A 53588-nucleotide genomic window follows, 5' to 3' on the forward strand; every position below is an offset into this window, starting at 1 on the left:
AAACCTTTCATCGGCGAGATGTTTCAACTTGTTGCAAGACCGCACCAGATTTCGAAATCGATGTCTGATCCTTCGACAGTCACCGAATAATTGACTGTCGCTCGCCAGCGTCGCTGGTGTGGCTCACTCGCGGTCCAGGAGGCCGCCATGCTCCTTCAAAAAATGCTCCGTCGAATTCTTCTGATAGCTGTAGTGGGATTGTCTCTCGGTGCGTGCGTGCCCTATGCCGATGGAGGAGGCAGTTACTACAGTTCCGAGGTGTACACGTCCCCCGCGCCTTATTACTCCGGTGGCGGGCCTTACTACTCGAATGGCGGTTACTACACGTCCCCGCGCCGGTATTACGCACCTCCTGCACGCTACTATCAGCCAACACCGCGGTATTACCACCAGCCGCGGGTTTATCAACCGGCACCGCGTTATTACCAGCCGTCGCCACGAGGCGATTACCGGGCTCATCAGAGTCGGGGGTGGGACGGTAATGGCCGGGGCGGTTGGGATGGTCGTAACCGTGGCAACTGGAACAACGACAATCGCGGCGGCCATGGTGGACGCGATGGCCGAGGTGGACGGGACGGCCATGATGGGCGTGGCGGTCACCGGTAGCCTCCTACGAAACCTCAACAAAAAAGCGGCGCATCATGCGCCGCTTTTTTTATGCGGGTCGAGTGGCTCGCCCGCGATAGAACTCTTGATACGGCTATTGCGGGCAAGACCCGGATTCTAGTACTCGGAAAGATCCGCCAACGGATGCCGCCCCTCCCAAACCTTATGAAAATGCGCCTCCACCACCGCATCCGGCACATTATTGATGTCTGGCCAATGCCAGTGCGGTTTCTGATCCTTGTCGATCAACCGCGCCCGCACGCCTTCACTGAACTCCGGATGACGGCAGCAGTTGAGGCTCAAGGTGTATTCCATCTGGAAAACCTGAGCCAGCGACATATGCCGGGCGCGGATGATCTGCTCCCACACCAGATGAGCGGTCAGCGGCGAACCTTCACTCATCGTCCGCGCAGCACGGCTCAGTAGCAGGTCAGTGCTATCACGCTGTTGGCTGATGGCCTTCCACGCGCATTGCACGTCACTGACGTCCAGCAGTTCATCGATCTGCTGACGACGCGGCAGCCACTGGGCTTCGGGCATCTGCGCGAGTGCTTCCTGCTGCAGGGCCTTGAGCAGACTGTTGAGCTGCATGGCCGTCTGTTCCTGCCAGTTCAATTGCAGCAGGCCTTCGATCAGCGCTTCCTGTTGTTCATCGAGCAGGAAACGGTCGGCGAGGTCCAGATCGATCGCATCACGACCGTTCATGTGCGCACCCGTCAGGCCAAGGAACAAACCGAGTTTCCCGGGCAACCGCGACAGAAACCAACTGGCGCCAACATCCGGATACAAGCCAATGCTGATTTCCGGCATCGCCAACCGACTGCTCGGCGTGACGATGCGGGTGCTCGCGCCCTGTAGCAGGCCCATGCCACCCCCCAGCACATAACCGTGGCCCCAGCAGATCAACGGCTTCGGGTAGGTGTGCAGGTTGAAGTCCAGTCGGTATTCCGCCGCGAAAAAATGCGCGGCCAGCGGCGGTACTTCACCGGGATGCGCGCGACAGGCTTCCACCAGGCTGCGCACTTCGCCGCCGGCGCAAAAGGCCTTGGCACCTTTGCCGCGTAGTAACACGCAGACGATTTGCGGCTCCTTGGCCCAGACGTCCAATTGATCGCGCAGGGCGTTGATCATCGGCAAGGACAGGGCGTTCAGGGACTTTTCGGCATCCAGGCTGGCGACGCCGATGCGGGCGCCGTCGGTGCCGGTGAGTTCTTCGAAGTGCAGATTCATCGTGACCTCGATCGGGAATTTGAGCGTTCAGTATGATCGCAATGCAGGAAAGTGCCGGTTCCGTGTCTGATCAATTGACAAGCGTGCCGGGCTTTCCTAGGGTTCGCCCCATTGTTTTTTACCGGATGTAACCATGACTGCTGACGACCGTATCAAACTCGAACCGGGCTGGAAGGAGGCACTGCGTGCTGAGTTCGACCAGCCCTACATGGCAGAGTTGCGCAATTTCCTGCAACAGGAACGTGCTGCGGGCAAGGAAATCTATCCTCCTGGACCGATGATTTTCAATGCGCTCAATTCGACGCCGCTGGACAAGGTCAAGGTCGTCATCCTCGGCCAGGACCCGTATCACGGCCCGGGCCAGGCCCATGGCTTGTGCTTCTCGGTGCAACCGGGCGTGCCGGCGCCGCCGTCGCTGGTGAACATCTATAAAGAACTGAAACGTGACCTGAACATCGACATTCCCAATCACGGTTACCTGCAGAGCTGGGCTGACCAGGGCGTGTTGATGCTCAATACCACCATGACCGTCGAGCGTGCCAACGCCAATGCGCACAAAGACAAGGGCTGGCAGTTTTTCACGGATCGGATCATTGAAGTGGTCAGCCAGCAGCAACCGCACCTGGTGTTCATGCTGTGGGGCGCGCATGCCCAGAGCAAGCAGAAACTGATCGATGCGACCAAGCATCTGGTGCTGACGTCGGTGCACCCGTCACCGCTGTCCGCTTATCGCGGGTTTCTCGGGTGCGGGCACTTCAGCCGGACCAACAAGTTTCTTGAGCAGAATGGCGAGACGCCGATTGAGTGGCGGTTGCCGCCGGTTTAGGCACGACAGAGGGCTTTTGTGGCGAGGGAGCTTGTTCCCGCTCGGCTGCGCAGCAGTCGTAAAATCCTGCAGATTTGGTTTTACTGGGAGAATGCAGAGGGCCACTTCACGACCCAACGGGAGCAAGCTCCCTCGCCACAGGGATCGAGTCAGGGCTGCTCCGGCACCCGATTCCAATACTTGAACAACGGCTCGGCCAGAAACAATACAAACAACAACCGCATCACCTGCATCGCTGTCACCAGCGGCACCGACAATTGCAGGGTTTCCGCCGTCAGGCTCATCTCTGCAATCCCGCCGGGCATCATGCCCAGGGTCAGTGAACGCAAATCCAGATGTGTCAGCGCACTCAACCCAAGCGCTGCCGCCGTGGCGATCAACATCGTCAGCACTGTTCCGATCAAGGTCCGCCCCATAAACGAAGGCGCCCGCCGGAAAAACTGCCGGTTGAAGTGACAGCCCAGGCCGCTGCCAATCAGCCATTGGCCTATCTGGCTGCCGCCATGGGGCAAGCCGATATGCAAATCCCAACCAATGCTCACCGCCGCGCTCACCAGCAGCGGTCCGAACAGCCACGGATTGGGTTGACGAAGACGTTCCCAAAGCCAGGCCGCCAACGCGCCTGCCGGGAATAGAAGGGCCAGCCACCACCCGTTGACGGCCGCCGGATGAACGATGGGCGCGCCGTCGCCCAGCAAATACTTGAACGCCGCCGGCACACACAACACCACTACCAGCACCCGCAAACTTTGCCCGGCCGCTACGCGACTGAGCACGGCGCCATTGCGCGCGCCGAGGTTGACCATCTCCCCGGAACCGCCGGGCATGCTGGAAAAGAACGCGGTGGCGCGATCCTCACCGGTGCGCCGCATCAACCAGACCCCGACGATGGCCGAGAGGCTGGTGACCAACGCACCGAAGAAGATCAGACCAAAGTGGCTCAGCACCTGCTCCATCACCACCGGGGTGAAGTGCAGGCCGATGCCGATACCGACAACCCATTGGCCGCACTTGCGGCCACCGGGGATTTCCGCCAATTGCCACGGTGTCAGACAGCGCACCAGGATGATCGCCAGCAACGAGCCGACCATCCATGGCAGCGGCCAGCCGACAAGGCTGGCCAGGTAACCGCCCAGCGCGCCGACCAGCGGCGTACCCCACCAGGCTTTGAAAGGTGTTCGATCAGACATCGGCAATGGCGCGTTGAGCAGCCGAACGTTTACGCCAGATCCGCAGCAGTGGCATCAACAGCATGATCGCCGTCAGGACCCAGCAACCGAACGTGATCGGGCTCGACCAGAGGATTTCCAGCGCACCGTTGGAAATCGACAGGGCGCGACGCAGGTTCTGCTCCATCAAGCCTCCGAGGATGAAGCCCAGCAGGACAGGCGACAACGGGAAGTCCAGCTTGCGCAGGATGTAACCGAAGATGCCGATGCCGATCATCAGGAACAGGTCGAACGTGGTGGCGTGCACCGCGTAGACGCCGATCCCGGTGATGATGGCGATCACCGGCACCAGTGCCCAGTTCGGCACGGCGAGGATGCGGGTGAAGATGCGGATCATCGGGATGTTGAGGATCACCAGCATGATGTTGGCGACGAACAGGGAGGCGATCAGGCCCCAGACGATGTCGGGTTGCTGCTGGAACAGCAGCGGACCCGGGGTGATGTTGTACAGCGACAGCGCGCCGATCATCACCGCGGTGGTGCCCGAGCCTGGAACGCCGAGTGTCAGCATGGGCACCAGTGCACCGCACGCGGCACCGCCGATAGCGGTTTCCGGTGCCGCGAGACCGCGCATGTCGCCTTGGCCGAACGTGCCTTTGGTACCTGCAATGCGCTTCTCGGTCATGTAGGCCACGGCGCTGGCAAGGGTCGCGCCGGCACCCGGCAACACGCCCATGATGAAGCCCAGCAGACCGCAACGAATGTTCACCACGAACACCGCCGAGGCTTCCTTGAAGTTGAACATCATGCGGCCGGTGGCTTTTACTGCCTCCTGACCGTGGTGGGTTTTTTCCAGCAGCAGGAGAATTTCACTGATGGAGAACAGGCCCAGCACCAGCACGACGAACTGAATGCCGTCGGTCAGGTGAATGTTGTCCCCGGTAAAGCGGTACACACCGCTGTTGGCATCGATGCCGACGGTCGACAGAAAGAGACCGATCAGCGCTGCGATGAAGGTCTTCAATGGGCGATCACCGGCCATGCCTCCCAGGCAGACAATCGCGAACACCATCAGCACGAAATATTCCGCCGGCCCGAAGGCAATCGCCCATTTCGCCAGCAGCGGGGCGAACAGCACCATGCCGCAGGTTGCAATGAACGCACCGATGAACGAACTCCACGCCGATAGCGATAGCGCCACACCGGCCAGGCCTTTACGGGCCATCGGGTAACCGTCGAGGGTGGTCATGACGGTGGAGGCTTCGCCCGGAATGTTCAGCAGGATCGAGCTGATCCGGCCGCCGTACTCGCAACCCAGATACACCGCGGCCAGCAGAATCAACGCCGACTCCGGTGGCAGCCCGAGGGCGAATGCGATCGGGATCAGCAACGCCACGCCGTTGATCGGGCCCAGGCCCGGCAACAAACCGACAACGGTGCCGATCAAGGTGCCGCACAGGGCAGTCACCAGGTTGTACGGGCTCAGCGCGACGCCGAAACCCTGACCCAAATAGCCAAGAGTATCCATATCAGTTCTCCAGAACGTCGAGCACGCCCAGCGGCAGCGGTACGTCCATCAACTTGTCGAACAGCAGGTAAAGACCGATCGCCATCAGGCTGATGATGATCGCGCTGGGCAGCCAGCGGCCGCCGTACAGGCGCGCCATGGGGACGCCGATCAAGATGCTCGCGACAATGAAACCGAGCGGTTCGAACGTGCCTGCGAATACCAGCAACAGCACCACGCAGATGCCGATTTTGGTCAGGGTTTCGCGGTCCATCGGCGGTTCGTCGGGGTTGTGCTTGATCGGTGCGGGACGGAACACCATGTACAACAGAGCCGCGCCCATCAGCCCGAGCATCAGCAGCGGAAACGCACGAGGACCCACCGGTTCATAAGAAAAGGCCGCTTGGTACGGCCACGCCATTAGCGCCAGGCCGACACAAGCCAGCAACAGCACCGACGCAAAAATGCGTTGTAAGAGCATAGGAAACTCCTGTGCCGCGGCCCCACGGAACGGGGGCCGCAGCCGCTAGACAGAGGCGATCACTGAATCAGGCCGAACTCTTTGGCCAGCACTTTGTAGTCCGCGACCTGCTTCTTCACGTAGGTGTCCAGTTCCGGGCCGGTCATGGCGAACGGGAACAGTTCACGCTGATCGCGCAGCTTGGCGAACTCGGGGGACGCCAGCAGTTTGTCGAAGGAGTCTTTCCACCAGGCGTAGTCTTCATCGCTGACTTTTGGCCCGAGGTAGAAGCCGCGAACCACTGGCCAGACGATGTCGTAGCCTTGCTCCTTGGCGGTCGGGATGTCTTTCATTTCCGGCTCGTCCAGGCGTTTCTCGGAGAACACCGCCAGCAGGCGCATGTCACCGCTCTGGATGTGCGGCATGGAGTCGGAGATGTCGGTGCTGCCGACCTGGATATGGCCGCCGAGCAGGGCGGTGGCGATTTCACCGCCGCCTTCGAGGGCGACGTAACGCAGATCGCGCGGGTTGATTCCGGCGGCCTTGGCGATCAGCGCGGTTTGCATCCAGTCCTGGCTGCCGACGGTGCCGCCGGAACCGATCACCACTTTGCTCGGATCCTTCTTCAGGGCCTGAACGAGATCATCCAGAGTCTTGTAGGGCGAATCGCTTTTCACCGCGATGGCGCCATAGCTGGTGCCGACGGCGGCCAGCCAGCGCACGTTGGTTTCATCGAAACGACCGAACTTGCCCTGGGCCAGGTTCAGCAACGAACCGCTGGACCACGCCACGAGCGTGCCGGCATCGGCCGGACGCTGAGCGACCACCGCGTTGTACGCCACCGCGCCGACACCGCCGGGCATGTAGGTCACGCGCATCGGTTTGGTCAGCAGCTTTTCGTTGACCAGCGCGCTCTGCGCCAGTTTGCAGGTCAGGTCGAAACCGCCGCCAGGCGAGGCCGGGGCGATGCATTCCGGGCGTTTCGGCTCGGCCATCAGTTGGCCGGCAACCAGCATGCAGCTGGCGGCGAGGACGAAACGGCGCAGTGATCGGTTCATTGTTTTCTCCACGGGAGTTGTTGTTTTTGGGGATGTTTCAGATGCAGCGGTTTCGCGTCGCGCAGCCGGAAACGGCGCTGACGAGCGTAAACGATGGGAAGCGAGAAAAGGGGCGCGGCGGGAAAACCTGGAGCTGTGTGGACAGCATGGCGACGTACCTCGTTATTGTTCTTATTGGCGAAAACGCATCAAGGCGTTTTTCGGGAGCTACATTTCAAAGCAAGGTTGGTGGCTTACAGTCGAAACCATCCGTGGGCCGACTGTAACGGTCGAACCTTTCACTAACCTTTCAGTGGGCTTTCACGGTTTTCGGGCTTCACAGCGGCGGATGCGGCTGTAAACTCCGCGCCAAAGAATGGCGTCGAACATCCCTGAATGAGGTAAAGATCCATGCGTGTTCTGCTCGTCGAAGACCATCTGCAACTCGCCGACAGTGTCGCCCAGGCGCTCAAGAGCACCGGGCTGACCGTGGATGTGCTGCATGACGGAGTGGCTGCCGACCTGGCCTTGAGTAGCGAGGAATACGCGATGGCGATCCTCGACGTCGGCCTGCCGCGCATGGATGGTTTCGAAGTGCTGGCTCGCCTGCGGGCCCGGGGCAAGAACCTGCCGGTGCTGATGTTGACCGCGCGCAGCGACGTCAAGGACCGGGTCCATGGCTTGAACCTTGGCGCTGACGACTACCTGGCCAAGCCTTTCGAACTCACCGAACTGGAAGCCCGGGTCAAAGCCTTGCTGCGCCGCAGCGTGCTCGGCGGCGAGCGCCAGCAGACCTGCGGCGTACTGGCTTACGATCTGGACACCCGGCGCTTCACCCTTGGCGAAGAATTGCTGACCCTGACCTCTCGCGAACAGGCGGTGCTCGAAGCGCTGATAGCGCGTCCCGGTCGGGTGATGAGCAAGGAGCAACTGGCTGCCCAGGTATTCGGTCTCGATGAAGAGGCGAGTCCCGACGCCATCGAAATCTACGTCCACCGCTTGCGCAAGAAACTCGACGGCCAACCGGTCGCTATCGTGACCTTCCGCGGGCTCGGCTATTTGCTGGAAAGCCGCGATGCATAAGCCCAGCAGCCTGCGCTGGCGGTTGTTGTGGAATCTGGCGCTGTTGCTGGTGGTGTTGATGCTGGCCAGTGGTTTGAGCGCGTATTGGAACGGGCGCGAGGCTGCCGACACCGCGTACGACCGGACCTTGCTGGCTTCGGCACGCACCATCGCCGCCGGGGTGTCCCAGCGCGATGGCAGCCTGAGCGCCGATGTGCCTTACGTCGCCCTCGATACCTTCGCCTACGACAGCGCCGGGAGGATTTTCTATCTGGTCAATGACATCAATCAGAAGTTGATCTCCGGTTACGAAAACCTGCCGCCACCGCCGCCGGGAACGCCGCGCACCGATGACTATCCGGCGCTCGCACGTTTCTACAACGCAACGTATCAGGGGCAGAACGTGCGGGTGGTGAGCCTGCTCAAACCCGTGAGCGAGCCGAACATGAACGGCATGGCGGAAATCCGCGTGGCGGAAACCGATGAAGCGCGCGTCAGCATGGCCCGCAGCCTGGCAGCAGACACGTTGCTGCGATTGGGCATGCTGGCGGTCGGCGCATTGCTGATGGTGTGGTTTGCGGTCAGTGCGGCGTTGCGTCCATTGGAGCGTTTGCGCACGGCGGTGGAAGAGCGGCAGTCCGACGATCTGCGGCCGCTGCCGTTGGTGGAAGTGCAGCACGAATTGTGGCCGCTGGTGCGTGCGCTCAATCACTTTACCGAACGTCTGCGTGGGCAGTTCGAGCGACAGGCGCAATTCATCGCCGATGCCGCCCACGAACTGCGCACGCCACTGGCGGCGCTCAAGGCCCGGCTTGAGCTGGGCCTGCGCTCGACCGAACCCGAGACCTGGCGCAACACATTGGAAACGGCGGCCCAAAGCACGGACCGCTTGACCCATCTGGCCAATCAGTTGCTCTCGTTGGCGCGAGTCGAGAACGGTGCGCGGGCGATCGCCGAGGGCGGCGCGCAGTTGCTGGACTTGAGTCAGCTGGCCCGCGAGCTCGGCATGGCCATGGCGCCGCTGGCCCATGCCCGCGGTGTGGCGCTGGCGTTGGAGGCGGACGAGCCGGTATGGCTGCGTGGTGAGCCGACGCTGCTGAACGAGCTATTGAGCAATCTGGTGGATAACGCCTTGGCCCATACGCCTTCCGGCGGCAATGTGATCTTGCGGGTCTCGGCGCCGGCGGTGCTGGAGGTCGAGGATGATGGACCGGGGATTCCACTGGAAGAACGCGACCGGGTGTTCGAACGCTTCTATCGACGTAACCAGCAAGTCGCCGGCTCGGGGTTGGGGTTGGCGATTGTCGGCGAGATTTGCCGCGCACACCTGGCGCAGATCAGCCTGCACGACGGTGAACAGGCGGGGTTGAAGGTGCGGGTGAGTTTTATCGCGGGGTAAGCTCCTCTCGCCACAACAATCAATAAAACATCGACCGCGATTCTTCCAGATCCCTGCACATCGCCTCGTTCTCCGGATCGATCCCCAGCCTCTTGAAGGCCGGCACGCTGAGCGGGTCGATACGGGCAATGGGATGGTCGGTGTCCTTGTGGCAATACAAACTGGCCACCTGCACCAGATCCACATAGTCGACGCGCTCGGACTCACGCTTGAAGTCCAGATACAACCCCGGCACCTGTACCAGCATTTCCGGAAACTCCCAGACCCGCAGCAGCTTGTCGCCCAGCAACGGGTGAATCTGGTCGATGACATGGTTGAGGCTGACCGGGTCCGACAGCAGTTCGTAGTGGTCTTCGGCGTAGGTCAGAATCGGCAGTACGCCAATCTGATGCACCAGCCCGCCGAGAGCCGCCTGATCAGGTTTGAGTTGCGTGTAGCTGCGGCACAGCGCGTAACTGATGCCGGCGATTTCCAGGCTTTTGCGCCAGACATCGCGCATCTTCTTTTCCACCACGTCGGAACGCGCGTGGAAAATCTGCTCCATGACCAGGCCAATGGCCAGGTTGCTGCTGTAGTTGACGCCCAGGCGCGTAATGGCCGTGTGCAAGTCAGTGACTTCCTGGGTTGCGCGCAGGAGTGGACTGTTGACCACTTTGATCAGGCGCGCCGACAACGCGGTGTCACGACCGATCACTTTGCTCAGGGTGCTGACACTGATTTCCGGGTCTTCAGCGGCCTTGCGAATCTGCAGGGCCACTTCCGGCAATGTTGGCAGAACCAGGTCATCGTTATCGATGGCCTCAACCAAATCCTGTTGGACCTTATCCGCCAGCTCACTCATTTCTTTTCTCTAGGTGTTGCGACAAGTGCTGCCGTTAACGCTGGATTTCACGATCGCGATCCAGTTCGTAAGGCAGGTCGAGCAAATGCAGGGCAGGCCCTTCGAGTGTGCCCAGGTGAACATCACCGCTTTCTGCTGCTTCGGCTTGCAGCACGGCCAGGAGTTCAATGTCTTGTCCGGTGTGTGCGGCGAGCACCACTTCGCCGATGGAACTGCCGTGGGTCGGGGAGAACAGTTGCGTGCCGGGCTCAGGCAAATCACTGGCGTCCAGCTTCAGGCGATACAAGCGACGCTTGAGTTTGCCCAGGTACTGCATCCGCGCGACGATTTCCTGGCCGGTATAGCAACCCTTTTTGAAGCTCACGCCACCGATGGCTTGCAGATTGAGCATTTGCGGAATGAACAGCTCGCGGGTGCTCGGCATGACCTGGCCGATCCCTGCGCGGATCTGGCCCAGCAGCCATTCGTTGAGAGCGCCTTCGGTCAACAGGGCGGATAACCGGCTTTTGATGGCATCGGCCTGATCGGCGGTAACCCAGAGTTCTGCACGGTCTGGCGAAACGCGGACGGCGATCAGCCCGTCATTACGCGCGACGCTGTCGGTGTCTGCCGGCAGTTCCAGACCCAGATTGGTCAATGCAGCATCGCCATGGTCGATGCCGAAGCGGACCCACGCGGCGCTTTCATCCGTCAATTTGGATTTGGAGAACACCGCGTACTTTTTCAGGTCCGCCAATTGCGGCTCCAGCAGCTCGCTGGCCATGGCCATGAGCACGCCGTCGCCCTGCAGCAGGATGCGGAAACTCGACTGCATCCGGCCTTTCTGGGTGCAGCGGGCGCCGAGGCTGGCCTGGGTGTCGCTCAGGTAGTTGAGATTGCAGGTCAGTTGGCCTTGCAGAAATTTACCGGCATCCGCGCCGCGGACCGCGAGAACGCCTTCGTGAGACAGGGTGCAGAAAAAAGCAGAATCGGCCATGGGACATCGCAGGGTAAAAGAGTCTGGGGGACATCATAAGGGGGCGCCCATGAAATGGGTAGTTCACAAAAGCTCGGCAGTGCCCGACCAAAGCCGACTGTTCGATGGTGTCCGGGGCTGTATACTTGCCGCCTATTTGAGGAGCGCTCCATGGTCGAAGATGTTGAACTGAATCGCCTCTACTGGCACAGCCGCCGCGGCATGCTTGAACTTGACGTGTTGCTGGTGCCGTTCGTGAAAGAGGTCTACCCGCACCTCAATGATGTCGACCGCGATTGCTACCGCAAGCTGCTCGAATGCGAAGATCAGGACATGTTCGGCTGGTTCATGGAACGCGCCGAATCGGAAGACCCGGAGCTTCAGCGCATGGTTCGCATGATCCTGGATCGTGTCCAGCCCAAGTAATGGGTTCGAATGCCGCTGGCATGCCTCACGGCAGTTGCTGGCGGCGTATCTGTTGGCCCAGTTCTTCGCACTGGGTTCGCTGTTTTTGCTTTCCATACCGGTCTGGGCCAGTTTGCTCGGCGCTTTTTGCTGCCTGGCGCATGGCATTTGGGCATTGCCAAGGCAGATTTTGCTGACACATCCGCAGGCGTTCAGTGGCTTGCGTCGCGATGCCGATGGCTGGCAGATGTGGAATGAGGCGGCCGGTTGGCAGGCGATTCAACTGCGGCGGGACAGCCTGGCGTTGCCGTTGGTCGTGGTGTTGCGTTTTCGTTTGCGGGGCGAGCGGCGGATCCGGTCGATTTGCGTGCCACGGGATTCGCAGGCGGCGGATCTGCACCGACGCCTGCGGGTCCGGCTTACGTTCAGTCGGCGTAGGTGGGTGGCACCAGAATAGTGTCCAGCGCAACCGGCAGCATGTTCGGGTAGTCGAGGGTGTAATGCAGGCCGCGACTTTCCTTGCGCTCCATGGCTGACAGAATCATCAACTCGGCGACCTGGGCCAGGTTACGCAGTTCGATCAAATCCCGGCTGACCTTGTAGTTGCTGTAGAACTCGTCGATTTCATCCAGCAACAACTGCACGCGGTGCTGCGCCCTTTGCAGGCGCTTGTTGGTGCGCACGATGCCAACGTAGTCCCACATGAATCGCCGCAGTTCATCCCAGTTGTGCGCAATGATCACGTCTTCATCCGAGTCGGTGACCTGGCTCGCGTCCCAGACGGGCAGGGCGGCGGGAATCGAAACCTGAGGCAACTGTTCAAGAATGTCTGCAGCCGCCGAGCGCGCGTAAACGAAGCATTCCAGCAGCGAGTTACTGGCCATGCGGTTGGCGCCGTGCAGGCCGGTGAAACTGGTTTCGCCAATCGCATACAGCCCCGGCACGTCGGTGCGACCTTGCTGATCGACCATCACGCCGCCGCAGGTGTAGTGCGCCGCGGGAACCACCGGGATCGGTTGCTTGGTGATATCGATGGAAAACTCGAGGCAACGCTCGTACACCGTCGGGAAGTGTGTCTTGATGAAGGCTTCGGGTTTATGACTGATGTCCAGATAAACGCAGTCGATACCGAGCCGTTTCATCTCATGGTCGATCGCCCGGGCGACGATGTCCCGTGGCGCAAGCTCGGCGCGGGGGTCGAAACGCTGCATGAAACGTTCGCCGTTGGGCAGTTTCAGGTGGGCGCCTTCACCACGCAACGCCTCGGTGATGAGGAAGCTTTTGGCCTGTGGGTGATACAGGCAGGTTGGGTGGAACTGGTTGAACTCCAGGTTCGCCACCCGGCAGCCCGAACGCCAGGCCATGGCGATGCCATCGCCGCAGGCACCGTCGGGGTTGCTGGTATAGAGGTAGACCTTGGCGGCACCGCCGGACGCGAGGATCACGAAGCGTGCGCCGTAGGTGTCGACTTCGCCTGTGCCGCGATTGAGCACGTAGGCGCCGAGGCAGCGGTCGCCGTCCAGGCCCAGGCGTTTCTCGGTGATCAGGTCGATCGCGACGCGCTGTTCCAGCAGTTCGATGTTGGGACGTTGTCTGGCTTTGTCGAGCAGGGTTCTGAAAATCGCTGCGCCCGTGGCGTCGGCGGCGTGAATGATGCGCCGATGGCTGTGACCGCCTTCGCGGGTCAGATGGAACTCGAACCCCCCGTCCTCGGTGCCGGACTGCTCATCGCGGGTAAAGGGTACGCCCTGATCGATCAGCCATTGAATGGCTTCTTTGCTGTGCTCGACGGTAAAGCGCACAGCATCTTCGTGGCACAGGCCGCCGCCGGCGTTGAGGGTGTCATCGACGTGGGACTCAACGGTATCGGTGTCGTCCAGAACGGCAGCGACACCGCCCTGGGCCCAGAATGTCGAGCCATTGGCGAGGTCGCCCTTGCTCAGTACGGCGATACGCAAATGATCGGGCAAGGTCAGCGCAAGACTCAAACCGGCTGCACCGCTGCCAATGACCAGAACATCGTGTTGAAACTGTTGGCTCATTTCAGGATTCCGCTCAAAGCGACCCGGGTCGGGGTTGGCGCCAGACTACTGGAACGAGGAGTCAAGGCGGCCACACAGCCCACTAGTATATAGAGGGGGGGAGCGGCACAATAGCCGGGCTGACATGGCATTGTGAAACTACAGTGACAGAAAAGACCTGACGTTTCGTCGGATGGTTTTTCGACCCGTTCGGCGACAAGAAGACTGTATCGTGGATTTAACAGTCTTTTTCCGTTCAGGGTTGCACAATGTCGGTATGGCACAGCTATAAATATTTGGAACTTTTGCCAAAGGCCCAAGATCAATAGACCGTTGCCTGAATCAAGGGACAGTGTCGGCTTCAGCGTGGGATTGCGGATTGATCCTTGCTGTCGAATCCGATGACAAGATTATTCGCGCAGCCGGGTTAGCTCGAGCTGCGCTTTTCGTGCGTGCCAATCAGAGCCCGCAGGAAACTTGCTTGGAGGGGGAGAACTTTTGCGAAAAGCCCGAGTCTATGTTTGCAAGTCTGGTCGTTTAGTTATGCAAGCTTCCTCCGAGCTTATCGAGGAGAGTTCATGCTAACCCAGGAAGAGGATCAGCAGCTCGTCGAGCGCGTTCAGCGCGGCGACAAGCGAGCTTTCGATCTGCTAGTGCTGAAATACCAGCACAAAATTCTCGGGTTGATCGTGCGTTTCGTGCACGACACCCATGAAGCCCAGGATGTGGCACAGGAAGCCTTTATCAAGGCATACCGTGCACTTGGAAATTTTCGCGGAGACAGCGCGTTTTATACGTGGCTTTACCGCATCGCCATCAACACGGCGAAAAACTATCTGGTTTCACGCGGCCGTCGGCCGCCGGATAGTGATGTCAGTTCCGAGGATGCAGAGTTCTACGATGGCGATCATGGCCTCAAGGATCTCGAGTCGCCAGAACGTGCATTGCTGCGGGATGAGATCGAAGGCACCGTCCATCGAACCATTCAGCAACTGCCAGAAGATTTGCGTACGGCTTTAACTTTACGTGAATTCGATGGTCTGAGTTACGAGGACATTGCGAGCGTCATGCAATGTCCGGTGGGTACCGTGCGCTCCCGGATTTTCCGCGCTCGGGAGGCCATCGATAAAGCCCTGCAGCCGTTGTTGCAGGAAAACTGAGACAGCGGCGACAGCCAAGAGAGGAACGCCATGAGTCGTGAAGCCCTGCAGGAATCGCTGTCCGCAGTGATGGATAACGAAGCGGACGAATTGGAATTGCGTCGGGTGTTGAATGCCTTTGACGATGTTGAAACCCGTGAAACATGGGCTCGTTATCAGATCGCTCGGGCAGTGATGCATAAGGATCTGCTGCTTCCACGCCTGGATATCGCCGCGGCCGTTTCCGCTGCGCTGGCTGACGAAGCCGTACCGGCAAAAGCTTCCCGTGGTCCATGGCGCAGCCTGGGTCGTCTGGCAGTTGCAGCATCCGTCACCGTTGCCGTATTGGCAGGTGTTCGTCTGTACAACCAGGACGAGATCGCGGGTGTCGAGCTGGCTCAGCATTCCAGCCAACCGAGTCTGGCCGTTCCTCAGGTCAAGGGTCCAGCTGTATTGGCCGGCTATAATGAGAGTTCGGAAGCCACTGGTCCTATGGCCAACGGCGTTTTGCAAGGTCAGCCGGGCTGGCACGATCAACGTTTGCCAGGCTACTTGCGCCAACATGCTCAACAGGCTGCACTGAAAGGTACTGAGAGCGCTCTGCCTTACGCTCGTGCAGCAAGCCTGGAAAACCGTTAAGGAGGATCATGCGCGCCATACCTCTACTTTCGCTTCTGCTCGGTGGCTGGTTCATTGTTCCAGCCCACGCCGATGAAGCCCAGGACTGGTTGACCCGTCTTGGTCAGGCCGAGCAACAGCAAAGCTTTCACGGTACTTTTGTCTACGAGCGAAACGGTAGTTTTTCTACCCACAACATCTGGCACCGCGTCCAGGATGGCAAGGTCCGCGAGCGTTTACTCCAGCTTGATGGCTCTGCTCAGGAAGTCGTGCGCATTGATGGGCATACTCAATGCGTCAGCGGCACCCTGATCGCAGGACTTGGGGACTCCCGCAATTCCGCTGCTCGTGCTCTAGATCCACAGAAGCTCAAGAATTGGTACGACCTTGCCGTCATCGGCAAGTCGCGTGTTGCCGGGCGTGCTGCGGTAATCGTTTCCCTGAAACCGCGCGATCAGCACCGGTATGGGTTTGAACTGCACCTGGACAAAGAAACCGGATTGCCGCTCAAATCGTTGCTCCTGAACGATAAGGGGCAGTTGCTGGAGCGCTTCCAGTTCACGCAGATGGATACCTCTGGTATTCCGTCCGACAGTGATCTGCAGCCTGGCAGTGATTGCAAAACCGTCGCTCTCGACAGCGACAAGGCTTCAGCGGTCAAGGTTGCCCAGAGCTGGCATTCGGATTGGCTGCCTGCAGGCTTCGAGCTGACCAGCAGTACCTCGCGCAAGGATCCAGAGACAAAAACCCAGGTCAACAGTCTGATGTATGACGATGGTCTGGCCCGTTTCTCGGTGTTCCTTGAGCCACTGAATGGTGCAAAGGTCACAGATACTCGCACTCAGTTGGGCCCGACCGTCGCCGTATCCCGGCGCTTGACAACGCCCCAAGGCGATATGATGGTTACCGTGGTCGGTGAAATTCCTGTTGGCACCGCTGAACGGATTGCGCTGTCCATGCGCAATGATGCCACTGCAACCCAGTAGTGAGCTGATATCGAAATGTTTGGTGAGCATTTCAATTTGCAAATATCCCCATAATTTTTTATAGGTCAGAGCCCCTCGGCTCTGGCCTTGTTTGTTGTTCCCGGAACAAAAATACCGGCGTATCGTTCCCGGTGTTCCTTGCTCCATATCGCTTAACCATGCTCGTCGTAACGGGAGCCGTATGTCGATACCACGCTTGAAGTCTTACCTCTCCATTTTTGCCACTGTACTGGTGCTCGGTCAGGCGGTCGCTGCTCAAGCAGTCGAGTTGCCTGATTTTACGCAACTGGTCGAACAGGCCTCGCCTGCTGTGGTGAACATCAGTACCACGCAGAAGCTGCCGGATCGCAAAGTGAGCGAGCAGATGCCTGACCTCGAAGGCTTGCCGCCGATGTTGCGCGAATTCTTCGAGCGTGGCATGCCACCACAGTCGCGTTCACCTCGCGGTGATCGCCAGCGCGAAGCCCAGTCGTTGGGTTCGGGGTTCATCATCTCGTCTGACGGCTACATCCTTACCAACAATCATGTGATCGCCGATGCCGACGAAATTCTCGTTCGTCTGGCTGACCGCAGTGAGCTGAAAGCCAAGCTGGTCGGCACCGATCCACGTTCCGACGTGGCCTTGCTGAAAATCGAAGGCAAGGATCTGCCGGTTCTCAAACTTGGCAAATCCCAAGACCTGAAGGCCGGCCAGTGGGTGGTCGCAATCGGCTCGCCATTCGGTTTCGACCATACCGTGACTCAGGGCATCGTCAGCGCTGTCGGTCGCAGTCTGCCGAACGAAAACTATGTACCGTTCATCCAGACCGACGTGCCGATCAACCCGGGCAACTCCGGTGGACCGCTGTTCAACCTGGCGGGCGAAGTCGTCGGGATCAACTCACAGATCTACACCCGTTCCGGCGGCTTCATGGGCGTGTCGTTCGCGATTCCTATCGACGTAGCCATGGACGTATCCAATCAGCTGAAAAGCGGCGGCAAAGTCAGCCGTGGCTGGTTGGGCGTTGTCATTCAGGAAGTGAACAAGGATCTGGCCGAGTCGTTCGGTCTTGAAAAACCGGCCGGTGCGCTGGTGGCTCAGATCCAGGACGATGGCCCGGCAGCCAAGGGTGGTCTGCAAGTGGGCGACGTGATCCTGAGCATGAACGATCAACCGATCGTCATGTCAGCAGATCTGCCGCACCTGGTGGGCGCACTGAAAGCTGGCTCGAAAGCCAACCTGGAAGTGATCCGTGAAGGCAAGCGCAAGAATGTCGAGCTGACGGTCGGCGCTATCCCGGAAGAAGGCAAAGAGCTGGACGCATTGCCGAAATCCAGTATTGAGCGCAGCAGCAATCGCCTGGGTGTTTCCGTGGCAGAGCTGACCGACGAGCAGAAGAAAACCTACGACCTCAAAGGTGGTGTGGTGATCAAGGAAGTCCAGGACGGTCCTGCTTCCATGATTGGTTTGCAGCCGGGCGACGTTATCACTCACCTGAACAATCAGGCGATTGGTTCCACCAAGGAGTTCACTGATATCGCCAAGGCGCTGCCGAAGAACCGCTCGGTGTCGATGCGGGTTCTGCGTCAAAATCGCGCCAGCTTCATCACCTTCAAACTGGCTGAATAAACCGGTTGTCGGCTGAATAAAAAACCGCCTCGAAAGAGGCGGTTTTTTTGTGCCTGTTGAAAAGCGTCAGCCCATCATGTCCTTGATCATCCGCTCCTGCTCCATCAGCTCCCGTTGGCGAGCGTCGATCCGCGAAGACAGTGGGAAGTTGGTTCCGGCCTTGCGCTTGGCGAAGTCCAGTTGCTGGATGGCCTGGCGGTAGTCGCCGACCAGTGCAAAGTACTCGGCGCGAGCCTGATGCAGGCCAATGATGTTGCCTGACAGGCCGCGGGTTTCAGCCACCATGTACCAGACGTCCGGATCATCCGGGCGGCTCTTGAGCAGGGTTTCCAGTGCCTTTTCCGCTTCGGGCGCACGGTTCTGCTTGAGCAATAAATCGACGCGCACCTGATTCAGCGGATAGTTGCCCGGATACTGAGTCAGCATCCGGTCGACCCGGGTCTGAGCATCCGGCAGGCGATTGTTGGTGATGTCCAGATCGATCTGCGCCAGGTTGTAGATGATCTCGTTCGGCGACTTGGCCAGCAGCAACTTGAGGTTTTCACGTGCCTCATTCAGTTGGCCACCCTTGATCTGGGCGATGGCCAGGCCATAGCGTGCGACATCGTTTTTTGGGTTCTCATCCAGCTGGGCGCGAAAGCGTTTGGCGCCCAGGCCTGGGGTTTCCTCGTAGATCAGTTGGACCCGCGCGCGAATCAGTTGATAACGCATGGAGTCTTCAATACCGCCCGGTTTGGCCTGTTCGGCGCGGTTACGGGTGTCGGCGATCCGCGATTCAGTCACCGGGTGAGTCAGCAGGAATTCCGGCGGCTTGGCGTCGAAACGGTATTGGCGCGCCAGCCGCTCGAACATGGTTGGCATCGAGCGTGGATCGTAACCGGCTTTCTCAAGGTTAAGGATGCCGATGCGGTCGGCCTCTTGTTCGTTCTGGCGCGAAAAGCGTCGCTGTTCCTGAATCGCCGCCGCCTGTGTGCCCGCAATGGCCGCGATCCCGGCATCGCCCGCACCGGCAGCGGCAATCACGATGCCGGCCAGTAGCGCAGCCATCATCGGCACCTGCATGCGCTGTTGCGCTTCGACGCCACGTGCAAAGTGGCGCTGCGACAAGTGAGCCAGTTCGTGGGCAAGTACCGAGGCGTATTCACCCTCGGTCTGGGCATTAAGGAACAAACCGCCGTTGACCCCGACAATCCCGCCCGGCGCCGCAAAGGCGTTGAGTTGTGGGCTGTTGATCAGGATGAATTCCAGGCGGCGGTCGTTGACCTGGCTTGTCTCCACCAGACGGTAGACGCTGGATTCGACGTAATCCTTGAGCTGCGGATCGTTGAGCTGGGAAACCTGACTGCGCAGCAGCGCCAGCCAGGCACGGCCCAACTGGTATTCCTGTTGTGGCGAGACAATGGCAGAACTGGCGTCCCCGAGTGACGGCAGGTCGTCGGCGAAGCCTGGTGAGGCAAGCAGGCAAGCGAGCGTCAGCAGGGTAGGGCGCAAAAAAGTCATGCACAAAGCCTTAGTCGACAAAGACCTTACTGTAGCCGGACAGTACGCTTCGGACCAGATATTCTAAGCCCCTCGACCACATGACCCGGAGTGATGCAATGACCGACGCTGTAGACCATGACGCCGAACTGGACGCCAGCGGCCTGAATTGTCCGTTGCCGTTGCTCAAGGCCAAGCTGGAACTCAATCGCATGACCAGCGGCGCGGTGCTCAAGGTGATCGCCACCGATGCGGGCTCGCAGCGTGACTTTCGCACCTTTGCCCGTTTGGCCGGTCATACGCTGCTTCGTGAAGAAGATGAAGCGGGCGTTTACCGCTACTGGTTGAAGAAAGCCTGAAACCTGGCGCATTCGTTTCTAAGGGATTTTTGATGTTCAAGGTGTTACGCGACTGGATTCAGCGCTATTTTTCCGACGAAGAAGCCGTGGTGCTCGCGGTTTTGCTGTTTCTGGCGTTTACCGCCGTCCTGACGCTGGGCGGCATGCTCGCGCCAGTGCTCGCCGGTATGGTGTTGGCGTATCTGATGCAGGGACTGGTGGTGACCCTTGAGCGCTTGCGCATGCCGGGCGGGGTGGCCGTGGGGCTGGTGTTTGCGTTGTTCATGGGTGTTTTGCTGGTGTTCATCGTGATCGTTGTGCCGTTGCTCTGGCATCAGCTGATCACGCTGTTCAATGAACTGCCGGGCATGCTCGCCAAGTGGCAATCGTTGTTATTGCTGCTGCCCGAACGCTACCCGCACCTGGTGTCTGATGAACAGGTGCTGCAAGCCATCGAAGTTGCACGGGGTGAGATCGGCAAGTTCGGCCAGTGGGCGCTGACGTTTTCGCTGTCGAGTCTACCGCTGCTGGTGAACATCATGATCTACCTGGTATTGGTGCCGATCCTGGTGTTCTTCTTCCTCAAGGACCGGGAAATGATTGGCCAGTGGGTACGCGGTTACCTGCCTCGCGAGCGCGCGTTGATTACTCGCGTCGCTCATGAAATGAACCGGCAGATCGCCAACTACATTCGCGGCAAGGTCATCGAAATCTTTATCTGCGGTGGTGCGACCTACATCGGGTTTGTCGTGCTGGGGCTCAACTACGCGGCGCTGCTGGCGCTGTTGGTGGGTGTGTCGGTCGTGGTGCCCTACGTCGGCGCGGTAGTCGTGACGGTGCCGGTACTGTTGATTGCGTTGTTCCAGTGGGGCTGGAGCGACCAGTTCATCTATCTGATGGCGGTTTACGGAATCATCCAGGTGCTGGACGGCAACGTGCTGGTACCGCTGCTGTTTTCGGAAGCGGTCAACCTGCATCCGGTGGCGATCATTTGCGCGGTACTGTTGTTTGGCGGGTTGTGGGGCTTTTGGGGAGTGTTCTTCGCGATTCCGCTGGCGACGTTGTTCAAGGCGGTGCTGGATGCCTGGCCGCGCAAGGAGCCGGTAGTGGCGCCGCTGCTTTAACGGATCACCCTGATTTTTTCAGTGAGGGTAAGGGGCTCTTCGTCGGAACGCGGCCCGGAGCAAGCCCGCAAACACATTCAACCGAGTTCTTCCTGTAAGAATGCGATCGAATGTGGGAGCAGGTTTGCTCGCGAAAGCGCCAGAACAGGCGCCAGATAATTAGGCCTTGTTCAGCGCCTGAGCCGCCGCCAGAACAGCGTCCACATGCCCCGGCACCTTCACGCCCCGCCATTCCTGACGCAGCACACCATTCTTGTCGATCAGGAACGTGCTGCGATCAACACCCATGTATTCCTTGCCATAAAGCTTCTTCAGCTTGATCACATCAAACAGCTGGCACAGCGCTTCTTCCTTGTCGCTGATCAGCTCGAAGGTGAACGCTTGCTTGGCCTTGAAGTTCTCGTGAGATTTCAGGCTGTCACGCGACACGCCGAAGACTTCGGTGTTGGCCGCTTTAAAGGCGTCGAGCTGATCACGAAAGCCCTGGCCTTGGGTCGTGCAACCCGGCGTGCTGTCCTTCGGATAGAAGTAGATGACCACTTGCTTGCCTTTGAGGCTCGCGAGACTGACGGTCTGCCCGCTGGTGGCGGGGGCTTCGAAGTCGGCAACCGGTTGGTCGATGGCAACGGCCATGAAAGCTTCCTTACATTGGGTTTTGTGGGCGCCACGGTTCGATCAGGGCATCCAGGTTCAGCGCGTCGGCGAAATCCAGGAACTGATCGCGCAGCCAGCTGATCTGCACACCGGCCGGCAAGGTCACGGTAAACGTGGCATTGAGCATGGTGCCGCCGGTTTGCGGCGCCTGATACGTGTCACAGGTCAGGTTTTCCAGCTCGACGTTGTGGTCCATGAAGAACTGGCACAGCTCGTTGATGATGTCCGAGCGGTACGCCGAGCTGACGTAGGCGACGTACGGCAGGGCCTGTGGACGATTCTCCAGCGCCGCGCTGCGCACCACGTTGACCGTGAAGGCGTGTTTCTTGGCGAGGGTCGGCAAGCTGCCTTCGAGACGCGCCAGGGCGTCCCAGCTGCCGGAGATCTCGAGGATCAACGCACTGCACTCGCCATGGCGGGTCAGGCGAGAGGTGACCACGGCGCAGCGGTTTTCATGGCTGGCGCGGCACAGGACGTTAGTCAGCTCCATGGGGTTGGCGCCGAGGGCACTGATGACAAGGAATTGTTCGCGAACTGTGGGGGTGGACATGCAGCATTCCTAAAGCGATGAGCGGTCGATACTTCTACGGGCTTTTTTTACCGGGGGCGAGCCTGCGGATGCGAATTCAGAAAACCCGGGCCGAAGGTTGCAACGTGCTCTATCAAGGCAAGAGCGAAGGGTGGCAACGCTGGATCGGGGCTTGTGATGCCGAAAATGGAGGCTGAAACCCGGCGTACGAGCATGTCAGTACCGATCAAAGTCTGAAGGGTAGCGAAAAGCAGCGCCAAGGGGAATGGCAGCAGCGCAGTACTTCGCTTGTACAAGCATCTTGGCGCCAGTACCATTACGGCTCTCTTTTTCCGGCAGGAGCGGTTTCATGATTGCGGGCAGTATGGTGGCACTGGTCACACCCATGGATGCACAAGGGCGTCTTGACTGGGACAGCCTCAGCAAACTCGTGGACTTCCACCTTGAAAACGGCACCCATGCCATTGTCGCGGTCGGTACTACCGGCGAGTCGGCGACCCTCGACGTCAACGAGCACATCGCTGTCATCCGTGCCGTGGTCAAACAGGTCAACGGCCGTATTCCGGTCATCGCCGGTACGGGTGCCAATTCGACCCGCGAAGCCGTCGAACTGACCCGTAATGCCAAAGAGGCCGGTGCCGACGCCTGCCTGCTGGTCGTTCCGTACTACAACAAACCGACTCAGGAAGGTTTGTACCAGCACTTCAAGCACATTGCCGAAGCGGTCGACATCCCACAGATTCTCTATAACGTTCCTGGCCGCACCTCCTGCGACATGCAGGCCGAGACCGTGATTCGCCTGTCTACCGTGCCGAACATCATCGGTATCAAGGAAGCTACCGGCGACATGAAGCGCGCCAAGGCAATCCTCGATGGCGTGAGCAAGGACTTCATCGTGCTGTCCGGCGATGATCCGACCGCCGTCGAACTGATCCTGCTGGGCGGCAAGGGCAACATTTCCGTCACCGCCAACGTTGCTCCACGCGAAATGGCCGATCTGTGCGAGGCCGCGCTCAAGGGCGATGCCGAGACCGCTCGGGCAATCAACGAAAAACTGATGCCGCTGCACAAGGACCTGTTCATCGAAGCCAACCCGATTCCGGTGAAGTGGGCTTTGGTTGAAATGGGCCTGATGCACGAAGGCATTCGCCTGCCGCTGACCTGGCTGAGCGCACCTTGTCATGAAACGCTCCGCACGGCTCTGCGCCAGTGCAGCGTCCTGGTTTAATTGAGGAAGTACAACGCATGAAGCGAATGGCCGGACTTTCCGCACTTGCCTTGATTATCTCCAGCACCAGTGGCTGTGGATGGGTCTGGGGCCCGGAAGGTTATTTCCGTGACCGTGGTAGCGATTACCTGGAAGCGCAACAGACTGCACCGATGCAATTGCCACCGGACGTCAGCACCTCCAAACACCTGGATCCGCTGCTGCCGATCCCGCGCAACGTGGCCGATGACACCGTCAAGGGTGAATACATCGTGCCGCGTCCGCAGCCGCTGTCCGCCGCTGCCGACGCCAGTGCCTACTCGCTGCAGAAAACCGGTGACTCGCGCTGGATCGTCGCTCAGAACCCGCCGGCCGAAGTCTGGCCAGTGGCTGTGCAGTTCTTCCAGGACAACGGTTTCCGTCTGGATGAACAGCGTCCGCAAACCGGCGAATTCACCACCACCTGGCAGCATTCCGACGAACTGTCCGCAGCGATGGCCAAGCGCCTGAGCGCAGCCGGTGTCGGCGCTGACAGCGAAACCCGCGTGCGGGTGCGTATCGAGCCGGGCGTGCAGCGCAACACCAGTGAAGTCTACGTGGTAAGCGCCGAGCGTCCTGCCGGCAGCACCGCCGATGTCGCCTTCACCAACCGTTCGGTCAACACCGGCCTGGACGCGGCACTGGTCGACGACATGCTCGCGAGCATGAGCCGCATCTCGGAGAAGGGCGGTTCGGTCTCCATGCTGGCTTCGCGTGATTTCGATACGCCAAGTCGCGTCAGCCTGAGCGAAGACGGCAGCGGCAACCCGGTTCTGAACGTCGGTAACGACCTGGACCGTGCCTGGTCGAGCGTCGGTCGTGCGCTGGAACAGGGCGAATGGCGCGTTGAAGACATCAACCGCAGCCTGGGCCTGTACTACATCAACCTGTCTGAAAAAGCCGAGAAGAAAGACGAGAAGCCTGGTTTCTTCAGCGGCCTGTTCGGCAGTGCGCCGAGCAAGGAAGAAGTAGAAGCCCGTGCCGAGCGTTATCAGGTTCGCCTGAGCAAGGTAGGCGATACCGTTCAGGTCACCGTCGAGAAAAACATCAACACCGTGGCGCCGGCTGACGTGGCGCGCAAAGTGTTGAGCGTGATTCAGGACAACCTGGGCTGATCACATGCGTTTTGCCGTTCTCGGCAGCGGTAGCCAAGGGAACGGCACGCTGATAGCCAGCGCTGATACGTACGTGCTGGTGGATTGTGGTTTCTCCCTGCGGGAAACCGAAAAACGCCTGTTGCGCCTGGGGGTGAACCCGGCGCAACTGAGCGCGATACTCGTGACCCACGAACATGCCGACCACGTGCATGGCGTGGGTTTGCTATCTCGGCGCTACAATCTGCCTGTCTACCTCAGTCGCGGCACCCTGCGCGGGATGCGCAAACCGATTGAACCGGCCGGCCTTCTGGCGGGCGGCGAGCAATTGCAGATCGGCGCACTGAGCATCGGCGTCATTGCCGTGGCCCACGATGCACAGGAACCGACGCAATATGTGTTCAGTGACGGTGAGCGGCGCTTCGGCCTGTTGACCGACCTGGGTTCATACTGCAACAAAGTGCTGGACGGCTATCGGGATCTCGATGCGTTGATGATCGAGGCCAACCATTGCCGAGACATGCTGGCTCGCGGTCACTATCCGAACTTTCTCAAGCAGCGGGTGGGCGGTGAACTGGGACATTTGAACAACCACCAGGCGGCATTCCTGGTGTCCGAGTTGGGCTGGCAAGGCCTGCAACACCTGGTCCTGGCCCATCTGAGCAGCAAGAACAACCTGCCGCAGCTGGCCCGGCAATGTTTTGTCGACACCCTCGGGTGCGACCCGGACTGGCTGCAATTGGCCGATCAAGATTCAGGGCTCGACTGGCGACACATCGCCTAGCCCACCTACTTAGCAAGCGGAGCCCATCATGGAAAAACGTGAAGAACTCTACCGCGGCAAAGCCAAATCGGTTTTCAAGACCGACGACGCTGACCGCTTGATCCTGCTGTTTCGCAACGACACCTCGGCGTTCGACGGCAAGCGCATCGAGCAGCTCGACCGCAAAGGCATGGTGAACAACAAGTTCAATGCCTTCATCATGCAGAAACTCGAAGCCGCCGGCGTGCCGACCCAATTCGACAAACTGCTGGGCGACAACGAATGCCTGGTGAAAAAACTCGACATGATCCCGGTCGAGTGCGTCGTGCGTAACTACGCGGCCGGCAGCCTGGTCAAGCGCCTGGGCGTCGAAGAAGGCATGAAGCTCAACCCTTACACCTTCGAACTGTTCCTGAAGGACGACGCCAAGGGCGACCCGTTCATCAACGAATCCCACGTCGTGGCCTTCGGCTGGGGCACCGCCGAGCAACTGGTTCGCATGAAAGAACTGTCGCTCAAGGTCAACGAAGTCCTGAGCAAACTGTTCGACGACGCCGGCCTGCTGCTGGTCGACTTCAAACTCGAATTCGGCGTGTTCTCCGACGGCTCCATCGTCCTGGGTGACGAATTCAGCCCGGACGGCTGCCGTCTGTGGGACAAGGCCACCGGCAAGAAAATGGACAAGGACCGCTTCCGTCAGGGCCTCGGTGACGTCATCGAAGCCTACGAAGAAGTCGCCAATCGTCTGGGCGTACCGCTTTAATCGACGCAAGCATCTGATAGCACAGAAATATTTCGCTCAGGGGGTTCGCTTCCGGCAAAAGTGTTGTTATGATGCGCGCCGTTGGAGAGATGCCAGAGTGGCCGAATGGGACGGATTCGAAATCCGTTGTACCTTCACCGGTACCTAGGGTTCGAATCCCTATCTCTCCGCCATTACATAGAAAAAGCCCCGTAGCTGAACAAGCTACGGGGCTTTTTCGTTTCTGTAGATTTTTCAGGGCGTTTTTAGGGACGTCTACATGTACGTATCAGGCGTCGGTGTTCACCGGTGGCCACCTCGTCAGCACCTTGTGTACGTCATCCACGACGGCCTTGCTCATGGCGGTCAGGTAATGCGCTGCCCAAGCATGTCTGTCTGTGTCCTTGGCGTAAGCCGCATCGACAGTCAACAGCTTGGCCAGGTACAGAAGGTCAGATGCTTGCGCCAAGGCTTTCCCGACAGGTACGCCGGAATTTACGCGGAATAACGGCTGGTTGGAGCAATAGTGGAACGGTGTGAGGCCAATGGTCGTCAGCTCGGGTTTGTCGCTCATTTGTCACCTCCTTCAATGAGGCGGCGGGTTAGGTCGAGCGGTGAGGTTTTATACGACTTGGAATTGTGTTGAGGGGAATGACTGCTTTTGTGCGGATTTGAAGTATCCATGTCTAGCTCCGTGACGTGAGGAGCTGCCATTTCGTTACCAAGCGAATGGGTGGCAGCTGTGCGCAGGTTGGTAAACCGGGAGTCACGGAGACCGGCACGCTCGAAAGCGTCCCGCGCACAACCGCCATAACACAAGTTTTCAGGCGTACAAACACCAAGAAAATGTGAAGGGGGCGCTGTTGCGCAACTCGTCGGGTTACCAAGCCCGATCGCTGGAATTCCAGCGACGTCTTGAGAGTATCCCGCTGAAACTGACGTCATCAAGGCGCTAACTTACTGAAACACGCAGCAGAAGCACGTTCGTACGCAACTCCCGGATTTTGCCTACAACTGCGCCGAGAGTCACCCCGATATTCTTATGGCCTTACAAAAACGGACAAATCCCGAATGCGAAAACGCCGCTTCTCTAAGTCTAAAAAGGCGGCGTTTTTTACTTTTTTTGAGGGTGGAGCTCGAGCATCGGCACAGCTCTGCAGGGGCGCGGCGTTCGGGCTTTCCTTGAACAAGCAGGAATTATCCCGTGAACGTGAATCTTACGGCTGCGAGTGACCCAGTTTCCTCTTGATCAGCTCATAGACGTCTTTGTGGGTGGAGTTATGCAGGGTTTTGTCCTTGCAGGCCGATGCCAGGAACGTTTTGACCTCTTCCTTTGCATGAGGGTAAAGACCTGCGACGTAGTCGGCTTCATGGGGCTGGGTGCAGTTGAAGTGTGTGTCGTCTTTTGCTTTATCTCTAGCCATTGCAGAGGCTCCTTTTGAGTTCGCATGATTGTCGATGGTCAGGGCCTTTTTGCCCCGCACGGCGCAGAGCTTAGGGGCTAAACGTGATGCCGCCAGGGGCTTGGACAAATCAGGAAGGGGCTGTCAGACGATGCCGGAGTCTGCCGCAGGATTAAACAAAAAATCCCTGCAAGCTTAAATCTGCAGGGATTCTGGCTGACCATCTCATCAAGCCCCATAGCTGATTAAGCTACGGGGCTTTTTCGTTTCTGGCGTTTTGTTTTGGGGGATTTTTGGGGGAAGAACGCGGCCATCGCGTCGAGGAACACAGCAATGCAACACCACATCCCGTGAACCAAGCTCATTGTCTATCCTGCAATACAGAGCAACTGATCGAATGACAGGTGATGTCATGAACAGATGGCGGCGTCTTTGGTTGTCTGTGAAGCTGATAGCAGCCGCTGCGGCCTGTGTGGCTGTGGCTGTTCAGGCTTTTCAATACATGCTGGAAAGCCAGGACGCCGTGCAAATTCATCCTTTGAGCATTTTGGTTGTCGGGCTGATCTTTGGCTTTATCAGCTATGGATTGCTTTCGCTGATTGAAAGAGGTGTACAGCGGCTTTTAGCCCGTTCTGACACTGTCGCCCCAGAGCCTCGGGCAGAGCTTGAGAGTGATGTGGAGCTGGTCGCAGATCAACCGCTAACCCTGCAAGCTGATGCCTCGACTCATCAGAAAAATCTGTGAACGGGCTTCAAAAGGAAGGCGGCGTAATCACCCAAGTCACCACCGCATCCACATCCTCGGGATTCCCGCACCGATGCGGCTCCTGACTGGAAAAACTGAAACTGTCCCCCTCACTCTGCTGCAATCGGCTGGACGTTACATAGAAAAGCCCCGTAGATGAAAATCTACGGGGCTTTTTGGTTCTCGGCGGAGTGAGGGGGTTAACGCTTAGTTGCGAATACGATGTTCCGTAAACGCGTAGTCCTCTTGGCAGTCGGCGGTAGGATCTGTGACGGTGTTTACGTAGTGAATGGTGTTCCCATCCAGTATTTTGTACTCATAGATTTCCGGAGTCCGGACACCGTCCGTTTTCATTTCATTCTTGCCATTCGCCGCAGACCAGGAACCTCGCTCGGTTTGAATGGGTTGGGTCCGTTGCGCGTCTCGGAAGAAGGTGATCGAGAAGCGACCATTGGGCTCGAAATTCGTATTCCAGGACAGGAACTGGCATTTGCCGTGTTCTTCGCGCATTCCTTGCCATGAGCCTACGAGGGACGGGTCCGTGGAGGGACTGTTCGACGTACATGCACTTAGTGCTGTGGTCAGAATGATGAGAGTAAACGTGATGCCCCAGTGCATGTACAACTCCATTTAATGAAACAGAAAACCTGCATTCTACTGACCGGATTTCCAGGAAATCCGGACGCGAAGACAGGTGTTTGGTCGCGCTTGGATTCTACGGAAGGAACACCGTCAGCGGCGTTGCTGCGTCGGATTCGGTCGCCTCCCGGCGTAAGAAAGATATACCGTTTCACGAGAAAAGTTACTTGCCTGAGTCAGTCTGTTTACCCACCCCCGAATCCATTTGCCGCTCTGAACATTCAAGGTTTTCCTTCGCAATATTCCCTGACACTGAAACTCCCCACCGCCAAAAATCCTCATCTACTCTGGTTTCGCAGGTCACTGATCTGCCGTCATCAGCCAATCGCAAGGAGCGATCAATGTATTTTGAGATTTACAGGCAAACCCGTGGCACCCCCCAGACTGGCAAAGGTCAATGGCGGTGGCGCTTGAGGGCGGGGAACCATGAAACGATTGCCAGCGGCGAGGCGTACGTCAACAAGGCGGATTGCGCGCATGCCATCAGCCTGATCAAGGGGACTCACGATCACACGCCGATAAAGGAAATCTGATCTTCAGGTGGTGAAGCTGCTCAATGAGGGCAGCTTCTTTGCAAGCAACCTTGCGCTCGGATCAAACGCAGACTGCTTGAGTCGCATAGACGCCGCTTGCGGCAGCTACCTAAACTGTCAGCAGATTTGGGGACTGGGGGGCAGTGGATGAATCGCAACGAACTACGCAAGGCGGATATCAACCTGATGGTGGTGTTCGAAACCTTGATGCTCGAACGTAACGTCACCCGGGTGGCGGAGAAGTTGTTTCTCGGGCAGCCAACCATCAGTTCGGCGCTCAACCGCTTGCGCACGATGTTCAATGATCCGCTGTTCATTCGCGTCGGTCATCGCATGGAGCCGACCGCCAGGGCCGAGGAGTTGATTCAATACCTGTCGCCAGCGCTGGATTCGCTGTCGGTGGCCTTGAGTCTGACCCATGACTTCGACCCCGCCAGCAGCACCATGACTTTTCGCATCGGGCTGTCGGACGATGTCGAGTTTGGTCTTCTGCCACCGTTGTTGCGTGCCCTGCGCCAGGAAGCGCCGAAGGTGGTGTTTGTGGTGCAGCATGTCGATTACTGGCGGATTCCCGATTTGCTGGCGTCCGGCGATATCACCGTTGGTATCAGCCAGACCCGCGGTCTCCCGGCCAATGCCAAGCGCAAATTGCTGCGGCACATCCAGCCCAGTATCTTGCGTGCCGATGCGTCCGACACGCCGCTGACCCTCGATGAATATTGCTCGCGCCCTCACGTGCTGGTGTCGCACACCGCCAATGTCAGTGGTTACGCCGATGAGTGGCTGGCGGAGATTGGTCGTACGCGCCAGGTGGTTTTATCCGTGCCGCAATACAGCTCGTTACCCGCCTTGCTCGCCGGAACCGATCTGATCGCCAGCCTGCCGGATTACGCCGCCGAGGCGATGGCGGCGTCCGGCCAGCTGTTCACGGAGCCTTTTCCGTTCAAGACCCCGACCCTGGACCTGTCCATGGTCTGGCTCAGCCACGTCGACACCGACCCTGCCGAACGCTGGTTGCGCTCGCGACTGGAGGCGTTCATGAGTGAGCGCTTCGAGTCGCCGCCGCTTCAGTGAGCAGGGCAACTCTGTGATATATGTACGACCTTTGCGCCAACCTCAAGGAGCCACATCATGCCCCACCTGCACATGGAATACACCGCCAACCTGCCCGAGCTGAATGCCGATGTGGCCCTGATCAGGCTGAACAATACGCTGGTGGCTTCCGGTCAGTTTGCTGCCGAATACGACATCAAGAGTCGCGCGGTAAAGGTCGAGTCGTTCAAGGTCGGCACCGCATTGGCTGAGCGGGCGTTCGTGCATGTAAAGCTGGCCTTGTTGAGTGGTCGCTCGCCGGCGATCAAAAAACAGTTGTCCGAAAGTCTGCTGGCCGTGGTGCAGGAACTGTGTGAGTGGCCAACGGGCGTGGAAGTCCAGTTGGCCGTGGAAATCCTCGACATTGATCGAGAGTCCTACAGCAAAGTCGCCATCAACAACTGAGTCTCAAGTCATTTACTGCTCGGTGCAGGCCTGCACCACCTGCTCGCGCAACCAGGCATTGGCGCAGTCTTCATCGGCACTTTGACTCCACTGCATGTCGAGGGTGAACCCCGGCAGACCGTTGGGCGCTTCGCAGTGATTGAAGATGACCTCGCTGGCCAGCAACTGCTGGATGCGTCGGGGCAGGGTGACGATGAAGTCGGTGCCGGTGATCATTTTCAGCGCCGCGCTGTAGCTGTTGGATCGCGCGACTATCTGCCGTTTTTGCGCCTGCTGCGCCAACCAGCCGTCGACCATGTTGGTGCTGGACGTCCAGGGGGTCGGAAATACATGCCGGCGTTCGGTAAAGGCTTGCAGGCTCAGGCGCGGTTCCAGCGGTGTGGCGCGTTTATCGAAGACACAGACCAGATCATCTTCCAGCAGCATCCGGGATTTGAAGTCGGTGTGATTGCGATGAAAATTCGGGCCGAAGCAAATCACCAGGTCGAGACTGCCGTCGCGCAGTTCCTCGGCCGGGATGTCGGTTTCGAACTTGTGCATGTTGACCATCACCGGCCAATCGGCGAAATCGAAACGTTTCAACAGGCGCGGCAGGATCAACTGCTCGAAGTATTCCGGTGCGCAAATGTTGAAGGTGACCGGTTGCAAACTAGGGTCGAACGTCGGTGCACCGGCGTGACACAGGTTGATGCTTTCCAGAATTCTCAGCACATGGGCATACATGGTGCTGGCTTTGCAGGTGGGTCGCATACCGGCGCGGGTGTTGATGAACAACTCGTCCTCGAAACCGGTGCGCAGCTTTTTCAGGCAGTAACTCACGGTGGACTGGCTGACACAGAGTGTTTCGGACACGCTTGTGACACTGCTTTGTTCATACACGGCTACAAACACCATGAGGTCCTGCATGTCGAGTTTTCTAAGCAAGTTACTGTTCAGCATCCATTCGTCTCGCTGTGATCCTTGCGCTGATTGAGCGCAAACTCGTGCGAAAGATCCTAACGGAACGATGGTGCCAGGAGAATGCCCTGTAGGAAGTTTCACTGATAGTTGGGAGGCAGTGCCGGCGACTTTCAGGTCCGAACAGTTGCAGGCATGGCGCGGCGGCTGGACATCAACAGCGCCAGCATGCCGAGGCCGACCAGCACGGCACCGATGATCTCCAGCGGCAGCGGCGACTGGCGCAACCAGAGCCAATGAAACAGCGTGATGAACAGTGTGCTCAGGTAAATGTAGGAAATGACCGACGACGGGGCGATGACGCCGATGGCCCGATGCAACAGCCAGAAGGTCGCCAGTGTGGCGAACAGCGCCAGGTAGATCAGCCAACCGAAGTCGTTCAGGGTCAGCAAGGACGCCGATCGCCAGCCACCGCTAAACCCACAGAACGCCAGCAAGAACAGCGCGCCGAACAGCATGTTCCAGAAGGTCATGCCCACCGGGCCGCGACCTTTGAGGCTGCCAGCCTTGAGCCGCTGGCTCAAGGGAGAGTAGAGCGCCATCGCCAGGCAACCGATCCCATACACCAACACCGCATAGAGCGAAGGCAATTCGTCCGGCCCCGTACCTTTGAGCACGAGCAATACGGCGCCGGCAGCCGCCAGCAGCATTGGAGCGACGCGTTTCCGGAGGCTGCTGTCGGGCATCAACACCGCTTCGAAAAACAGGGTCAGCAGTGGCACCAGGGTGAACAGGGTCCCGGTGTTGACGGCAGAGGTGTAGCGCAGTGCCTCGAACAATGAGCCGAAATACACCGCCAGCAACAAGCCGAGTACGGCATGGCCGAGCAGTCCGTTGCGGGTCATGGCGGCGTCGCCCTTGAACAGCCGCAGCGGCAAAAACACCAAGGCGCAAAACAGCAGGCGCAAACCGGTCAGCAGGACCGGGTCGATGGCCTGGCTGACCTGCGCCGCCGCGGAAAACGAAGCGGCGATCAACAGGGCCCAAAGCAGCATGCCAAGGTGGGCGGTGGCGAAACCGGTGTGTTGCATGATGGTTGCTCCGGATCAGTGAATGTGACGGGCGTAGTACCGTGGGTCAAAACGCAGGACCATCAGCAGCATCAGCGCCATGACGCCCGTAAGCGACCACCAGGCCCATTCGAAACTGCCGAGTTGATCGCGGATCCTCCCGGCAATCAGTGGCGAGAGACCGGCGATCAGGTAGCCGATGCCTTGAACGAAGGCGGTCAGGGCGCCCGCACGTTGTGGCTGGTCCAGGTGATCCAGCGACACGATCAGGCTCATCGGGAACAATCCACCGATGCCAAGCCCCAGCAGGCACGGCCACAACAGACTCAGGTGTTGCGGGCTGAGAGTCAGCCCGCAGAAACCGGCCATGATCAGTGCCAGCAACACCACCAGCACCAGGCGTCGGTCGCGGCTGCGATTGGCGATCGCAGGCGTCAGCAGCCCCGACAACACCTCCATGGCCGTCAGAAAACCCAGCAACAAACCGGCGTTTTGTTCGCTCCAGCCTTTTTCCACGTAGTACGGCGCCAGCCAGGCCAGTACACAGGTGTAGGACGCAGTACCCAAGCCAAAGAAGATCGCGAGTAACCAGGCGCGGGAATTGGCGAAGAACGACCCATTTCGCTGCGCTTGAGCAGACCGTATCGGCATCCCCGAGCGTTGGACGAGCCACACCAGCAGTGCGACCAGCGCCAGTACTGCCCAGATCGCCAGGCCCATCCGCCAGCTACCCGTGCGCATCATCACCAGCGGCGCGAAGGACGCGGCAATCGCTGCGCCGCCCATGATCGACGTGACGTACAGGCCCATACACACAGAGACGTAGTCGCCAAAACGGGACTTGATCAGCGCGGGCATCAGCGCCTGTATCAGGGCAATACCGATGCCTGCCAGCACGGCACTGAGGATCAGTTCGGCCGCGGAGTCGAGGAACAGGCGCGACACCGTCGCCACGCCGATGATCAGCAGCGACACCACCACCGTGCGCTGTGCGCCGAGCCATCGGCTGACGCTGAGGCCGAAGAACATCGCCAGTCCCATGGCCATCACCGGCAACATGGTCAGCAGCGAGGCCAGGCTGAAACTCAGCGGGATATCGCCGCGAATCGCCGACAGCAAAGGACCGACCGCCGCCATGGAGGGGCGCAGGTTGAGTGCGACGAGAATGATGCTGACCATCAGCCAGAGGGCAGGGCGGGAAGTGGCGCGGACGTTTTCCATCGATTGGACCTTGAATGACAAGGGCCAGATTAGGCGCGCGAGGCCTGGAGGCCGCAAATCAGAAAGTCCGGGGTGGTATTTAGAAATTAAATAGTTCTGCTGCAACACAGGGTTAAGTCAGTATTCAGAGAATGTTTAGCCATTTCGCAACCAAAGTTCTTCAAATCCCGATTTAACGACTTATCCTGCCATGTGACGCTGCGGTTCATCTGTTTACTGCGGTCTTCTCTATGGACGGTTGTCCGGTCGCACTTCCTTCCGAACTCGCCTTCTGGGCGTTGTGGCATTGCCGTCACGCGCGCCCGCCGGATTCCCACCTTTCCCGTTGATTGTTCTTACAGGTCCCGCACCGTACGCAGGGATCAAATCGGCAGCGCCTGCGCGTTTGCCTGACGCGGAAACAAGAGAGTTCCTATGAGTTGTGCCACGACATCCTTCGCCACGAAGCAAGAAGCCCTGACCTTTCTTGAACAGAATCCGGATATCGAGATGTTCGAGTTGTTCATCCTCGACAACAACGGCGTGCCACGGGGCAAGTTGTTGCATCGCGATGAATTGCTGGCGGTGTATGAAAGTGGCCGGCCTTTGCCAAGTACCATCCTGGGCCTGACCATCAACGGCGACGACGTTGAAAACTCCGGGCTGGTGTGGGACGTGGGCGATATTGATTGCCGGGCCTACCCGATCAGCGGCAGTTTGACGCGCATGCCGTGGCGATTGATTCCGACGGCGGCGGTGCAGGTCAGCATGCACCCGAAGGAGGGCATGCCGGCGACCATCGCCGACCCACGCCACCTGTTGGCGAAGGTGATCGAAGGCTTGCAGGCGGACGGTTACTACCCGGTGATGGCGGCGGAGCTGGAGTTTTACCTGCTGGATCAGCAGCGCGACAGCAACGGTCGGCCGCAACCGGCGCGAGACGTTGACGGCGGACGTCCGCGCAGCACTCAAGTCTACGGTTTGCGCGAACTGGAGCAGATCGAGCCATTCCTGGCCGACCTCTACAGCGCCTGCAAACTCCAGGGCATTCCGGCGCGCACGGCGATTTCCGAATACGCGCCGGGGCAAGTGGAAATCACCCTCGAACATCGTACCGACGCCTTGCAGGCGATGGATGAAGCCGTGCGCTACAAACGGCTGGTCAAGGGCGTGGCGCACAAACACGGGATGACGGCGTGCTTCATGGCCAAGCCTTTCGACGACCTGGCCGGCACTGGCATGCATATGCACGTCAGCCTCGCAGACAAGGACGGCAACAACCTGTTCGCCAGCGACGCCACGGACGGTACGCCGCTGCTGAAACAGGCAGTTGGCGGCATGCTCAGTACCTTGCTCGATTCGTTGCTGCTGTTCTGTCCGAACGCCAACTCCTACCGTCGCTTCCAGACCAATAGCTACGCGCCGCTGGCTGCCACTTGGGGCGTGGACAATCGCACTGTGAGTTTGCGCGTGCCCGGCGGGCCAGCGTTCTCGCGGCACATCGAACATCGCATTTGCGGCGCCGACGCCAACCCGTATCTGGCGGCAGCGGCGATCCTGGCCGGCATCCATCGCGGCATTCGCGAACAACTGGACCCGGGGGCGCCGGTCGAAGGCAATGGTTACGCCCAGGCCACGGAGCTGCTGCCGACCGACTGGCTGACCACCTTGCGCGCTCTGGAAGGTTCGACGTGGGCGCGGGAGGCCTTCGGTGGAGAGTTTCTCGGCGTTTATCTCGCCGTTAAACGTGCCGAGTATCGGCAGTTCATGGGCGAAGTCGGTGAACAGGATTGGCGTTGGTACCTGAACCAGGCCTGAACCATTCTCAAATACAACTTAAGTTTTGACCTCATACTGGAAGCCAACTAATCGTTGGCTTCTTTTTCACAAAAAATTGATGGTTGGCCGCCTAAGGTTAGTGCTGTCGCGGTAAATGAACTTTTCACATTTGCTGACGGCACTTCTTTACAGGAACAGCCGATTATCATGTTGAAGATTAAAGCCGTGCGCCCGGAATGGGTGACGTTGTTTGCCAGTACCTTTCTGTTGGCGGGCTTCAATTTAGTGCTCTGGCAACACCTGTTTGAAATCACCGCCTTCGATGGCGACGGCATCGCCCTGCGTGTTTCTTTCGGCTTGATGATTCTGGCTGCCTTCAACATAGTGCTGACACTGCTGGCTTTTCGGCCGTTGATGAAGCCGCTGTTGACGTTGATCTTTATGATCAGCGCCGGGGTGGCTTATTTCATGAGTCAATACGGTGTGCTGATAGACACCGGCATGTTGCGCAATTTTGCGCAAACCAATGCAACGGAAGTGCGTGACTTACTCTCGATAAAGTTGCTGGTTTATATTCTTTTGCTCGGTGTGTTGCCATCGTGGTTGTTGTGGATAACATCGGTAAATTACCGCCGCTGGCATCGCGAACTATTAAGTAAGGCTTTGGTAAGTGTTGCGTCGGTAGTGGTATTAGGTGGTGTGGCGCTAGTTAATTATCAGGGCCTCTCGTCGTTGTTTCGAAATCACCACGAATTGCGTTTGATGGTAGTGCCCAGCAACTATATCGGTGCCTCCTTCGGCTTCCTGCGCGAACAAGTCGTTTCGGCCCGGCAACCCTTCGTAAAAATTGGTGAGGACGCCAGGAAAAACCCGGCCTGGCAAGCTCACGGCCGCAAATCCCTGACCGTGCTGGTGGTGGGTGAGAGTGCCCGGGCCGAGAACTTTGGTGTGCTGGGCTACGACCGCGACACCACGCCAGCACTGGACAAGGAGGCGGGCCTGATTGCCTTCACCGACGTGTACTCCTGCGGTACGGAAACAGCCGTCTCGGTGCCGTGCATGTTTTCCAACATGGGCCGCAAAGACTACAGCGCGAGCAAGGCAAAGAATGAGGAGGGTCTGCTGGATGTGCTCAAGCGAGCGGGGCTGGATGTCATCTGGCGCGATAACCAGTCGGGCTGCAAAGGCACTTGCGACCGCGTCACCCTCGATGATGTCAGCAACCTGAAAGACCCGACGCTCTGCGCCAACAGTGAATGCCGCGATGAAATCCTTCTGCAGGGGTTGCAGCACTTCATCGACACCCTGGATAAAGACACCGTGCTGGTCTTGCATCAGATGGGCAGTCACGGTCCTGAGTACTTCAAGCGCTACCCGAAAGAGTACGAACGCTTTACCCCGGTGTGTGAAAGCAATGCGCTGAACAATTGCAGTCGCGAAAGTATCGTCAACGGTTACGACAACACCCTGGTGTACACCGACCATGTGCTGTCGACCCTGATCGACCTGCTGCGCAGCAACCAGGACAAAGTCGATACAGCGATGCTGTATCTGTCGGACCACGGTGAGTCCCTCGGCGAATACAACCTGTTCCTTCACGGTACGCCTTACATGATGGCGCCCGATCAACAGAAGCATGTCGCCATGCTGGCCTGGTTCTCTGACAGTTATCAGAAGTCTTTCTCGGTAGACACTCATTGCTTGCAGCTGAGCCGTGATAAACCGTTGAGCCAGGACAACCTGTTCCATTCGATGATCGGTTTGCTGGAGGTCAACAGCAAGGTCTACAACCAGGATCTGGACATGTTTGCCGGCTGTCGCGGTGCGGTGATTGACGGTGTCCTGGCCAAAGAGTGAGGGCCACGACCTTTTTTTCACGAACCGGCCGTTAATCTGCGTCCCGGCAGATTCTTCCTACAAGAGCCCCTTACATGTCCGCTCAACCCCCTTCCGCCATCGAGCTCGAGTTCGCCCGGCGCCACGATCAGGAACACGCCCGCGTCTGCCTGCAGCCGCACTCACGTGGACTCGCCGGGCGCCTGGCGTTCTGGCGTGACGAGCAACTGGTGCGTAACGCGCTCAAGGCGGCTGGCGAGCCAGGCCTGGTCCTCGACGTGACTTGCGGGGCCGGGCGCTTTTGGCCGGTGCTGGCCGAACACACGAACCGGGTGATTCTGGCGTCCGACCCGTCTCAGGACATGCTCGATCACGCACCGACCCACCACCCGCAACACCTGCTGAAACGGGTCAAGACTTTTCAAAGCTCGGCATTCGCCATCGGCTTGTCGGCGAATGCGGTGGACTGCATTTTTTGCATGCAACTGTTTCAGCAGCTCGCCAGCCCCGAGCATCGGTTGGCCATGCTGGGGGAGTTCCACCGGGTCAGCCGCGATACGGTGATTGTGGCGGTGCGGGTCGACACCCGTTTCAAGCGCTGGCGGCCGGATACACAAGGGGTTCGGGCTCGGCCGCTGGCCAGTAAGGCCGAAGTGGAAGACGAGTTCAAACAGGCGGGTTTTCACTTGCTCAGTCACCAGGACTTCCTGCCCGGTTGCGAGCGAATGCGCGTCTACGTGTTGCGTAAGGCCAGATAACCTCCCTCTGTCAGACATTTCTTGCCATCAGGCAGGTGTTTTCGCTAAAGCTCTTGTTCAGTGGAGGCGCAGAAATCGCCGGGGGCGATATATACTGCGCGCCATTCTTCAAGGGAGAGCCGTGTGGCCATCGATATTCACTGGATTCGCGACAACGATAGCCTCGGCCGGTTTTGCGCCGAGTGGCAGCAGCTGCCCTACGTTGCCCTCGACACCGAATTCATGCGGGTCGACACCTTCTATCCGATCGCAGGCCTGCTGCAGATCGGCGATGGCGTACGCGCTTACCTGATTGATCCGTTGACCATCGATAACTGGCAACCCCTGGCGGCGTTGCTGGAAAACCCGGCCGTGGTCAAAGTCGTGCACGCGTGCAGCGAAGATCTCGAAGTGTTGCTGCGCCTGACCGGCAGCCTGCCGGCGCCGCTGTTCGACACTCAACTCGCCGCTGCGTACCTGAACCTCGGTTTCTCCATGGGGTATTCGCGGCTGGTGCAGGAAGTGCTCGGCATCGACCTGCCCAAGGGCGAGACCCGTTCCGACTGGCTGCAACGTCCGCTGTCCGATACTCAGATCAGCTATGCCGCCGAAGATGCCTTGCACCTCGCGGAAGTTTTCGTACAGCTTCGTCCGAAACTGTCTGACGATAAATATGCCTGGGTCCTGGAAGACGGCGCCGAGCTGGTGGCCAACCTGCGTCGTGAAGTTGATCCGTACCAGGTCTATCGCGAAGCCAAACTGGCCTGGAAACTCTCCCGTGCCCAACTCGCCGTGCTGCGTGAACTCTGCGCCTGGCGCGAACACGAAGCCCGCGCCCGTGACTTGCCGCGCAATCGCATCCTCCGTGAACACTCCCTGTGGCCGCTGGCGCGGACGCAACCGGACAACCTCGGCGCGCTGGCGAAAATCGAAGACATGCACCCGCGTACCGTGCGTCAGGACGGCGAATTTCTGCTTGATCTGATCAAGCGCTCTGGCAGTGTGTCGCCAGATCAATGGCCGCCTGCCGTGCCGGAGCCGTTGCCGGTAGATGCGGCAGCCCTGATCAAACAGTTGCGTGCACTTGGCCAGGCCGAAGCCGAGCGCCTGAACATCGCGCCGGAGCTGATGCTGCGCAAGAAAACCCTGGAAGCGCTGCTCAAGAGCGGCTTCCCCAATGGTCCTTACCAATTGCCTGATTCGCTGCGTGGCTGGCGCCGCGAATTGATGGGCCAGGCGCTGCTCGACAGCCTGGCCACCGCCGGAGAACAGCCTTGAAACGTATTTGCTCCATCTATCGAAGCCTGAAGAAAAACGAGATGTACCTCTATGTGCTCAAAAGCGATGCACTGGAGCGCGTCCCGGAAAGTCTGATGGCCGCTTTCGGCAAACCGCACCACGCGTTCGACCTGGTGCTGACCCCCGAGCGCAAGCTGTCGCGCGAGGACATCACCGTGGTCCTGGAAAACCTCGAGAAGCAGGGTTACCACCTGCAAATGCCGCCGGCCGAAGACGAATACATCGAACATTTGCCGGAAGAACTGTTGCGACGCAACGATCCGATGTGATCGGCAGACAGGCTCTGTTCAGAGTCTGCGTGAAACACTGGAATGATTTTGGCGATGGCCACGATGAGGGAGCGATACCCCCTCGGTGGCCGTCTGCACTGCTTTTGAAAGGTTTGAACCATGCGCGTTCTGATTGCTGAACACGACCACCCTGTATATGCCCAACTGTTGCGCCAGGCAGCGCCTGATCTGGAAGTACTGACCAGCGGCGACTCCGCTGAACTGGCCCGCCAGGCCGCCGATTGCCCGATCTGGCTGGGGCAGCCGGACCTTCTGGCGACCCTGTTGCGCCAGGGTCACCAGCCGCAATGGTTGCAATCGACCTGGGCCGGCATCACGCCGCTGCTGGCCGACGGCCTGCCACGCCACTATCGCCTGACCCGCGCGGTGGGGATTTTCGGTCAGGTCATGGCCGAATACGTGCTGACCTACATGCTCGGCCACGAGCGCGAAGTGTTGCCGCGCCTGGTCAGTCAGGTCGAGCGCAAATGGGACAGCCGCCAGGGCCAAAGCCTGGCGGGGCGTAAGGTGTTGATTGTCGGCACCGGTGACATCGGTCAGACCGTGGCGCAGTTTCTGCTGCCGTTTGGCGTCGAGTTGTATGGCATCGCCAGCGAAGCTCGCGAGCAGGCCCCGTTTGTCGAAGTGGGGGCGCTGGCGGATTTGCCGCGTCTGGTTGGTGAGGTGGATTACGTGATCAATCTGCTGCCGAATACGCCGACGACTCACGACCTGTACGACGCGGCGCTGTTCAAGCAGTTCAAGCCGACCGGGTTGTTCATCAACGTCGGGCGTGGCGTGGCGGTGGTCGATGCGGATTTGGTGGAGGCCTTGAAGGAAGGGCATCTGGCAGGCGCGGTGATCGACGTCTGCCGTCAGGAACCGCTGCCGCAACGTCACCCGTTCTGGACGGCCTGGGGCTTGCTGCTCACCGGACACAGTTCGGCGCCGACTTCGCCAGCGATGATGGTGAAGCTGTTCGTCGAGAATGTGCGGGCGTATCAGGCGGGCGAGGCGTTGCGCGGGGAAGTGGATTTCAATCGCGGGTATTGAATCCACTTTGCTTGAATAGTGTGCAAAACCCACCGTGGGAGCAAGCCTGCTCGCGATGGCGGTGTGTCAGTCGACATCATTGTTGGCTGACGTTCCCTCATCGCTAGCAGGCTTGCTCCCACAGTTGTTTTGCGGTGTGGCTTAGAGGGTGAAGTCGCCTTCAGCTGCGAGTTCGCTCAACGGACGACGCGGGCTCGGCTCTTCGCGCGCTTGCAGGTAATCCGCCAGCGTCGCCTTGTCCCCCAACTTGCCCACCGCCACTGCTGCGTGCAGTGCGTAACCTTCAGGAATGTTCAGCTCCTTGCGGGTCAGCTCCTGATCGAAACCGGCCATGCCGTGGGTGTGCCAGCCGCTGAGGCTCGCTTGCAACGCCAGATGGCCCCAGGCCGACCCGGTGTCGAAGGTGTGCCACAGGGCCGGAGTTTCTTCGGTGGCGCCAGGCACCGCGAAGGTGGTTTTCGAGATCACGATCACCAGCGCCGAGGCGTGTTGCGCCCAGCTGCGGTTGAATTCGTTCAGCAAACCCAGGTAACGCTCCCAGTTCGGCGTATCGCGGCGCGCGTAGAGGAACCGCCAAGGCTGCGAGTTGTAGGCCGAGGGTGCCCAGCGTGCGGCTTCGAAAAAGCTCAGCAGGGTTTCTTCTGGAATGGCTTCGCCGGTGAAGGCACGGGGCGACCAGCGATCGGTAAATTGAGGGTGGATGGCGTAATCGGCAACGCGTGGATTGGCACTCATGCAGAGATTCCTTGCGACATGTGAGTCAGAGGGTCGAGTAAAAAACCGGCGGGCACAGTCAGGCTGGGCGATGAGGTTTTTCGTGAGCCTGGTACTTCATCTGGATGCAACGCAGTTGGGCGTTAATGGCACGCAGGTCTGGCTCCTTGCGACTGGCAAAGCTACTTGGCGGCGCAATAACTGACAAGTCCCGTTCTACCGGCAGTCGCCAATGCTTGGCCCGCGGGCCGCTGCACACTAGACTGGCGGCCTTTTCACTACCTGATGTTGATGCTTGAGCCATGGCCGCCAAAGTCGAACCGTTCTGGATACGCAAAACCCTCGATCAGCTCGATCAGCAGGAATGGGAATCGCTGTGCGACGGTTGTGGTCTGTGCTGCCTGCAAAAGCTCGAGGATGAAGAGGACAACAGCGTTTACTACACGCGCATCGCGTGCAAGTTGCTGGACTTGAAAACCTGTCAGTGCAGCGATTACCCGAACCGCCGTGAATTCGTGCCGGACTGCATCCAGCTCACGCCGGGCAAGGCCGATGAGTTCAAATGGCTGCCGCCGACCTGCGGTTATCGCCTGGTCAGCGAAGGCAAGGATTTGCCACTCTGGCACCACTTGGTGTGCGGTGATCGCGACGCCGTGCACCACGAACGCATTTCCCAGTCCGGGCGCATGCTCGCCGAAGGCAGCGTGGCCGAAGAGGATTGGGAAGACCATCTGATTTTCCGGGCAGGTTAGTTTTACAAAGGAGTGTGTATGGCTGTGGGATTGCGGCTGGCGCTGGCCGTCGGGCTGCTGGCCTTTGGTTCGCCCGTGTGGGCGGCGAAGAAGGTCGACCTGGATTACCACGTGCGCCTGTTGCCGCAAAGCGATCAGGCTGAAGTGCGGCTGACCCTGGCCCAGGGTTCGGCGGTGCGCAGCCTGGATTTCGACCTCGGCGACGGCAGCCATTACAGCGATTTCAAGGCCGATGGCCAATGGCAACTCACGCCCGGCAAGCCGGCCCGTGGTGTCTGGCGCCCGGCCGCCGACAAGGCCAGCCTGACCTACCGTGTGCGCATCAGCCATGGCCGCAAGAGCGGCAGCTTCGACACGCGCATGACCCCGACCTGGGCGCTGATGCGCGGCGACGACCTGGTGCCCGCTGCCAGACTCGATCAGCAGGATGGCATCGAGCTGGTGTCACGCCTGGAATTCGAATTGCCCACCGGCTGGAAAAGCGTCGAAACCGCCTGGCCACGGATCGGCAAGAACAAATTCCGCATCGATAACGTCTCCCGCCTGTTCGATCGGCCTACCGGCTGGATGCTTGCCGGTCACCTCGGCACCCGTCGCACCCGATTGGGGGAAACCGAAGTCACCGTCGCCTCGCCCCAAGGCCAGGGCATGCGCCGCATGGATGTGCTGACGCTGCTGACGTTTGTCTGGCCGCAAGTGCAGGCCGTGTTCCCGCGTCATCCTGCCAAGTTGCTGATTGTCGGCGCCAACGACCCGATGTGGCGGGGCAGCCTGGCCGCGCGCGAGTCGATCTATCTGAATACGCGCCTGCCACTGGTCAGCGAAAGCGGCAGCAGTGTGCTGGTACGTGAACTGGCCCAAGTGTTCGGGCGGATCAATGACAAGCAGCGCAGTGACTGGATCAGCGAAGGTTTTGCCGAGTATTACGCCATCGAACTGGTGCGACGTGCCGGCGGGATGAGTGATGAGCGGTATGAACATTTGCAGAAGAAGTTGGCCAAAGAGGGCCAGAAGGTCACGACCTTGCGGGGTGAGCAGATCAGCCCGGCACAGATAGGCAAAGCAGTTTTATTGCTAGGTGAGCTGGATCAGGAGATTCGTATCAAGACCCGTAACAAGCGTTCGCTGGACGATGTGATGCGCGGGGCGATGCATTTGGAGAGTGTCAATACCAAGGCGTTCGTTCAGCTGGCCGAGAGTGTGATTGGCGAGTCTTCCAAAGTCTTGGATACCGGGTTGCTCCAGTAAAATTGCCATCGCGGGCAAGCCCCACAAGGATCAGGGGTGTCCACAAATTCGTGGCCCAACACTAAAACCTGTGGGAACGGGCTTGCCCGCGAAGAGGCCATAAGCCTCAACGAAAACTCAGATCAAACCCCGGTTTTCGGCGACTTCAACGAATCATTCCCGGTGACGGTCGCGGTTTTGGTCGCCGCCTCGGCATTCGCCTTCAGCCGACCCAACTCTTCCCCGGCACGCTCGATTTTCGCCCGCACGTTGTTCATGTCCTGACGGCTTTTCTCCAGCAGGCTCTTGGCCGAACTGTGGCCGGTAATGCCACGGGCCAGCGCTACGCCGCCGATGGCCACCTGGAGCAAACCGAATATTCCGCCGCGACGCAGGCCCTTGCCGACCATCACCACGCCACCGGCCAGGGAGCCGATGCGCTCCCAACCCTGAACGTTCTGATCGGAATGGGTCTGGAACGGGGTGGATTCGATGCGCTCTACGCGTTTGAGTTCGCTCATGATCTGTCTCCTGGCGGGAAGGACTGCTTCAAGAATAGATAATTAAGCTGACTGCCGAGGCGGGCGGCTTGTTCCATCGGATGTGCGTCGATTCAGCGGAATTTTGGACCGGAGCGGGTGTTGAGGCCCTTGGCCATGCGGTCGTACAGCACGACGTTGACCGTGGCAGCGAGGTTCATGCAACCGGTGGTCGGGATGTAGACCACGTCTTCGCACCAGTCGCGAATCTCTTTATCCAGCGAGCCGTCTTCCGGGCCGAAGATGTACAGCGCGCGATCCGGGTGGGTGTATTCGGGCAGCGAGCGTGCGCCTTCGACCAGCTCCACGGCGACCGGTACGCAGCCCAGTGGCAGGATTTTTTTCAGGTCGTCGATGCCGATCAGCGGGATGTCGTAGTGGACGCGTTTGGTGTCGGTGACGAAGTCGGCGGCGCGGTCATAACGCTTGCCGGTGTAGAACACGGACGCCACGTTGTAGCAGCCGGCGGCGCGCATGACCGAGCCGACGTTTTCCGGTGATTTTGGATTGAACAAACCAATGCAGCTGTACCGTTTGTCTGCCACGAGCGGGGTGCCTTCGGGGAAAAAACCGCGATTATACGGGGATTGGGTGAGGGGGTGTCTGATTTGAGATTGGTGGTGACTGGACAATTGCTATCGCTAGCAGGCTAGCTCCCGCATTGGATCTGGGGCGTTCACACATACTTATGCGCACACAAGATCCCTGTGGGAGCTAGCCCGCTAGCGATGGGGGCGGGTCAGACAATGAAGATATTCAGTCGTCCTTCTTCATCAACCCTGCCAACGCCGCAAACGGGTTATGCGTCGCCTTGGCGATCTTCGGCGTGCTCAACGAGCCTTCATCGAAATACTGCTGATCGGTGTACCGCGAGTGTTCGTTGTCATGGCAATACAGGCACAACAGTTCCCAGTTCGAACCATCCTGCGGGTTGTTGTCGTGGTTGTGGTCGCGGTGGTGCACGGTCAGTTCGCTCAGGCGCTTGCCGGAAAACTCGCGGGCGCAGCGGCCGCACACGTGCGGGTACATTTTCAGGGCTTTGTCGCGGTAACCCATTTCCTTGTCGCGCTGGTTGTCGGCGAGGATGCGGTCCAGCTTCGAAGTGTTGGTCGGCGTTGACGAACTCATGGGTTCACCTTTGTAAAAGACTAATGACGGTTATGAACGAAGTTTAGCTCAGCCCTTGAGCTTCTCGGCAATCCAGATGGTGTGGCGGGTGCCCTTGTTGCCGTGGGCAAAGACCTGGACTTCCTCGGCCTTGAAGCCGGCTTTTTTCAGTTTGTCGGAAAACTGCTTGTCGGCGCTGGCCGACCAGACGGCCAGCACCCCTTTTGGCCGCAGGGCTTTGGCGCACGCGCTCAGGCCGCCTGCGGAGTAGAGCCAGCTATTGGCCCTCTGGGTCAGGCCTTCGGGGCCGTTGTCGACGTCGAGCATGATCGCATCGAACCCTTGCGGCTCGGCCTGCAGTACTTTGGCCACGTCTTCCATGCGGATCACCGTGCGCTGATCGAGCAACGGATTGCCGGCTTTCTCGCCCAATGGCCCGCGATTCCACTCGACCACGCCGGGCACCAGTTCAGCGACCACGACTTCTGCGGTCTTGCCCAAATGCTTGAGGGCCGAGGCGAGGGTGAAACCCATGCCCAGGCCACCGATCAGCACCCGCGAATTCGGCCGGCCAGCGACCTTGCGGCAGGGGATTTCGGCCAATGCGTCTTCGGAGCCGTGCATGCGGGTGTTCATCAGCTGTCCGCCGTCGCCGCCCTGGATCTTGATGACGAAATCCTCACCGTATTCGAACAGGCACAGGGCGCCGCCGTTTTCAGGAATGGGGGCGGTGTCGAGGAGAACGAAACGTTTCATGGGGCTCTCTTGAGAAGGAGGGGCAGGGGGGAGGCAAACGAACGCCGTTGGGAGTAGCCTGCAACCAGACAACAAGGCCAACGGAGCCATTGATGAAGCGCACCATTCTAACGGTCATTGCCTTGGCCGCGCTCTCGATAACTGCAGTGCAGGCCCAAGAGCTGCAAACCATTCCGACCAGCCCGGCGCCGCTGCCCGGTTCGCCCGGCACCGCGACGCCGACGCCGTATCCGCAGATCACCCCGACCATCCCGCACAAAGCCGGGCCCGGCGGTGGCGGGCCACCGCTGTTGCCACCGATCGAAGTGCCCAGCCCGCCCAAGGACCAGACGTTGCCGGGCCTGGAGCAGAACAATACGAAGATCAAGTCGCCGGGCGGTTAGACCTGCTGTGACAACAGTTGCCCGTCGGCCATGCGCAGGCGTTTGGACAGGGAGACGGCAAGGGCGCGGATGATCTTGGCGGCGATTTTCGGCGCGTCGTTGAGCATCTTTTCCAGCGAGTCCCTGCCCAGGTTCAGCAACTGGCAATTACTCGCTGCCACGCAACTGGCGGAACGTCGCTCACCATCGAGCACGGCCATTTCGCCGAACGCCCGACCGCTGCGCAAGGTGGCCATGGTCACCAATTGTCCGTCGCTGCCGGATTTTTGCACCGCCACCTGGCCGGTATGGATGATGCACATGAAGCTGCCGGCGTCGCCTTCGTGAAAAATCTCTTCGCCTTCGGCCACGGTGCTGATACTGAAGTAGCCGGAAGCGGCAGCGAAGTCTGCAGGCAGCAGTTGGTCGAACAGGCCGCAGTCCATCAGCCAGTCACGGATTTCGTTGTTCAACAGGGTTGGTTCTGACATGTCGTCACGGTCTTTTTTTTGTGTCTGGTTCCGGTTTTCGGGATGTCCTCAATCCCTTGTGGGAGCGGGCTTGCTCGCGAAGGCGGTGTAACACCCAACATTGATGTTGAATGTGCTGGCTTTCTTCGCGAGCGAGCCCGCTCTCACATTGGAATTGTGTGGGAGCAGACCCGGTGTCTGGTCTTAAGACCGACGTGTCAGGCCAAGTTCCTCAGGCAATCCCCAAAACCTTGAAAACAAATGCGTATTCGAGTGCTACGTCACGTAATCCCTGGTAACGACCGCTCATCCCGCCATGCCCGGCGCCCAGCTCGGTCTTGAGCAGCAGCGGGTTGCTGTCGGTTTTGGTCGCGCGCAACCTGGCCACCCATTTGGCCGCTTCCCAATATTGCACGCGACTGTCGTTGTAGCCGGCGACCACCAGCGTCGCCGGATAAGCCTGTGCAGTGACGTTTTCGTACGGGGCGTAAGCCTTGATCCGATCATAAACGTCCGGCTCTTCAGGATTGCCCCACTCGTCGTATTCCGTGACGGTCAGCGGCAGCTCCGGGTCGAGCATGGTGTTCAGCACGTCGACGAACGGCACTTCGGCAATTGCCGCGCCGAACAGCTCCGGACGCATGTTGAGCACCGCGCCAATCAACAAGCCGCCAGCACTGCCGCCGCTTATCGCCAGTTGCTTTGATGTGGTGAAGCCATTGGCGATCAGGTGCTCGGCGCAGGCGATGAAGTCGCTGAAGGTGTTGTGCTTGTGTTCCTGCTTGCCGGCGCGATACCAGGCTTCTCCCAGTTCGCCGCCACCCCGCACGTGGGCGATGGCAAACGCCACGCCGCGATCCAGCAGGCTCAGGCGCGCATGGGAGAACCACGGGTCGAGGCTTTCGCCGTAGGCGCCGTAGCCGTACAGATAAAGTGGCGTCGGCTTACCGAGGGCCTCGCGTTTGACGACCAGGCTGATCGGCACTTGCGTACCGTCCGGCGCTGTCGCCCACAGGCGCTGGCTGACGTAGGCGTCGGCGTCGAACGGACCGAGCACCGGGGTTTCCTTCAACACTTTCTGTTCGCCGCTGACCAGTTCCAGTTGGCGGATCTGCGCCGGACGGTTCAGCGCTTCGTAACGCAAACGGATGCGGTCGCTGATGAATTCCAGGCTGTTTTGCACGTGCAGGCTGTAGGCCGCATCCGGCAACTGCACGCGGTAGCTCGGCAGGTCTTGCGGGTGGACTTGGATGATCGGCAAGCCACCTTCACGCAGGCTGAGGGTCAAGGCCCGGGCGTTGAGGCTCATGCCGTCGATCATCGTGGTGTCGCTGTGGGGAATCAGGTTCTGCCAGTCGGCTTCGGTCGGCGCAACGCCGGTATCGACAGCCGTGTACAAGGCAAAGTTGATGCCGTCGCGGTTGGTGCGAATGAACCAGGTCCATTGGCCATCGAGTGCGCCGTGATCAACGTCGTACTCATGGTCTTCAACCCTCGGCGCGATGCAGGTGAACGCCTGTTGCGGCTGGGACGCGTCGAGCACCCAGACTTCGCTGGTGGTCTTGCTGCCCAGCGCCAGCAGTAATTGCTGCTCCGAACTCGAGCGATAGCAATGCATGAAGAAGCGGCCGTCCGACTCATGGAACACTTCTTCGGCTGCCGTGCCGTCCAGTCGATAGCGGAACAGTTTGTGCGGGCGGTGGGTGTCGTCCAGTTCGCCGAAGAACAGCGTCAGGCTGTCGTTGGCCCAGATCATGCTGCCATCGCAGTCCGAGAATTCCAGTTCGCTGACGCGGCCGCTGGATAATTCCTTCACGAACAGGGTGTAAATCTCATCGCCGGTGGAGTCGATACTGTAGGCGAGGCGCTGGTGGTCCGGGCTGATACTGAACGCACCGAGGGAAAAGAAGCCGCCGTTAGCCAGTTCGTTCGGGTCCAGCAGCAGTTGTTCGTGGGCTTCATCGAGCTGCAGGCTGTCATCCGCCGGGCGGGGGCAGCGGTAGTTACGAGCGTATTCGTCACCGGCCGTGGTGCGCGTGTAATACAGATACGGGCCCCACGGGGAGGGCAGCGACAGGTCGGTTTCGAGAATCCGGCCCTTGATCTCTTCGAACAGGGTTTCGCGCAACCCGGCCTGATCGGCGGTTTGCGCCTCTTGATAGCGGTTTTCAGCCTTGAGGTAATCGAGCACCGCGTCGGTGTCGCGTTCCTGTAGCCAGGCATACGGGTCAGAACCTTCGGCCTTGTGGGCAATCGGGGCGCTGGTCATGTTGGCGGATACGGGCATGAAGGGGTCTCGGACGATGTACGGAATTAGGGCTTCGCAGGGGGCAGGAAACATCCTGATGCCTCACACAGATCCCTGTGGGAGTCTTGACCGGCTGGCATTGGGACAAGCCTGACGTGCGAAAAGTCGTTACTATAAGCGCCTCTTTGCCTGCCTTGCCATGGACACCATGACCGAGAACGACTATCTGATCGCCTGGGGCCTCTACGCCTTCGCCGCTTTAGGCTGCCTGTTGGTGTGGATGCGCATGACCCGCTGGATGTGGCGCTGGCTGCGGGAGCCGTTGCGACTGCTGGTCGCCGTGTTGCTGTTCAGTCCGACGATCATCGATCCGGTGAAGGAAAAGGTCGCCCCGGCCATCGCCATCACCGCCCTGGACCTCGCGTTCAAGGTTGGCAACAACGCCTGGCGGGCGGTCTCCGACCTGCTCATGTACGGCATGATCGCCTTCGGCCTTTATCTGGTGCTCGTCGCGATCCGCTTCCCGATCGAACGCGCCGCCAAGGCGCGTAAGGAACGGACGGCGGCTGCCAAGGCTGCGGCCAAGGCCGACGATCCTGAAGACGATCATCCTTTCGGCGGTGCCGGTGATGACCGTTATGGTCGCCCGCCGGTCCCGAGCAACCCTCAGCGTATGCGCGTAGAACCGCGTTTGTAACCTTGCCCCTGCCTTACAGAGAGTCCGAACATGTGTGAGTTATTGGGCATGAGCGCCAATGTGCCGACCGATATCGTGTTCAGCTTCACCGGTCTGATGCAGCGCGGCGGTCGTACCGGTCCGCACCGTGACGGTTGGGGCATCGCGTTCTATGAGGGCCGTGGCCTGCGGCTGTTCCAGGATCCGGCGGCTAGCAGTGAGTCGGAAGTTGCTAATCTGGTGCAGCGCTATCCGATCAAGAGCGAAGTGGTGATCGGGCACATCCGCCAGGCCAATGTCGGCAAGGTCTGCCTGTCCAACACTCATCCGTTCGTGCGCGAACTGTGGGGGCGCAACTGGTGTTTCGCCCACAACGGCCAGCTCGCGGATTTTCAACCCATCACAAGCTTTTACCGCCCGGTCGGCGATACCGACAGTGAAGCGGCTTTTTGTGATTTGCTCAATCGTGTGCGCGCAGCGTTTCCGGAACCGGTTGAGATCGAAGCGCTTTTGCCCGATCTGGTGGCCGCCTGCGCCGAATACCGCGGCAAGGGTGTGTTCAATTGCCTGCTCAGCGATGGCGATTGGCTCTTCTGTTACTGCTCGACCAAACTGGCGCAGATTACCCGTCGTGCACCGTTCGGCCCTGCGCGCTTGAAAGATGTCGACGTGATCGTCGACTTCCAGGCCGAAACCACGCCCAACGATGTGGTCACCGTGATCGCCACCGAACCCCTGACCGAAAACGAAACCTGGACCCGCTACGAACCGGGCCAATGGAGCCTGTGGCGACGCGGTGAATGCGTCAGCCAGGGCAAGACCGAATAAAGGACGCTCACATGTTGCTCAGTTATCTACGGCTGGTGTTGTTCGCGGCGGGCCTGTTGATCGGTGTCCAGGTGCCGGGGTTCATCAACGATTACGCCAAGCGGGTCGAGGCCCACCTGATCGAGGCGCAGACCGGTCTTAGCGGCTTTCAGGGCACCGCCAATCAATTCTTCAAGGGCGACATGCAGGCCCTGGTCGCCCATTACCGCGCCAGCGAAGACCCGATCTTTCGCAGCGATGCCGACAGCCTGAGCAACCTGCTCACCCGTCAGCTGGCCCTCGATAAACAATTCCAGGCCATGCAGGGCCCGTGGTACATCCGCTTCCTGCAGGTTGTACTGGCCGCCGACCCGGACATCCGCAAGGAAACCTGGAACGGCTACAGCTACCAGATCCTGCTGACGCCCGAAGCGATGATCTGGGGCATGAGTGGCGCGTTGCTGTTGTCGTTCGGGATTGAATGCCTGTTCAGGCTGATCGATTGGGTGGTGCTGGGCGGCAAGCGCCTGCGCCAGAGCCGGCCGATTGAAGAGCGGGATTTGCGCGGGTTGTAAGAGGGGCCATGCGAACCCTGTGGTGAGGGAGCTTGCTCCCGCTCGGCTGCGAAGCAGCCGCCAAGCTTTTGGGGCGCTGCGCGACCCAGCGGGAGCAAGCTCCCTCGCCACAAGTTCGGTGTGCTATTTGGAAAGAAACCGCATCCCTTCTTCAAGCCCCCGCAACGTCAGCGGGTACATCTGGTCATCAATCAAATCCCGCACGATATTGGTCGACGACGTATAGCCCCACGTATCTTTCGGATACGGGTTAATCCAGATGAGCTTCTTGTACTTCTCCTTGAACCGCTGCATCCACACGTAACCGGCTTCTTCGTTCCAGTGCTCGACGCTGCCGCCGGCCTGGGTGATTTCATAGGGCGCCATGGCGGCGTCACCGATGAAGATCACTTTGTAGTCGGCGCCGTACTTGTGCAACAAGTCCTGGGTCGAGGTGCGTTCGGATGTGCGGCGCATGTTGTTCTTCCACACCGACTCGTAAATGAAGTTGTGGAAGTAGAAGTACTCAAGATGCTTGAACTCGGTCTTGCAGGCCGAGAACAACTCTTCGCAGATTTTCACGTGGGCATCCATCGAGCCGCCGATGTCGAACAGCAGCAACAGCTTGACGGTGTTGCGCCGCTCCGGCCGCATCTGGATGTTCAGCAACCCGGCGTCTTTCGCGGTGTGATCGATGGTGCCATCGATGTCGAGCTCTTCCGCCGCGCCCTGACGGGCAAATTTACGCAGCCGGCGCAGGGCAACCTTGATGTTGCGCGTGCCCAGTTCCACCGAATCGTCGAGGTTTTTGTACTCGCGCTGATCCCAGACCTTGGCTGCCTTGCCCTGGCGCTTGCCGGCATCACCGACCCGAATGCCTTCCGGGTTGAACCCGCCGGAGCCGAACGGGCTGGTGCCGCCGGTGCCGATCCACTTGTTGCCGCCGGCGTGGCGTTCTTTCTGTTCTTCCAGGCGTTTCTTGAACTCTTCGATCAGCTTGTCCAGGCCGCCGAGGGACTGGATCGCCGCCCGCTCTTCGTCGGTCAGCGAGCGCTCGAATTCCTTGCGCAACCAGTCTTCGGGAATCAAGGCCTGAAGGTGATCGTCGAGTTTTTCCAGGCCATTGAAGTAAGCACCGAAGGCCCGGTCGAACTTGTCGAAATGCTTTTCGTCCTTCACCAGAATCGTCCGGGACAGGTAGTAGAACTCGTCCATGTCGGCGAAGGTCACGCGCTGTTTCAGCGCGTTGATCAGGTCCAGCAGCTCGCGCACCGAGACTGGTACCTTGGCTGCACGCATTTCATTGAACAGGTTGAGCAGCATGGCATCAGCCTCTTAGCGGGTGCCGCGACGGCTCATGAACGCCAGACGCTCAAGCAGTTGCACGTCCTGTTCGTTCTTGACCAAAGCACCGGCCAACGGCGGGATGGCCTTGGTCGGATCGCGTTCGCGAAGTACGGCTTCGCCGATATTGTCGGCCATCAGCAGCTTCAGCCAGTCCACTAGTTCGGAGGTCGATGGCTTTTTCTTCAGGCCCGGCACCTTGCGCACGTCGAAGAACACGTCCAGCGCTTCGCTGACCAGGTCCTTCTTGATGTCCGGATAGTGCACATCGACGATCCGCTGCATCGTGACGCGATCCGGGAAGGCGATGTAGTGGAAGAAGCAGCGGCGCAGGAAGGCGTCCGGCAGCTCTTTTTCGTTGTTGGAGGTAATGATGATGATCGGGCGCTTCTTGGCCTTGATGGTCTCGTCGATCTCGTAAACATAGAACTCCATCTTGTCGAGTTCTTGCAGCAGGTCGTTCGGGAACTCGATGTCGGCCTTGTCGATTTCGTCGATCAGCAGGATCACCCGCTCTTCAGACTCGAAAGCCTCCCAGAGCTTGCCCTTTTTCAGGTAATTACGAACGTCGTGAACCTTGTCCGTGCCCAGCTGCGAATCGCGCAGGCGGCTGACCGCGTCGTACTCGTACAGGCCTTGATGCGCCTTGGTCGTGGATTTGATGTGCCAGGTGATCAGCCTGGCGCCGAAGGACTCGGCCAGTTGCTCGGCCAGCATGGTCTTGCCGGTGCCCGGCTCGCCCTTGACCAGCAGCGGGCGCTCCAGGGTGATGGCGGCGTTGACCGCCAGCTTCAGGTCATCGGTGGCGACGTAGGCCTGGGTGCCTTCGAACTTCATCTGCTAATCCTCGAACGGTAACGCCGACCTGACGGGGCAGGGCGGGGCGCAATAATTGTAGTACCCGACTATAACGCGCTGCCCGGTCGACTGTGAACGCAGACGGCTTATTCAGTCTCTGAATGGGGCGTCACATCTTGACTCAGTCCGCCTCCGGCTTCGGCCGTTCATACCGGGCATTGAAGGCCTGGACAAAACCATTACGCAAAATCTGCAAAAACGCCTGGAACGCGCTGATGTCTTGCCTATGAACGTTGCCGCTCAGTTCCACACGCGTGGCAAACTGGTTTTTGCCCTGGTTTTTCAGCACGGTTTCGGAGCCGCCGACTATGGCCTCCCAAATGGACCGGAACAGCCCTTTGTCCTTGTTTTCTACGTCCTGCTGCCAGTTGAAAACGT

59 protein-coding genes, 1 tRNA gene and 1 pseudogene (1 of these 61 running past the window's edge) are annotated in these 53588 nt (G+C 59.3%); 33 read left to right on the forward strand and 28 right to left on the reverse strand.

Translation table 11 applies throughout. The features are described 5' to 3' along the window. Positions 1–147: 147 nt before the first annotated feature. Positions 148–606, forward strand: a complete 459-nt coding sequence (locus ACM6IQ_RS19615; protein WP_017336954.1) for a hypothetical protein — start codon at positions 148–150, stop codon at positions 604–606. 117 nt (positions 607–723) lie between these two features. Here ACM6IQ_RS19615 and ACM6IQ_RS19620 read toward each other — a convergent pair whose 3' ends face one another. Beyond that, positions 724–1836 (reverse strand): enoyl-CoA hydratase/isomerase family protein, encoded by a 1113-nt coding sequence (locus tag ACM6IQ_RS19620; protein WP_414879589.1) that lies wholly within the window; start codon positions 1834–1836, stop codon positions 724–726. A gap of 133 nt (positions 1837–1969) precedes the next feature. On the opposite strand from ACM6IQ_RS19620, the gene ung reads away from it, so the two are divergent. After that, positions 1970–2662, forward strand: coding sequence for a uracil-DNA glycosylase (ung, locus tag ACM6IQ_RS19625; RefSeq protein WP_010462292.1), 693 nt, complete (start codon positions 1970–1972; stop codon positions 2660–2662). Positions 2663–2811: 149 nt separating this feature from the next. On the opposite strand, the gene ACM6IQ_RS19630 is transcribed toward ung, so the two are convergent. The 4 genes from ACM6IQ_RS19630 to ACM6IQ_RS19645 are packed head-to-tail and all read right to left on the reverse strand — an operon-like array spanning position 2812 to position 6856. Continuing rightward, entirely contained in the window at positions 2812–3852 is a 1041-nt protein-coding gene (locus ACM6IQ_RS19630; RefSeq protein ID WP_414879590.1) for an AbrB family transcriptional regulator, read from the reverse strand. Then, complete coding sequence (locus ACM6IQ_RS19635; protein ID WP_150653772.1) at positions 3845–5359, reverse strand: tripartite tricarboxylate transporter permease; 1515 nt, start codon at positions 5357–5359, stop codon at positions 3845–3847. Before ACM6IQ_RS19635 ends, ACM6IQ_RS19630 begins: the two co-directional genes overlap by 8 nt. A 1-nt stretch (position 5360) precedes the next feature. Next, a complete protein-coding gene (locus ACM6IQ_RS19640) occupies positions 5361–5819 on the reverse strand; it encodes a tripartite tricarboxylate transporter TctB family protein (protein ID WP_414879591.1) in 459 nt (152 codons plus the stop codon). A gap of 59 nt (positions 5820–5878) precedes the next feature. Continuing rightward, positions 5879–6856 carry a Bug family tripartite tricarboxylate transporter substrate binding protein gene (locus tag ACM6IQ_RS19645; RefSeq protein WP_414879592.1) on the reverse strand — a complete coding sequence of 326 codons (978 nt, stop codon included), beginning with the start codon at positions 6854–6856 and terminating at the stop codon, positions 5879–5881. A gap of 390 nt (positions 6857–7246) precedes the next feature. Here ACM6IQ_RS19645 and ACM6IQ_RS19650 point away from each other — a divergent pair, with 390 nt between their 5' ends. Together ACM6IQ_RS19650 and ACM6IQ_RS19655 are read left to right on the forward strand one after the other, a co-directional pair. Next, positions 7247–7918 carry a response regulator gene (locus ACM6IQ_RS19650; protein WP_084322654.1) on the forward strand — a complete coding sequence of 224 codons (672 nt, stop codon included), beginning with the start codon at positions 7247–7249 and terminating at the stop codon, positions 7916–7918. Beyond that, positions 7911–9296, forward strand: coding sequence for a sensor histidine kinase (locus tag ACM6IQ_RS19655; RefSeq protein ID WP_414879593.1), 1386 nt, complete (start codon positions 7911–7913; stop codon positions 9294–9296). The genes ACM6IQ_RS19650 and ACM6IQ_RS19655 overlap by 8 nt, the downstream gene beginning before the upstream one ends. 19 nt (positions 9297–9315) lie before the next feature. Here ACM6IQ_RS19655 and ACM6IQ_RS19660 read toward each other — a convergent pair whose 3' ends face one another. Continuing rightward, positions 9316–10137: an HDOD domain-containing protein gene (locus tag ACM6IQ_RS19660; RefSeq protein ID WP_414879594.1), complete on the reverse strand. Its 822-nt coding sequence runs from the start codon at positions 10135–10137 to the stop codon at positions 9316–9318. Positions 10138–10171: 34 nt separating this feature from the next. Further along, entirely contained in the window at positions 10172–11113 is a 942-nt protein-coding gene (locus tag ACM6IQ_RS19665; protein ID WP_414879595.1) for a YgfZ/GcvT domain-containing protein, read from the reverse strand. 150 nt (positions 11114–11263) lie between these two features. On the opposite strand from ACM6IQ_RS19665, the gene ACM6IQ_RS19670 reads away from it, so the two are divergent. Both ACM6IQ_RS19670 and ACM6IQ_RS19675 read left to right on the forward strand, forming a co-directional pair. After that, positions 11264–11518, forward strand: a complete 255-nt coding sequence (locus ACM6IQ_RS19670) for a succinate dehydrogenase assembly factor 2 (RefSeq protein ID WP_007944081.1) — start codon at positions 11264–11266, stop codon at positions 11516–11518. Further along, positions 11502–11954: a protein YgfX gene (locus ACM6IQ_RS19675; RefSeq protein WP_414879596.1), complete on the forward strand. Its 453-nt coding sequence runs from the start codon at positions 11502–11504 to the stop codon at positions 11952–11954. The genes ACM6IQ_RS19670 and ACM6IQ_RS19675 overlap by 17 nt, the downstream gene beginning before the upstream one ends. Here ACM6IQ_RS19675 and nadB read toward each other — a convergent pair. After that, positions 11923–13539 carry an L-aspartate oxidase gene (gene nadB / locus ACM6IQ_RS19680; protein ID WP_414879597.1) on the reverse strand — a complete coding sequence of 539 codons (1617 nt, stop codon included), beginning with the start codon at positions 13537–13539 and terminating at the stop codon, positions 11923–11925. The genes ACM6IQ_RS19675 and nadB overlap by 32 nt on opposite strands. 557 nt (positions 13540–14096) lie before the next feature. On the opposite strand from nadB, the gene rpoE reads away from it, so the two are divergent. The 4 genes from rpoE to ACM6IQ_RS19700 all read left to right on the forward strand — a co-directional run bounded on the left by rpoE (position 14097) and on the right by ACM6IQ_RS19700 (position 17870). After that, positions 14097–14678 carry an RNA polymerase sigma factor RpoE gene (rpoE, locus tag ACM6IQ_RS19685; protein ID WP_003172477.1) on the forward strand — a complete coding sequence of 194 codons (582 nt, stop codon included), beginning with the start codon at positions 14097–14099 and terminating at the stop codon, positions 14676–14678. Between the two features lie 30 nt (positions 14679–14708). Next, a complete protein-coding gene (locus ACM6IQ_RS19690) occupies positions 14709–15296 on the forward strand; it encodes a sigma-E factor negative regulatory protein (protein ID WP_017336967.1) in 588 nt (195 codons plus the stop codon). 8 nt (positions 15297–15304) lie between these two features. Then, positions 15305–16261: a MucB/RseB C-terminal domain-containing protein gene (locus tag ACM6IQ_RS19695; RefSeq protein WP_414879598.1), complete on the forward strand. Its 957-nt coding sequence runs from the start codon at positions 15305–15307 to the stop codon at positions 16259–16261. A gap of 181 nt (positions 16262–16442) precedes the next feature. Beyond that, positions 16443–17870: a DegQ family serine endoprotease gene (locus tag ACM6IQ_RS19700; RefSeq protein WP_017336969.1), complete on the forward strand. Its 1428-nt coding sequence runs from the start codon at positions 16443–16445 to the stop codon at positions 17868–17870. A gap of 66 nt (positions 17871–17936) precedes the next feature. On the opposite strand, the gene ACM6IQ_RS19705 is transcribed toward ACM6IQ_RS19700, so the two are convergent. Beyond that, positions 17937–19370: a M48 family metalloprotease gene (locus ACM6IQ_RS19705; RefSeq protein ID WP_017336970.1), complete on the reverse strand. Its 1434-nt coding sequence runs from the start codon at positions 19368–19370 to the stop codon at positions 17937–17939. 98 nt (positions 19371–19468) lie between these two features. Between ACM6IQ_RS19705 and ACM6IQ_RS19710 the strand changes: the two genes are divergently transcribed. Together ACM6IQ_RS19710 and ACM6IQ_RS19715 are read left to right on the forward strand one after the other, a co-directional pair. Then, positions 19469–19708: a sulfurtransferase TusA family protein gene (locus ACM6IQ_RS19710; protein ID WP_017336971.1), complete on the forward strand. Its 240-nt coding sequence runs from the start codon at positions 19469–19471 to the stop codon at positions 19706–19708. Positions 19709–19740: 32 nt separating this feature from the next. Further along, entirely contained in the window at positions 19741–20811 is a 1071-nt protein-coding gene (locus ACM6IQ_RS19715; RefSeq protein WP_017336972.1) for an AI-2E family transporter, read from the forward strand. A gap of 159 nt (positions 20812–20970) precedes the next feature. Here ACM6IQ_RS19715 and ACM6IQ_RS19720 read toward each other — a convergent pair whose 3' ends face one another. Beyond that, positions 20971–21444 carry a peroxiredoxin gene (locus ACM6IQ_RS19720; RefSeq protein ID WP_008034924.1) on the reverse strand — a complete coding sequence of 158 codons (474 nt, stop codon included), beginning with the start codon at positions 21442–21444 and terminating at the stop codon, positions 20971–20973. Between the two features lie 10 nt (positions 21445–21454). Then, positions 21455–22015 carry a glycine cleavage system protein R gene (locus ACM6IQ_RS19725; protein ID WP_017336973.1) on the reverse strand — a complete coding sequence of 187 codons (561 nt, stop codon included), beginning with the start codon at positions 22013–22015 and terminating at the stop codon, positions 21455–21457. Positions 22016–22343: 328 nt separating this feature from the next. Between ACM6IQ_RS19725 and dapA the strand changes: the two genes are divergently transcribed. The 5 genes from dapA (at position 22344) to ACM6IQ_RS19750 (ending at position 26033) form a co-directional block, all read left to right on the forward strand. Next, on the forward strand, positions 22344–23222 hold the full coding sequence (gene dapA, locus ACM6IQ_RS19730) for a 4-hydroxy-tetrahydrodipicolinate synthase (protein ID WP_017336975.1): 879 nt from the start codon (positions 22344–22346) through the stop codon (positions 23220–23222). Positions 23223–23239: 17 nt separating this feature from the next. After that, a complete protein-coding gene (gene bamC / locus ACM6IQ_RS19735; protein WP_414879599.1) occupies positions 23240–24355 on the forward strand; it encodes an outer membrane protein assembly factor BamC in 1116 nt (371 codons plus the stop codon). A gap of 4 nt (positions 24356–24359) precedes the next feature. Then, positions 24360–25118: an MBL fold metallo-hydrolase gene (locus ACM6IQ_RS19740; RefSeq protein ID WP_414879600.1), complete on the forward strand. Its 759-nt coding sequence runs from the start codon at positions 24360–24362 to the stop codon at positions 25116–25118. A 28-nt stretch (positions 25119–25146) separates the two neighbouring features. Continuing rightward, positions 25147–25860, forward strand: coding sequence for a phosphoribosylaminoimidazolesuccinocarboxamide synthase (gene purC, locus ACM6IQ_RS19745; protein ID WP_008034929.1), 714 nt, complete (start codon positions 25147–25149; stop codon positions 25858–25860). Between the two features lie 83 nt (positions 25861–25943). Further along, positions 25944–26033: transfer RNA gene (locus ACM6IQ_RS19750), tRNA-Ser, on the forward strand. Positions 26034–26128: 95 nt separating this feature from the next. Here ACM6IQ_RS19750 and ACM6IQ_RS19755 read toward each other — a convergent pair. Further along, positions 26129–26413 (reverse strand): DUF3077 domain-containing protein, encoded by a 285-nt coding sequence (locus ACM6IQ_RS19755; protein WP_017336977.1) that lies wholly within the window; start codon positions 26411–26413, stop codon positions 26129–26131. 643 nt (positions 26414–27056) lie between these two features. After that, on the reverse strand, positions 27057–27263 hold the full coding sequence (locus ACM6IQ_RS19760; RefSeq protein WP_017336978.1) for a hypothetical protein: 207 nt from the start codon (positions 27261–27263) through the stop codon (positions 27057–27059). 391 nt (positions 27264–27654) lie between these two features. On the opposite strand from ACM6IQ_RS19760, the gene ACM6IQ_RS19765 reads away from it, so the two are divergent. Then, positions 27655–27987, forward strand: coding sequence for a hypothetical protein (locus ACM6IQ_RS19765; RefSeq protein ID WP_084322672.1), 333 nt, complete (start codon positions 27655–27657; stop codon positions 27985–27987). A 7-nt stretch (positions 27988–27994) separates the two neighbouring features. Here ACM6IQ_RS19765 and ACM6IQ_RS19770 read toward each other — a convergent pair. Together ACM6IQ_RS19770 and ACM6IQ_RS19775 are read right to left on the reverse strand one after the other, a co-directional pair. Continuing rightward, positions 27995–28108: pseudogene (locus ACM6IQ_RS19770) on the reverse strand (cupin domain-containing protein); the annotation flags it as partial. Positions 28109–28194: 86 nt separating this feature from the next. Further along, positions 28195–28605 carry a hypothetical protein gene (locus ACM6IQ_RS19775; protein WP_414879601.1) on the reverse strand — a complete coding sequence of 137 codons (411 nt, stop codon included), beginning with the start codon at positions 28603–28605 and terminating at the stop codon, positions 28195–28197. Positions 28606–28967: 362 nt separating this feature from the next. On the opposite strand from ACM6IQ_RS19775, the gene ACM6IQ_RS19780 reads away from it, so the two are divergent. From ACM6IQ_RS19780 to ACM6IQ_RS19790, 3 genes are all read left to right on the forward strand, one after another. Next, a complete protein-coding gene (locus tag ACM6IQ_RS19780) occupies positions 28968–29159 on the forward strand; it encodes a YegP family protein (protein ID WP_017336981.1) in 192 nt (63 codons plus the stop codon). Positions 29160–29306: 147 nt separating this feature from the next. Next, positions 29307–30233: a LysR family transcriptional regulator gene (locus ACM6IQ_RS19785; protein ID WP_017336982.1), complete on the forward strand. Its 927-nt coding sequence runs from the start codon at positions 29307–29309 to the stop codon at positions 30231–30233. 57 nt (positions 30234–30290) lie between these two features. Further along, positions 30291–30656 (forward strand): 5-carboxymethyl-2-hydroxymuconate Delta-isomerase, encoded by a 366-nt coding sequence (locus ACM6IQ_RS19790; RefSeq protein ID WP_017336983.1) that lies wholly within the window; start codon positions 30291–30293, stop codon positions 30654–30656. A 12-nt stretch (positions 30657–30668) separates the two neighbouring features. Here the strand turns inward: ACM6IQ_RS19790 and ACM6IQ_RS19795 are convergent, their stop codons facing one another. From ACM6IQ_RS19795 to ACM6IQ_RS19805, 3 genes are all read right to left on the reverse strand, one after another. Beyond that, complete coding sequence (locus tag ACM6IQ_RS19795) at positions 30669–31595, reverse strand: LysR substrate-binding domain-containing protein (protein ID WP_414879602.1); 927 nt, start codon at positions 31593–31595, stop codon at positions 30669–30671. 131 nt (positions 31596–31726) lie between these two features. Beyond that, positions 31727–32644, reverse strand: a complete 918-nt coding sequence (locus ACM6IQ_RS19800; protein ID WP_414879603.1) for a DMT family transporter — start codon at positions 32642–32644, stop codon at positions 31727–31729. A gap of 15 nt (positions 32645–32659) precedes the next feature. Then, positions 32660–33844, reverse strand: a complete 1185-nt coding sequence (locus tag ACM6IQ_RS19805; protein ID WP_414879604.1) for a cyanate transporter — start codon at positions 33842–33844, stop codon at positions 32660–32662. A gap of 414 nt (positions 33845–34258) precedes the next feature. Here ACM6IQ_RS19805 and ACM6IQ_RS19810 point away from each other — a divergent pair, with 414 nt between their 5' ends. The 6 genes from ACM6IQ_RS19810 to ACM6IQ_RS19835 all read left to right on the forward strand — a co-directional run bounded on the left by ACM6IQ_RS19810 (position 34259) and on the right by ACM6IQ_RS19835 (position 40796). Beyond that, complete coding sequence (locus tag ACM6IQ_RS19810; protein ID WP_017336987.1) at positions 34259–35641, forward strand: glutamine synthetase family protein; 1383 nt, start codon at positions 34259–34261, stop codon at positions 35639–35641. Between the two features lie 168 nt (positions 35642–35809). Next, a complete protein-coding gene (locus ACM6IQ_RS19815) occupies positions 35810–37459 on the forward strand; it encodes a phosphoethanolamine transferase (protein WP_414879605.1) in 1650 nt (549 codons plus the stop codon). 74 nt (positions 37460–37533) lie between these two features. Continuing rightward, on the forward strand, positions 37534–38196 hold the full coding sequence (locus ACM6IQ_RS19820; protein ID WP_414879606.1) for a class I SAM-dependent methyltransferase: 663 nt from the start codon (positions 37534–37536) through the stop codon (positions 38194–38196). Between the two features lie 123 nt (positions 38197–38319). Then, on the forward strand, positions 38320–39453 hold the full coding sequence (gene rnd / locus ACM6IQ_RS19825) for a ribonuclease D (protein WP_017336990.1): 1134 nt from the start codon (positions 38320–38322) through the stop codon (positions 39451–39453). Beyond that, on the forward strand, positions 39450–39743 hold the full coding sequence (locus ACM6IQ_RS19830) for a YcgL domain-containing protein (RefSeq protein ID WP_007898694.1): 294 nt from the start codon (positions 39450–39452) through the stop codon (positions 39741–39743). Before rnd ends, ACM6IQ_RS19830 begins: the two co-directional genes overlap by 4 nt. 120 nt (positions 39744–39863) lie before the next feature. Continuing rightward, positions 39864–40796, forward strand: coding sequence for a D-2-hydroxyacid dehydrogenase (locus tag ACM6IQ_RS19835; protein ID WP_017336991.1), 933 nt, complete (start codon positions 39864–39866; stop codon positions 40794–40796). Positions 40797–40937: 141 nt separating this feature from the next. Here ACM6IQ_RS19835 and ACM6IQ_RS19840 read toward each other — a convergent pair whose 3' ends face one another. After that, the gene (locus ACM6IQ_RS19840; protein WP_017336992.1) at positions 40938–41531 is read right to left on the reverse strand and encodes a nitroreductase family protein; all 594 of its coding nucleotides are present in this window, start codon (positions 41529–41531) and stop codon (positions 40938–40940) included. A gap of 281 nt (positions 41532–41812) precedes the next feature. On the opposite strand from ACM6IQ_RS19840, the gene ACM6IQ_RS19845 reads away from it, so the two are divergent. Next, the gene (locus ACM6IQ_RS19845; RefSeq protein ID WP_017336993.1) at positions 41813–42262 is read left to right on the forward strand and encodes a YcgN family cysteine cluster protein; all 450 of its coding nucleotides are present in this window, start codon (positions 41813–41815) and stop codon (positions 42260–42262) included. Positions 42263–42280: 18 nt separating this feature from the next. After that, entirely contained in the window at positions 42281–43510 is a 1230-nt protein-coding gene (locus tag ACM6IQ_RS19850; protein WP_414879607.1) for a hypothetical protein, read from the forward strand. Between the two features lie 122 nt (positions 43511–43632). On the opposite strand, the gene ACM6IQ_RS19855 is transcribed toward ACM6IQ_RS19850, so the two are convergent. From ACM6IQ_RS19855 to ACM6IQ_RS19870, 4 genes are all read right to left on the reverse strand, one after another. Continuing rightward, positions 43633–44010, reverse strand: coding sequence for a DUF2892 domain-containing protein (locus tag ACM6IQ_RS19855; RefSeq protein WP_017336995.1), 378 nt, complete (start codon positions 44008–44010; stop codon positions 43633–43635). Positions 44011–44102: 92 nt separating this feature from the next. Further along, the gene (locus tag ACM6IQ_RS19860; RefSeq protein WP_017336996.1) at positions 44103–44573 is read right to left on the reverse strand and encodes an RNA methyltransferase; all 471 of its coding nucleotides are present in this window, start codon (positions 44571–44573) and stop codon (positions 44103–44105) included. Between the two features lie 211 nt (positions 44574–44784). Beyond that, positions 44785–45156, reverse strand: coding sequence for a YajD family HNH nuclease (locus ACM6IQ_RS19865; protein ID WP_017336997.1), 372 nt, complete (start codon positions 45154–45156; stop codon positions 44785–44787). 48 nt (positions 45157–45204) lie between these two features. Further along, positions 45205–45891 carry a spermidine synthase gene (locus tag ACM6IQ_RS19870; protein WP_017336998.1) on the reverse strand — a complete coding sequence of 229 codons (687 nt, stop codon included), beginning with the start codon at positions 45889–45891 and terminating at the stop codon, positions 45205–45207. 92 nt (positions 45892–45983) lie between these two features. Here ACM6IQ_RS19870 and ACM6IQ_RS19875 point away from each other — a divergent pair, with 92 nt between their 5' ends. Continuing rightward, positions 45984–46274 (forward strand): hypothetical protein, encoded by a 291-nt coding sequence (locus tag ACM6IQ_RS19875; RefSeq protein WP_031318505.1) that lies wholly within the window; start codon positions 45984–45986, stop codon positions 46272–46274. Here the strand turns inward: ACM6IQ_RS19875 and ACM6IQ_RS19880 are convergent. Further along, positions 46271–46744: a cyclic nucleotide-binding domain-containing protein gene (locus tag ACM6IQ_RS19880; protein WP_414879608.1), complete on the reverse strand. Its 474-nt coding sequence runs from the start codon at positions 46742–46744 to the stop codon at positions 46271–46273. The two genes, ACM6IQ_RS19875 and ACM6IQ_RS19880, sit on opposite strands and share 4 nt — an antisense overlap. A gap of 211 nt (positions 46745–46955) precedes the next feature. Continuing rightward, on the reverse strand, positions 46956–49010 hold the full coding sequence (locus tag ACM6IQ_RS19885) for a S9 family peptidase (protein ID WP_414879609.1): 2055 nt from the start codon (positions 49008–49010) through the stop codon (positions 46956–46958). A 160-nt stretch (positions 49011–49170) separates the two neighbouring features. Between ACM6IQ_RS19885 and ACM6IQ_RS19890 the strand changes: the two genes are divergently transcribed. The 3 genes from ACM6IQ_RS19890 to ACM6IQ_RS19900 are packed head-to-tail and all read left to right on the forward strand — an operon-like array spanning position 49171 to position 51029. Beyond that, positions 49171–49668, forward strand: a complete 498-nt coding sequence (locus ACM6IQ_RS19890; RefSeq protein ID WP_017337004.1) for a hypothetical protein — start codon at positions 49171–49173, stop codon at positions 49666–49668. A gap of 30 nt (positions 49669–49698) precedes the next feature. Continuing rightward, positions 49699–50475 carry a class II glutamine amidotransferase gene (locus ACM6IQ_RS19895; protein ID WP_017337005.1) on the forward strand — a complete coding sequence of 259 codons (777 nt, stop codon included), beginning with the start codon at positions 49699–49701 and terminating at the stop codon, positions 50473–50475. Between the two features lie 11 nt (positions 50476–50486). After that, positions 50487–51029, forward strand: coding sequence for a DUF2937 family protein (locus tag ACM6IQ_RS19900; RefSeq protein WP_017337006.1), 543 nt, complete (start codon positions 50487–50489; stop codon positions 51027–51029). Positions 51030–51152: 123 nt separating this feature from the next. Here the strand turns inward: ACM6IQ_RS19900 and ACM6IQ_RS19905 are convergent, their stop codons facing one another. From ACM6IQ_RS19905 to ACM6IQ_RS19915, 3 genes are all read right to left on the reverse strand, one after another. Further along, positions 51153–52331 (reverse strand): vWA domain-containing protein, encoded by a 1179-nt coding sequence (locus ACM6IQ_RS19905; RefSeq protein ID WP_017337007.1) that lies wholly within the window; start codon positions 52329–52331, stop codon positions 51153–51155. 12 nt (positions 52332–52343) lie between these two features. Beyond that, positions 52344–53189: an AAA family ATPase gene (locus tag ACM6IQ_RS19910; protein ID WP_414879610.1), complete on the reverse strand. Its 846-nt coding sequence runs from the start codon at positions 53187–53189 to the stop codon at positions 52344–52346. 142 nt (positions 53190–53331) lie between these two features. Then, positions 53332–53588: the end of a DUF748 domain-containing protein gene (locus ACM6IQ_RS19915; protein WP_414879611.1), read on the reverse strand. Its footprint extends 820 nt past the window's final position; the window shows 257 of its 1077 coding nt (coding positions 821–1077); its start codon lies beyond the right edge, outside the window; the stop codon is at positions 53332–53334.

The sequence above is a fragment of the Pseudomonas sp. IT-P100 genome (genome assembly GCF_949767185.1).
GTDB lineage: Bacteria > Pseudomonadota > Gammaproteobacteria > Pseudomonadales > Pseudomonadaceae > Aquipseudomonas > Aquipseudomonas fluorescens_B.

Excerpts from the sequence above, each read along its gene's own strand:
- ACM6IQ_RS19615 (WP_017336954.1), top strand. The coding sequence starts at position 148 with ATGCTCCTTCAAAAAATGCTCCGTCGAATTCTTCTGATAGCTGTAGTG.
- ACM6IQ_RS19620 (WP_414879589.1), bottom strand. The coding sequence starts at position 1,836 with ATGAATCTGCACTTCGAAGAACTCACCGGCACCGACGGCGCCCGCATC.
- ung (WP_010462292.1), top strand. The coding sequence starts at position 1,970 with ATGACTGCTGACGACCGTATCAAACTCGAACCGGGCTGGAAGGAGGCA.
- ACM6IQ_RS19630 (WP_414879590.1), bottom strand. The coding sequence starts at position 3,852 with ATGTCTGATCGAACACCTTTCAAAGCCTGGTGGGGTACGCCGCTGGTC.
- ACM6IQ_RS19635 (WP_150653772.1), bottom strand. The coding sequence starts at position 5,359 with ATGGATACTCTTGGCTATTTGGGTCAGGGTTTCGGCGTCGCGCTGAGC.
- ACM6IQ_RS19640 (WP_414879591.1), bottom strand. The coding sequence starts at position 5,819 with ATGCTCTTACAACGCATTTTTGCGTCGGTGCTGTTGCTGGCTTGTGTC.
- ACM6IQ_RS19645 (WP_414879592.1), bottom strand. The coding sequence starts at position 6,856 with ATGAACCGATCACTGCGCCGTTTCGTCCTCGCCGCCAGCTGCATGCTG.
- ACM6IQ_RS19650 (WP_084322654.1), top strand. The coding sequence starts at position 7,247 with ATGCGTGTTCTGCTCGTCGAAGACCATCTGCAACTCGCCGACAGTGTC.
- ACM6IQ_RS19655 (WP_414879593.1), top strand. The coding sequence starts at position 7,911 with ATGCATAAGCCCAGCAGCCTGCGCTGGCGGTTGTTGTGGAATCTGGCG.
- ACM6IQ_RS19660 (WP_414879594.1), bottom strand. The coding sequence starts at position 10,137 with ATGAGTGAGCTGGCGGATAAGGTCCAACAGGATTTGGTTGAGGCCATC.
- ACM6IQ_RS19665 (WP_414879595.1), bottom strand. The coding sequence starts at position 11,113 with ATGGCCGATTCTGCTTTTTTCTGCACCCTGTCTCACGAAGGCGTTCTC.
- ACM6IQ_RS19670 (WP_007944081.1), top strand. The coding sequence starts at position 11,264 with ATGGTCGAAGATGTTGAACTGAATCGCCTCTACTGGCACAGCCGCCGC.
- nadB (WP_414879597.1), bottom strand. The coding sequence starts at position 13,539 with ATGAGCCAACAGTTTCAACACGATGTTCTGGTCATTGGCAGCGGTGCA.
- rpoE (WP_003172477.1), top strand. The coding sequence starts at position 14,097 with ATGCTAACCCAGGAAGAGGATCAGCAGCTCGTCGAGCGCGTTCAGCGC.
- ACM6IQ_RS19690 (WP_017336967.1), top strand. The coding sequence starts at position 14,709 with ATGAGTCGTGAAGCCCTGCAGGAATCGCTGTCCGCAGTGATGGATAAC.
- ACM6IQ_RS19695 (WP_414879598.1), top strand. The coding sequence starts at position 15,305 with ATGCGCGCCATACCTCTACTTTCGCTTCTGCTCGGTGGCTGGTTCATT.
- ACM6IQ_RS19700 (WP_017336969.1), top strand. The coding sequence starts at position 16,443 with ATGTCGATACCACGCTTGAAGTCTTACCTCTCCATTTTTGCCACTGTA.
- ACM6IQ_RS19705 (WP_017336970.1), bottom strand. The coding sequence starts at position 19,370 with ATGACTTTTTTGCGCCCTACCCTGCTGACGCTCGCTTGCCTGCTTGCC.
- ACM6IQ_RS19710 (WP_017336971.1), top strand. The coding sequence starts at position 19,469 with ATGACCGACGCTGTAGACCATGACGCCGAACTGGACGCCAGCGGCCTG.
- ACM6IQ_RS19715 (WP_017336972.1), top strand. The coding sequence starts at position 19,741 with ATGTTCAAGGTGTTACGCGACTGGATTCAGCGCTATTTTTCCGACGAA.
- ACM6IQ_RS19720 (WP_008034924.1), bottom strand. The coding sequence starts at position 21,444 with ATGGCCGTTGCCATCGACCAACCGGTTGCCGACTTCGAAGCCCCCGCC.
- ACM6IQ_RS19725 (WP_017336973.1), bottom strand. The coding sequence starts at position 22,015 with ATGTCCACCCCCACAGTTCGCGAACAATTCCTTGTCATCAGTGCCCTC.
- dapA (WP_017336975.1), top strand. The coding sequence starts at position 22,344 with ATGATTGCGGGCAGTATGGTGGCACTGGTCACACCCATGGATGCACAA.
- bamC (WP_414879599.1), top strand. The coding sequence starts at position 23,240 with ATGAAGCGAATGGCCGGACTTTCCGCACTTGCCTTGATTATCTCCAGC.
- ACM6IQ_RS19740 (WP_414879600.1), top strand. The coding sequence starts at position 24,360 with ATGCGTTTTGCCGTTCTCGGCAGCGGTAGCCAAGGGAACGGCACGCTG.
- purC (WP_008034929.1), top strand. The coding sequence starts at position 25,147 with ATGGAAAAACGTGAAGAACTCTACCGCGGCAAAGCCAAATCGGTTTTC.
- ACM6IQ_RS19755 (WP_017336977.1), bottom strand. The coding sequence starts at position 26,413 with ATGAGCGACAAACCCGAGCTGACGACCATTGGCCTCACACCGTTCCAC.
- ACM6IQ_RS19760 (WP_017336978.1), bottom strand. The coding sequence starts at position 27,263 with ATGGCTAGAGATAAAGCAAAAGACGACACACACTTCAACTGCACCCAG.
- ACM6IQ_RS19765 (WP_084322672.1), top strand. The coding sequence starts at position 27,655 with ATGAACAGATGGCGGCGTCTTTGGTTGTCTGTGAAGCTGATAGCAGCC.
- ACM6IQ_RS19775 (WP_414879601.1), bottom strand. The coding sequence starts at position 28,605 with ATGCACTGGGGCATCACGTTTACTCTCATCATTCTGACCACAGCACTA.
- ACM6IQ_RS19780 (WP_017336981.1), top strand. The coding sequence starts at position 28,968 with ATGTATTTTGAGATTTACAGGCAAACCCGTGGCACCCCCCAGACTGGC.
- ACM6IQ_RS19785 (WP_017336982.1), top strand. The coding sequence starts at position 29,307 with ATGAATCGCAACGAACTACGCAAGGCGGATATCAACCTGATGGTGGTG.
- ACM6IQ_RS19790 (WP_017336983.1), top strand. The coding sequence starts at position 30,291 with ATGCCCCACCTGCACATGGAATACACCGCCAACCTGCCCGAGCTGAAT.
- ACM6IQ_RS19795 (WP_414879602.1), bottom strand. The coding sequence starts at position 31,595 with ATGCTGAACAGTAACTTGCTTAGAAAACTCGACATGCAGGACCTCATG.
- ACM6IQ_RS19800 (WP_414879603.1), bottom strand. The coding sequence starts at position 32,644 with ATGCAACACACCGGTTTCGCCACCGCCCACCTTGGCATGCTGCTTTGG.
- ACM6IQ_RS19805 (WP_414879604.1), bottom strand. The coding sequence starts at position 33,844 with ATGGAAAACGTCCGCGCCACTTCCCGCCCTGCCCTCTGGCTGATGGTC.
- ACM6IQ_RS19810 (WP_017336987.1), top strand. The coding sequence starts at position 34,259 with ATGAGTTGTGCCACGACATCCTTCGCCACGAAGCAAGAAGCCCTGACC.
- ACM6IQ_RS19815 (WP_414879605.1), top strand. The coding sequence starts at position 35,810 with ATGTTGAAGATTAAAGCCGTGCGCCCGGAATGGGTGACGTTGTTTGCC.
- ACM6IQ_RS19820 (WP_414879606.1), top strand. The coding sequence starts at position 37,534 with ATGTCCGCTCAACCCCCTTCCGCCATCGAGCTCGAGTTCGCCCGGCGC.
- ACM6IQ_RS19835 (WP_017336991.1), top strand. The coding sequence starts at position 39,864 with ATGCGCGTTCTGATTGCTGAACACGACCACCCTGTATATGCCCAACTG.
- ACM6IQ_RS19840 (WP_017336992.1), bottom strand. The coding sequence starts at position 41,531 with ATGAGTGCCAATCCACGCGTTGCCGATTACGCCATCCACCCTCAATTT.
- ACM6IQ_RS19845 (WP_017336993.1), top strand. The coding sequence starts at position 41,813 with ATGGCCGCCAAAGTCGAACCGTTCTGGATACGCAAAACCCTCGATCAG.
- ACM6IQ_RS19850 (WP_414879607.1), top strand. The coding sequence starts at position 42,281 with ATGGCTGTGGGATTGCGGCTGGCGCTGGCCGTCGGGCTGCTGGCCTTT.
- ACM6IQ_RS19855 (WP_017336995.1), bottom strand. The coding sequence starts at position 44,010 with ATGAGCGAACTCAAACGCGTAGAGCGCATCGAATCCACCCCGTTCCAG.
- ACM6IQ_RS19865 (WP_017336997.1), bottom strand. The coding sequence starts at position 45,156 with ATGAGTTCGTCAACGCCGACCAACACTTCGAAGCTGGACCGCATCCTC.
- ACM6IQ_RS19870 (WP_017336998.1), bottom strand. The coding sequence starts at position 45,891 with ATGAAACGTTTCGTTCTCCTCGACACCGCCCCCATTCCTGAAAACGGC.
- ACM6IQ_RS19875 (WP_031318505.1), top strand. The coding sequence starts at position 45,984 with ATGAAGCGCACCATTCTAACGGTCATTGCCTTGGCCGCGCTCTCGATA.
- ACM6IQ_RS19880 (WP_414879608.1), bottom strand. The coding sequence starts at position 46,744 with ATGTCAGAACCAACCCTGTTGAACAACGAAATCCGTGACTGGCTGATG.
- ACM6IQ_RS19885 (WP_414879609.1), bottom strand. The coding sequence starts at position 49,010 with ATGCCCGTATCCGCCAACATGACCAGCGCCCCGATTGCCCACAAGGCC.
- ACM6IQ_RS19890 (WP_017337004.1), top strand. The coding sequence starts at position 49,171 with ATGGACACCATGACCGAGAACGACTATCTGATCGCCTGGGGCCTCTAC.
- ACM6IQ_RS19895 (WP_017337005.1), top strand. The coding sequence starts at position 49,699 with ATGTGTGAGTTATTGGGCATGAGCGCCAATGTGCCGACCGATATCGTG.
- ACM6IQ_RS19900 (WP_017337006.1), top strand. The coding sequence starts at position 50,487 with ATGTTGCTCAGTTATCTACGGCTGGTGTTGTTCGCGGCGGGCCTGTTG.
- ACM6IQ_RS19905 (WP_017337007.1), bottom strand. The coding sequence starts at position 52,331 with ATGCTGCTCAACCTGTTCAATGAAATGCGTGCAGCCAAGGTACCAGTC.
- ACM6IQ_RS19910 (WP_414879610.1), bottom strand. The coding sequence starts at position 53,189 with ATGAAGTTCGAAGGCACCCAGGCCTACGTCGCCACCGATGACCTGAAG.